The organism is Cyanobium sp. Cruz-8D1 (assembly GCF_024345975.1).
Taxonomy (GTDB): Bacteria; Cyanobacteriota; Cyanobacteriia; order PCC-6307; family Cyanobiaceae; genus Cyanobium.
This window is the reverse complement of the sequence record NZ_JAGQCD010000007.1, coordinates 52,185-106,553: the sequence shown is the minus strand read 5'-3', so window position 1 is coordinate 106,553 and position 54,369 is coordinate 52,185. Positions and strand designations below refer to the sequence as shown.

The following is a 54,369-nucleotide window of genomic DNA, read 5'->3' as shown; positions in this document are numbered from 1 at the left end:
CCTCCGGGGTGCCCAGCAACAGAGAGGTGACGACGGTCTGGCCGTCGCGCTCCTCGTGGCGGACCTCGCTGACCCGGTGGCGCAGGTGCAGGCGGCCACCGCGGGCCTGGATGTAGTCGAGGATCGGACCGGTCAGCCAGCGGTGGGGGGACCCCTTGAGCAGGTTGAGCTTGGAGGCCTCCGTTTTGGAGGCGAACATCATGAAGATGGTGAGCATGCAGCGGGCCGAGATAGCCTCGCAGTCGATGAATCCCAGCGCGTAGGCAATCGGGTTCCACAGCCTCTTCAGGCTCCTGGAGCTGCCCCCATGGCTCAGAAACCATTGCTGGAAACTGATCGCATCCAGCGAGCGGATCACCGTCATGGCCCCGTCGTAATCGACCAGCCCCCGGACGATCGGACTGGTGCCGAGCGCCAGGGCATTGCGCAGCTTGTCGATCCAGTCAAGCTGGGACGTGGTGAAAAAGGCTTTGAGGCCGTTGAACGGAGCCCCCACGGGAAAACGGAAATCCAGGGCCCGCAGGTCCCCGCCGCGGTTGACGAACAGGTGCCAGTGCTCCTTGGGCAGAAGGTTGTCGAAGGCACCCACCTTGCGCATCAGGGCGAAAAGGTTGGCGTAGTTGAAAAAGAAGACGTGCAGCCCCATCTCGATGTGGTTGCCGTCCGGGTCCTCCCAGCTGCCGACCTTGCCCCCCATGAACGGGCGGGATTCGTAGAGGTCCACCGCATGACCGGCGTCGACCAGATCGACGGCCGCACTCAGACCGGCCAGACCCGCACCCACGATGGCAACCCGCACCCTTGGAGTCCCGCGAAGATCCTGACTCTATGGACTGGAGCCTACCCACCGAGGATGGATCTCCATAGAGTGGACTCTCACCGCGTCGTCCGGCGGCCCGATCCCTCCCATCCGACCCCCCAACGCCCGATGAGCAGCCCCGTTCAGACCCCCAGCGCCACAGCAGCCGTCACAGCCACCGCCGGCGTGGACGGCAAGGGCATCCTGATCACCGAGCCCGCCATGCGCCAGCTCGGCACCCTGATGGCCTCGCAGGGGGGCGACAAGGTGCTGCGGGTGGGCGTGCGCTCCGGCGGCTGCAGCGGCATGAGCTACACGATGGATTTCATCGAGGGCGCGGAGATCCTTGGCGACGACGAGACCTACACCTACGAACCCGCCGGTGCCCCGAGTTTCCGGGTGGTCTGTGACCCCAAGAGCCTGCTGTACATCTATGGCATGCAGCTGGATTTCTCTTCGGCCCTGATCGGCGGCGGCTTCAACTTCACTAACCCCAACGCGTCCCAGACCTGCGGCTGCGGCAGCTCCTTCGCTGTCTGAGGCCGGCCCCCCCGTCGGTGGCGCCACGGCCCCATGGCGTGGGAGTCTGACGAACCCCTTCAGCCACCCCCCGCCGCCATGACGGCCCCGCAGGACTCCCGCTTCGACCAGGCCATCGCCCGCTACCAGCAGGGGGCGGCGCCCGAAGACCTGATTGATGAGTTCCTGCAGATCACGGCCCAGGAACCGCGCCAGTCGGCGGGCTGGACCTGCCTGGCCTGGTTGCAGTTGCTGCTCGACCAACCCCAGGCGGCGCTGCCCTCGGCCCGCAACGCGGTGAAACTCAATCCCCAGGACCCCCAGGCCCGCATCAACCTGAGCGTGGCGATGCTGGAGACCGGCGCCAAGGGGGTCAGGGAGCACATCGACGTGGTCAAGCGCGTGATGCTGATGGCCCCCGAGCTGGCGGGCGAACTGCAGGGCTCGATCGCCGATGGCCTGCAGCGGCGGCCAGGCTGGCAGGCCCTGGAGAAGGTGAAGGCCTGGCTCAGCTGAGCGCGGGCCGGCCCTGGGCGAGGGTGTCGAGCACGGCTTCAGCGATGCGCCGCGAGCCCCCCGCTGGCCCGACCCGCTCAACGGCGGCCAGCGCACAGCGTTCCGGCAGATCGGTGTCGGCCAGCAGGCGCAGAATCAGCCCGGCGGCCTGCTCAAGCTCGTCGCTCTTGGCCGGACGCCGCCCCACGGTGTGGACGGTGGGACCCAGCAGCCGCATCTGGGATTCGGCGAAGGCATAGCTGAACTGGGGGCCGCGTCCCACCAGCTGCACCACCGGCCGTCCGAAGCCCACCGCCTGCTCCACAGCGGTGCCGGCCATGCCCACCACCAGATCACTGGCAGCCAGAATCGACGCCAGGGCGCCCGGAAGCAGCTGCACCTCGAGATCGGCGGCGGCGGAGCGCAGCACCCCATCGGACAGATGCCAGCCGATCGACGCGGCCATGGGTTCCAGCTGCCGCCAGTTCGGGCTCTCCACCACGGCGACGAGAAAACGCCAGCGGCCATCCCCGACCAGGCCCCCCAGCTGGCTGCAGAGACGCAGCATCAGCACCAGATTGTGCAGCGCCTCCGGGAAGCGGCTGCCGGGCACCAGCGCCAGGGTGCGGCTGCCCGGCAGCCGGGCCACCTGGCCGGGGTCAGGGGCGGGCAGATCCATGATCGGGTAACCAAGGAACAGGGCCTTGGCCAGGCCCTGGGCCTGGAGGTCGGTGGCGGTGAAGGCATCACGGGTCAGCACCAGCCGCACCCGCCGGCGGCGGCAACACCAGCGGGTGAGGGCGGAGAGCCGCAGCCGGCCCTCGTAAAAGCTTGAGGTGGAGACCAGGAACACCACCGTCGGCCGCCCGGTGAGCAGGGCGAAGATCAGGGGGACATGGTCACCGATGCTGACCACCAGGTCGTAGTGACGGCCCTGGCGCCAGGCGATCCAGAGCTGCGCCACGCTCTGCTGCAGCCAGCCGGCCGCCAGATCCTTCCAGATGTTGAGGCCCTGGTACACCATGCCTCCGGACGGCAGGGTCCGGCCCTGGAACAGGAGCGGCAGACCCCGGCCTCCATAGGCCGAGCCGGCGCCGACGATCGGCAGGGCCGCCAGTTCCAGCCCGGGCGAACACTGGCGCAGACCATCGGCGATCAACCCCCCATTGAGATCCTCCCCATGACCGTTGCTGATCAGCAGGATCCTGGGAGCAGGGGAACGGGGCACACGGGACACCAAGTCCGGACGAGTTTAGGTTTGGGCACAGCCGGGATTTCCGCCTCCTCCCGGTTCACCCCAACGGCATGAGCACTCCCGCCACGGGCCCCGGCGCCCAGCTGCGCCGCGTCCTCGACATCGTGCTGGTGGCCGATGTCTTCCTCGTGCTGGCCGGAGCCCTCTTCTTCGCCGTAGCGGTGGTGCTGCATGGCCAGCAGCTGGACGGGCCCCTGGAACTCTTCCAGCAGCTGTGGCAACCGCTGTTCACCCCGGCGATCGGCCTGCTGATGGCCGCAGCGCTGCTCAGCGGTGCTCTGGGCTGGTGGCAGCGGCGAGGGCAGCGCTGAGGTCGGTGAACTGGAAGTGGAAGCCCTGGGCGAGCAGCCGTTCGGGCCTGACCTGCTGCCCCTCCAGCACCACCTTGGCGCCATCACCGAGCAGCAGTTGCAGCAGGGGGCCAGGCACGGGCAGCAGGCTGGGCCGTCCCAGGACGCGGCCGAGGGTGGAGGCGAAAATCGCCATCCGGGTGGGCTCCGGTGCCACGGCGTTATAGGGGCCGGCGTAGGCGACGTCTTCCAGGGCAGTGGCGATCAGCCGGCAGAGATCGTGGCGTTGAATCCAGCTCATCCATTGCTGGCCGCTGCCCACCGGCCCGCCGAACCCGGCCCGAAACACGGGCAGCATCTTGCCGAGGGCCCCGCCATCGGCTCCGATGACGATGCCGACCCGCAACACCACAACGCGGCAGGCCTCAGGGGCGACCTGGGTGGCGGCTTCCCAGCGGGCGCAGAGTCGGGCCAGGAAATCGTCGCCCGGCGGGCTGGCTTCCGTGAAGCACCCGTCCAGGCTCGTGCCGTAGTAGCCCACCGCCGATCCGCTCACCAGCACCGAGGGAGGCTTGGCCAGCCCCGCCATCGCCCGCACCAGCTGCGAGGTGGTGACCAGGCGGCTATCGAGCAGGCGCTGGCGGTAGGCAGGCGTCCAGCGCTGATCGGCAATCGACTCCCCGGCCAGGTTGACCACCCCATCGGCCGCTGCCAGGGCCTCGAGCAACGGGGGCTGGCACCAGCTGGCCGGATCGGCAAGATCGAAGCAGAGGTTGGTGATCCTGGGATCGGCCGCCTCGCTGGCCGGCCGGGGCCGCCGGCTCACCAGGGTGAGCTGGTGACCAAGATTGAGCAGGAACGGCACCAGCTCCCGGCCGACGAAACCCGTGCATCCGAGCAGAAGCAATCGCATGCCTACAGGTCCGTCGCAGTCCAGTGCCGAGGTTAGGTTCCGGCAGCCCTACCCTGGGCCGATCGCACCTTCCCAAGATGGCTGACTCCACGCCTGCCGCTGCCTTGAGCCTCAAGAAGGGTGCCCTGGTAAGGGTGAACAGGACGGCCTACACCAACAGCCTTGAGGCGGGAGCCAGTGATCCGGTGGCCCCTAGCTACCTGTTTGAGGGGCCCGGGGAGATCCTTGCCATCCAGGGGAGTTACGCCCAGCTGCGCTGGAGCCGGCCCGTTCCTGATGTGTGGTTGCGGCTCGACCAGCTCGAGGCGATGCCCGCCGCCTAAAGCTCCACCCGGCGCCGTTCCTCCTTCAGCCGGCTGCGGCGCAGCCGGGCTTCGCGCAGCATCTCCTTGCCGTCATGCAGGTAGCTGTCCACGTAGCCCATGGTGTAACGCTCCAGCTCCACCAGGGCATCCTGCACCTGGCTGAGGCAGTGGTAGAGGCTGAGGCCGAATCCCCTCGCCGCCGCCGGGCAGGCCCGGGAGCGGTAGAGGGCTTCCACTTTCTCCATCCGCGAGCGGCTCTGTTCGAGAAAGGCGCAGAAGACCTCCATCAGCTCGTCGTCGTAGGGGTCGGCCGCCAGGGAGCGCAGCTGGGCCGGGAAGGGGTTGATCACCTGGCCGATCAACCGATCAATCGGCACGTACACCTGCTGGAGCCAGCCCAGAAGTTCCTCGTCGCTGGCCGCCCCGGCGCCACGGCGTGGGCCTGAACCATGTCCACCGGGGCGCGGCGGAACCGCCACCCCCAGGCCGGAGCCGTGGTCGTAATGGCGGCGACGGTCGCCGTCCCTGAGCACCTCCCAGGCGGCATTGAGGGCCAGGATCGTGCGCTGATCACCGCCGGCATCCGGGTGATGCCGTTTGACGAGGGCTCGGTAGGCGGCCTTGATCTCGGCGGTGGTGGCCCCGGGGGGGACCCCAAGGGTGGCGTAGTGGTCGGCTGGGGTCCTGGCCATGCGCTGGCAGCGCCGTCTGGACCCAGCATCGCCGATGGGCCAGCCCGCCGGCGTCCAAAAAAAAGCCCCCCTTGAGGGGGGGCAGGGGGTTGTGAGGAAGGGTGAAACCGGAGGATCAGAACTTGAACTGGGTCTGGATCAGGGCGCCGAGCACGCTGCTCGACTGGCCAGCGGTGGTGAACTGACCGTTGGGGCGGCTCAGATAGAACAGAGCCGGGGTCACGCTGATGTTGTCGGTGACCTGGAACCGATACCACCACTCCCAGGCGTAGTTGCCGTCCTGGGGGGTTTCGCCGTTGCGCAGCGAGGTGGCGAACACCGGCTGACCCACAGCCATGCCGAGGGCATTGCCCTTCATGAACACGTCGGACCATTGCAGGCCCACGCTCCAGGACTGGCTGGCGGCGCGGTTGGTCGACTCACTGAAGGTGGGGACCCGGCTGAAGCCGTTGGGAAGGTTCACCGTGGTGCGTCCGACCCGAACCGCGGAGGTCAGTGGGTTCAGCTCCGGCTGGGTCAAGGCGTTGTAGCCCCAGCCCAGGTTGATGGAGGGGAGCCAGCCGCTCTTTTTGGGCTGCCAGGCCAGGGTCGTGGCGAAGTTGTTGGAGTAGGAGGCACTGCCGCCGTTGTTCTCGATTCCAGCGGGGGTGGTGATGTTGGTGCAGTCCACGCCAGGCTGGGCGAACTGGGTGCCCCTGCGGAAGTTGGTTCCACACTGGACATAGCTCCAGGCAAAGGCGAAACGCCATTGCTTGCCAGCGATGCCGGCCTGGGTGGTCCAGGTGCCGCCACTGCGCTCAGTCAGCAGACCACCCTGGTTGGGGTTGCCGTTGTCGCCCCTGGGGGCGACGTAAGCCGTCGAAAGAGCAAAGAAGGGCTTACCTTTTTTGACGTTCTGTTTCCACATCAGGCCGAAGGTGGAACCGGTGGCCTTGTTGTAGGTGCCGGGGGCACCGTGCAGGGTGAAGACATCAAGGATGCCGCTGTTGTAAAACCAGGGCGTCACGGCCAGGAACTCGGTGTTCCGGGCTTTGGCGCCGAGAAGGGCCGTGAAGTCGCGGCCGATCGGGAAGCGGTAGTACAGACGATCGATAGAAACGATGTCGTTGCCGGTGCTGCCGGCAGCACTGCCCACGTTGGAGGAGAAGGCCCGATCCAGGGCCATCAGGTTGTAGGGGTTGCCTCCGAAGGGGCTGTTCTGGAAGTTGCCGGCCCGCAGACGGGTGTAGAGCAGGTCCTTACCGGTGAAGCTGGTGAGGAGGTTGAGGCGGAGGTCATAGTTGAACACCGTGCCCCCCCAGTCGCGGCGATTGTTGGCGGGGAAGCGGTTCGCATTGGCGTTGGTGGCCGGCAACGCACTGTTGGGGTTAGCACCCAAGGGCAGGAAGGCCGCGGTGTTCGGGTTGCCCTGGCTGCCGCCGAAGCTGTTGGCGCCGATCACGAAGACGGCATCACCCTGGAGCTTGGTGGTGGTGGAGAACTGGGTGGCTTCCAGCTCACCCACCTTGGCCTCCAGGCCATCCACCCGGCCGCGCAGCACGGCGAGTTCCTTCTCGAACTCGTCCATCAGCCGCTTGAGCTCGTCGGTCACTTCCGTGATGCGGTCGAGGCAGGCGTTCAGCAGGGCCGCCGCCTCAAACCGGGTCATGGCCTGGCCGCCCTTGAAGGTGCCATTGGGATAGCCGGCGACGCAGCCGTAACGATCCACCAGGTTGGAAAGGGCCTGGAAAGCCCAGTCGGTGGGCTTGACGTCGGAAAACTGGTTGACGCTCGTGACCTGGTTCTGAGCTTCCCAGGCCTTGAAGCGATCGATGTCCTGCTGCTCCATGTAGGTGGAGATCTCTGCCCTCTGGGTGGGGGCGATCTCACCGGCGGAAGCGGCAAGTGGCGACAGCAGCCCAAGGGCTACCGGCGCCAGCAGAAGTTGCTGGAAGGGTTTCATTGGTCCTCACACCAAAAGAGGAATTCCCGCGAAGGGGAAGGCGCAAAGGTATCGGAATCCATAGGCCCCGCAGCAAGGCCGCATCACACCGGCTTGTATCGCAGCTGACATGACGGGGCAGGGGGCCCGCCGAACGCCCCGCTCGAACCGGTGCTGAAGCGGTGGGAGGAAGAATCAGAAGCGGAAGTGGACCTGGATCGGACCGCCGCGCACGCCGCTCGACTGGCCCGGGGCGCCAGAGGACCTCGCAGGAAGGGTCTTACTGGTCCTGCCATCAACAGGGGCAAGCCCCGCGGCAGGATGCCCAACGGCCACCACCAGAGAGCGGGGACGGAATCGGTTCCGGTCACAGGGACGAAAAAAACCGGCTGCACAGCAGCCGGTAAACGTTGAGGTTGGTGTGAGGAGAAAGGGATCCTGAAGGATCAGAACTTGAAAGTGGTCTTGAGGAAGCCGCCGGAGTTATTGAAGTCGTTGCCATTGATGTTGTCGGTGACCTGAAACTTGGACCACCACTCCCAGGCGTAGTTGCCATCCACGCTAGCGGTGGCGGTGGTCTGGAAGATCGTGGCCAGCGGCGTGCCGTTGCCGCTGTAGGGGCCGGCACCGCCCGAAGAGTCGGTGTAAGCCGCCGCGATTCCCCAGTTGGAAACGGTGCTGGCGATCTGGGCCGTACCCGTCTGGGCGGAACAGGCGTTGCCGATGCCACCGCAGTTGGGGGTGCCGCAGAACACTTCGAAGCCGGCTTCCGAGGCGTTCAGGCCGACGCTGGGGCCGCCGAAGGGAGACTGGGCAGAGTGACCGGCGCGCAGGCGGGTGCGCAGCAGGTCCTTGCCGGTGAAGCTCGTGTCGACGTTGAGCTGGATGTCGTCGTTGAACGCCGTGGCGCCCTGGGTCTGACACGCCTGGTTCGCCCAGGTGTTGGGGACATCGCCCACGCCGTCGCCGATGGGGCCGATGCTGAAGCTGGCCTTACCGGTCAGCTTGGTGGTGGTGGAGAACTGGGCCGCTTCCAGCTCACCCACCCAGGCCTCCAGGCCATCCACCCGGCCGCGCAGCACGGCGAGTTCCTTCTCGAACTCGGCCATCAGCCGCTTCAGCTCGTCGGTCACTTCCGTGATCCGGTCGAGGCAGGCGTTCAGCAGGGCCGCCGCCTCAAACCGGGTCATGGCCTGGCCGCCTTTGTCGGTGCCGTCCGGGTAGCCGGCGACGCAGCCATAGCGCTCGATTCCTCACACACTAAGGAGTGCTGTTCCTTTCTGGAACAAGGCGAAATCTACGGCTTGTTTCTTGGCCTGCAAGCGGCAAGCCAGCTCGAAGCAACCTTCACGTCAACGGCCGGAATCAGATGGTTGGCCGACACAAAAAAGCCCGGCTGAAAGCAGCCGGGCCCGTGGGAGGACAGTTTGTGAGGGGGATTGATCCTGAAGGATCAGAACTTGAAGGTGGTCTTGACGAAGGCGCCGAAGTTGTTGAAATCGCTTCCGCCAGCACCAGTAGGAACGCCGCCAATACCGACGTTCTTGGAGACCTGACCTAGAGGAGCACTCAGGTAGTAGAGGGCCGGAGTCACGCTGATGTTGTCGGTGACCTGGAACTTGTACCACCACTCCCAGGCATAGTTGCCATCAACAATGGCGGTGGCGGTGGCAGGACCACCGAAGACGGCGTTGCCACCGCTGACAGCCGTGAGGAAGGTGGGCTGACCGACGGCCATACCGGCGGCGTTGCCCTTGATGAACACGTCATCCCACTGCAGACCCACGTACCAGGACTGGCTGGTGGCCTTCGTGATCCCGGTGGTGGAGACGATCCCCCCGTCGGCGAAGTTGGTGCCGTTGAAGTTGTTGGTGTTGATGCCCCAGCCGGTGCTGATGGAGGGAACCCAACCGGAGTTGCTGGGCTGCCAGTAGCCGCTGATGCCCACCGAGTTGGTGGCGTTCGCGTTCAAGAAGAGGGTGTTGGCCAGAGGCGTGGCGTTGCCGGCATAGGTACCTGCACCACCCGAGGAGTAGGTGTAGGCCGCCGCGAGACCCCAGTTGGAGCCGGTGTAAGCGACTTGGGCCGTGCCCGTCTGGGCGGAACAGGCGTTGCCGATGCCACCGCAGTTGGCGGTACCAGCGATCGGGTTACCCGAGTCACCGTTGGCGGAAACGTAGTTGGCGCTGACGCTGAAGCCGCCGCTCTTCCACCACAGACCACCACCAGCACCCAGGTTGAGGCTGTAGGCACCGGGAGCACCGGCGTAGGTGAAGATATCGAGGACGGTGTCAGCCGGGTAGGCAGAAGGCCACACGGCGAGCATGTCGTCCTGACGCACGCGGCCACCGACGGTGGCGGTGAAGTTGCTGCCCAGGGGGAACTGGTAGAAGAGGCGGTTGATGGCGACCACGTCACCGCAGTCGGCGCCGGTGCCGCAGTTCTCTTCGAAGGCAATTTCCGTGGCGTTCAGGCCAACGACCGGACCGCCGGCCCATGGGCCATCAGCGAAGTTACCGGCGCGCAGGCGGGTGCGCAGCAGGTCCTTGCCGGTGAAGCTGGTGTCGAAGTTGAGTTGGATGTCGTAGTTGAACGCCGTGGCGCCCTGGGCCTGATTGGCCCGATTCGACCAGGAACTCCCAACGGGGAGGATCGGAACACCAGGAGTGATCACACCGTTAGGAGCGATTGTGGCGGCCGAAGTCCCGAAGAAAGCAGAAGCCGCAGGGCTGATTCGGGCGTTACCGCCGTAGCTGTTGGCACCCATGATGAAGGTGGCCTTACCGGTCAGCTTCGTGGTGGTGGAGAACTGGGTGGCCTCGAGCTCACCCACCTTGGCCTCCAGGCCATCGACTCGGCCGCGCAGCACGGCGAGTTCCTTCTCGAACTCGGCCATCAGGCGCTTGAGCTCGTCGGTCACTTCGGTGATCCGGTCGAGACAGGCGTTCAGCAGGGCCGCCGCTTCGTAGCGGGTCATGGCCTGGCCGCCTTTGTAGGTGCCGTTCGGGTAGCCGGCGACGCAGCCGTAGCGCTCGATCAGGTTCGACAGCGCCTGGAAGGCCCAGTCGGTGGGCTTGACGTCGGAAAACTGGTTGATGCTGGTGACTTGCTCCTCGGCGGCGTACTTGTTGACGCCATCGATGTTGAGCTCAGCGGCCTGGACCGCCACAGGGGCGAGCAGGCCAAGGGCTGCAGGTGCAACCAGCAGTTGCTGGAAGAGTTTCATGGGTTCCTCACACGGAAATGGCGCAATGCGCCTGTCGCACAATCACCCAGGTGGGCCTGACCATCCAGTCACCATGTGCCAGAAAACACAACGTCCGGTACCCGGGGGTGCTGCCAGAGTGCCGCCCATGAAGGCCCTGTGGGCGACGCTGCCCTTCCTGCCCCTGTTGCTGACGGCGGCGCCGCGCAGCTTCCTGGCCCACGACGAGGGCTACTACGCCCTGCAGGCCCGCTGGATCACCGAGAGCGGCCAGTGGCTGGCTCCCCCCTGGTGGGACCAGGTCGTCTTCGATCGCAGCATCGGCCTGCCCTGGCTGATCGCCGCGGCCTACCGGCTGCTGGGCGTGGCCTCCTGGGTGGCCCATCTGCCGTCCCTGGTCGCCGCCGTGGCCTCCCTGCTGCTGACGGCGGCCCTGGCCCGGCAACTGCTGGGTGGCGAGCGCAGCGGCTGGCTCGCTGCGGCCGTGCTGGCGCTCACCCCCCTGTGGCTCGACTATGCCCACCTGGCCGGCCAGGACATGCCGCTGCTGGCCCTGGAGCTGCTGGGAATCCTGGCCCTGCTGAGGGCCGGTGACAGCCCTCAACGGCACTGGACGATTCTGGCCGGACTCTGGATCGGCCCGGCCTTCCTGATCAAGGGCTTCATGGTGGCGCTCCCCGTGCTGGCCCTGCTGCCCTTGGCCCTGCTGGAGCGCCGGCCCGTGCTGCGCCGGCCCGCCTTCTGGCTCAGCCTCACCCTGGGCTGGCTGCCGGTGGCCCTCTGGCTGGGCCTGAGTCTGAAGGTGCTCGGTCTGCCGGTGGTGGCGGGCCTTTGGCAGAAGCTGCTCTACCTCTCGGAGAGCGACGTCTACAGCGCCGGTCCGCTCTATTACCTCTGGAGCCTGCCAGCCAACACGTTCCCCTGGAGCCTGTTCGCCCTGGCGGGCTGGTGCGGCTGGCTGGGCGCGCCCATGGACCGGACCCGGCGCCTGCTGTTACTCCTCTATCCGCTGCTGATGCTGCTTCTTCTCAGCGCCTTCCGTACCAAGACCACCTATTACGGGTTGCAGCTCACCCCTTTTGTCGCCCTGGCGGCAACAGCCGGCCTGCGCTCCTGGAGCCGCGGAGACGGCAAACCTGGCCGCTGGGCCAGCCTGGGCATTGGTGGCCTGGGAGTTGTCCTGGTCCTGGTGGCGGCGTTGGTGCTGTGGCCGGGAACGCCTGCCGGGGTCCTGGTGGCCAATGGGGTGGCCGCCCTCGCGCCGGCGCCGGCTCTGTTTGCCGTGGCGGCGGGATGCCTGGGGCTGGCCTGGGCCCTGGTGCCCTGGTGCGGCCGTGGCCGGCGCCGACTGGGGGCCCTGCTGATCGGTCCCTGGCTGGCCCTGGCCGTGCTCGTTCAGGCTGGCCTGTTCACGGACAGAAGCCCCCTCCAACGGCAGGCCCTGGCACGCCCTGAGGCGGCGGCGGCCCTGGCGGCCGGGCCCATTGCCGCCGCCGCCGGCACGCCCCTGAGCGGCGGGGAACACGCGGGGCTGATCCTGGTGGCCCTGGCCAGCCCCAGGCTGATGTCCCGCCTCGGAGCGCCGGAGCAGGTTCCTCCAGGGGAGCGGGTGTGGATCCGGCGTCAGGAGCTGCCGGCCGGATGGCCCGTGCGGCTGCAGGCCCCCGAGCTGGAGCCCTGGGTGCTAGCCGAAGCGTCAGGAAGGGCCCGATGAGGCTGGCGCGCGGTCGGGACGGTTGGATCCTGCTGGGGTTGTGGCTGGCGGGGCTGCTCGTTGATGTCCTCTGGCTGCAACGCCACGACCAGCCGCCGGCCTGGGATCAGGGGGAACACCTGAGCCGCGCCCTGGGGGTGTGGCAGGTACTCGGCGAGGCCGCTCCCTTGGATCCGCTTTGGTGGCAGCGGCTCTGGGCCGAAACCCCCACCTACCGGGGGCCCTTCACCTATCTGGTGACGGCACCGGTGTTCAGCCTGCTGGGGCCTGGCTATGGCAGCGCGATCCTCTCCAACGGCCTGTTCCAGGCGCTGCTGCTGGGGAGCCTGTACGGCCTGGGTCGTCTGGCCCACAGCCGGGCCGCCGGCCTCTGGGCCGCCTTTCTCTGCGGCATCTCCCCGGCCCTGCTCAACCAGCGCAGCGACTATCTGATCGATTTCAGCCTGACGGCCGTTCTCACCGCCACCTGGTGGCTGCTGACCGTGCGTGTGCTCGCCCGCCCCCGGCACCCCTGGCTCTGGAGCCTGGGCGGCGGCCTGGGCCTCGGGGCCGTCGTTCTGACACGCCCGACCGGCCTGGTGCTGCTCTGGCTGCCCCTGCTGGGCCTGGTGTGGATGGCCCTCGTTCCCCTGCTCCAGCGCGGCCGGAAAACCCGCTTCGGCCGGCTGGCCCAGCTGCTGCTGGCCGCCGCCGCCGCCACGGCCATGGCCTGGCCCTGGTGGAGCCAGAACTGGTTGACGATCCTCTCCACCGTCAACAAGGCCCGCCAGTGGGGGGTGCTGTATCAGGACGGCCTGGAGGCCAACACCCTGGCGGGCTGGCTGTTTTACCCACGCCTGCTGCCCACGATGGCCGGGGCCGCCCTGGTGGCGGTGGTGGTGGCGGGAGGGTTGCTGAGCTGGTGGACCCGCCGCCGCACCCCAGCCTCCCGTTGGCCCTGGCCACAGATCGCCTGGTGGCTGAGCTTTCCGCTCGGGGCCCTGCTGCTGGCCACCCTGATGAGCACCAAGGATTTCCGCTTCGTGCTGCCCCTGGTTCCCCAGCTGTGCCTCGGCCTGGGAATCGTGCTGGCCTCGGCCGCCGGGCGCTGGACAACCGCCTGGCGGCTGGCGGTGCTGGGGATCGGGGTCTGGGGGGCCCTGGCCAGCCAGTTCGCCCTGGCAGCCAACCCCACCGGGTTCCCGCCGCGCCCCCCCATCTCAGGCCCCTCCTGGCCCCTGGAGGCGATCGTTGCCACGATCCGGCAGCGCAGTCCGCACCAGCTCTCCACCCTGGCGGTGCTGCCCGACAGCCAGGGCCTGAACGCCTTCAACCTCGACGCCGAAGGTCGCCGTCAGGACTTCCGCGTCGCCGCCCGCCAGACCGTGGCTCCCCTCGACCAGCTCGACGGCGACCTGGCCGGCTTCGACTGGTTCCTGCTCAAGGGGGGCGATCAAGGGGTGATGAGCGACGCGCGCCAGGCCACCCTCGATGGGATGGTGCGCCGCTCGCCGGCGTTCCAGGCCGCCGGCCGCTGGCCCCTGCCCGACGGCAGCAGCGCCGAACTCTTCGAGCGGCGGCAGCTCAGCCTGGAGGTGACACCGGTGGCCTGCGGGCCGGATCCCAGCCTCCAGCTGGATCTCAGCGTCGAGCCGCCCTCCCCCCTGCGGCCGGGCAGCGAGGCGGTGCTGCTGAGCCGCCTGCGGGGGCCGGCGGCGGCGCTGCAGGACGGCCTGCTGCTGCTCGACTGGCGGCCGGACTGGCGCCACGACCGCGGCATCGGCCAGGGCATGGTGCGCGCCGGCACGGCGGCCTGCCTGGAGGTCCGCGAACGGCTGGCCCTGGTGGTGCCGGCCGGGCTGCCCGACGGGACCTACCGGCTGCGGGCCCGCGCCACCGACGGCCAGGGGCGCCCGCTGGCCCTGCGCAGTGCGCCGCTGACGCTGACGGTGGCGGCGGGTGCTGACGGCGCCGGTGGGCGAGACAGCGGGGCGCCCCCCAACCGCATCGACCAGCTGCTCGCGCTGGGGAGGTTGCTGCGTCGGGGTGATCTGGATCTCCTGTTCCAGCAAGTGGGACAGATCAACCAGCGCGATCCCCAGCAGACCTACCTGGCCCAGGGGGAGCGACTGCTGCAGGTCCGGCTCCAGGAGCGCCCGCCCGACGCCGGTGAGGGCGATCTGGAGGACCTCTATGGTCTGGCCCTGGCCCAGGCGCTGCAGCGGCACGCCGATGGGGCCGTCGACACCCTGCAGCGCATCGTGTCCCTCGAACCCACCAATCCCCATGCCCTGATGGCCCTCGGCTTCGTGCAGCTCTACCGCTTCCACCCCGGCCAGGCCCAGGTGGCGCTCGATGCCGCCGCCCGACTCGACCCCGGCAACCGCACCCTGCGGACGCTGCGGGCCGTGGCCAGCGGCCTGCGGCTGGACGTGGCCGGCACCCTGGCCCTGCTGCGATGAACGGCACGCTCGAGCCCGAGGGACTGCAACGGTTCCACCGCCGCAACCGCGCCTATTACGCGGACCTGGACCGTCTGCACCAGGTGCTGGTCGCTCCGGGCCTGAGGGTGCTCGAGATCGGCTGCGGTCTGGGGGATCTGCTGGCCGCCACCCACCCGAGCCACGGGGTGGGCATCGAGCGCGACCCCGCCATTGCCGCCGCCGCCCGGGCGGCCCATCCCCATCTGCGCATCGTCTGCGCCGAAGCGGCGGCCATCACCCCGGAGGCGATCGGGGAGAGCGAACCCTTCGATGTGATTCTGGTCGCCAACACCCTCAACACCCTCGAGGACGTCCAGGGGGTGATCGAGCGGCTGGCGGCGTTCTGCCATGACCGCACCCGGCTGGTGGTGAGTTTCCACAACTGGCTGTGGCAGCCCCTGCTGAAGACGGCGGAAAGCCTGGGTCTGCGGCAACCCCAGCCCCCCGAGAGCTGGCTCACCCCCAGGGACGTGCAGAACCTGCTCGATCTGGCCGGCTGGGAGGTGCTCAAGCAGGGCCATCGCTGCCTGCTGCCCCGCCGGATCCCCCTGCTGGCCCCCCTGGCCAACCGCTGGCTGAGCCAGCTGCCCGTGCTGGAGCAGTTCGGGCTCACCCACTGGCTGGTGGCCCGTCCTGCCACCCCGGCCCAGCGCAGGCCCAGTGTCAGTGTGGTGATCCCGGCCCGCAACGAGGCGGGCAACATCGCCGCCGCGATCGACCGCATGCCCCTGCTGGGGTCGGCCACCGAGGTGCTGTTCGTCGAAGGGCACTCCTCCGATGACACCTGGGCGGAAATCGAGCGGGTCTGCGCGGCCTATAGCGGCCCGTTGCAGCTGCGCGCCCTGCGCCAGAGCGGCCGCGGCAAGGCGGATGCTGTCTGGCTGGGCTTCGATCAGGCCGAAGGGGAGGTGCTGATGATCCTGGATGCGGATCTCACCGTGCGCCCCGAAGACCTGCCCCGCTTCTACAAGGCCCTGGCCGAGGGACGGGGGGAGTTCGTCAATGGCTGCCGGCTGGTGTACCCCCGAACCAGCGCCGCCATGCCACCGCTGAACACGGCCGCCAACCGTTTCTTCGCCGCGGCCTTCTCCTGGCTGCTGCGCCAGCGGCTGAAGGACACCCTCTGCGGCACCAAGGTGATCTGGAAGGCCGACTACGAGCGCCTCAAGGCCGGGCGGGCCTACTTCGGCGACTTCGACCCCTTCGGCGATTTCGACCTGCTCTTCGGCGCCTCCAAGCTGAATCTCAAGATCGTGGAGGTGCCGGTGCGGTACCAGGAGCGCAGTTATGGCAGCTCCAACATCGCCCATGTGAAGGAGGGGCTGATCCTGGCGAGGATGTGTCTCTATGCCGCCCAGAAGCTGCGCTTCACACCATGAGCGCGCCGGAGTGCACCCCACGTCTGTGCCCCCGGCGTCGCCCCTGCCGCTGATGCAGAAGCGCTGGTTCCTGGGGCTGGTGGCCACCCTGGTCCTCTACCTGGGGCTCAGCTTCTGGTTCGGCTTCGCCGACGTGATGCGCTCCCTGGCGGCGCTGCCCTGGTGGTGCTGGGGACTGGTGGCGGCGCTGGTGGCCCTGGGCTACCTGCTGCTGTTTCAGCGCTGGCAGTTTTATCTCAGGCAGCTGGGACACCCCCTGCCCTGGCGTCCCAGCTGCCGGATCTACGCGGCCGGCCTCGCCCTGGTGGCCGCTCCAGGCCGCAGCGGCGAGGCCCTGCGCGGGCTATGGCTGCAGCGTCGCCACGGCATCCCGATGCAGGTGGGCGTGGGGGTGACCCTGGCGGAGCGGGTGACGGACCTGGCCGGAGCCCTGCTGGTGCTGGCCTGGGGGCTAGGGGGCCGCGTCCTGCCTGCCCTTGTGGCCGGCGGTGGAACCCTGGCCATCGGCGCCTGGCTGCTGACCCACCCCGCCGCCCTGCGACGCCTGGAAGCGTTCCTCGACCGGCTGCCGGCCCATCGGCGCTGGAGGGGACTGACCCGGCTGCTGCGGGAAGCCCTTGGAGCGGTGGGCCGTCTGCGCCGGCTGCTGCGACCCTGGCCCCTGCTGGTGGGCACCGCCCTGGCGGCACTGGTGTGGCTGATTGAGGCGGCGGCGCTGATGGGCCTCCTCCAGATGCTGGGGGATCCCCTGGCCCTGACCCAGGCCGCCGTGATCCGCACGGCGATGGCCCTCGGCGGCGTCCTTTCCTTCCTGCCGGCAGGGGTCGGCACGGCGGAGGCCACGGCCATCGGCCTGGCGGTGGCCTTCGGCGTCGATCGAGCGGCCGCTCTGGCGGTCACCCTGGTGCTGCGGGTGTGCACCGTGCTGCTGCCCACCGCGGTGGGAGTGCTGGTGCTGGCTCGCCAGGGAAATGACGGTGAAGGGGTGGGCGCTTGATTGAAACCGCTCTCTGTCTGGCCTGACAGGACAGAGCGATCAGACCCGACAGAGTGCCCCCGAAACCGCGCGCTCCATGAACGATGCCCCCGACATCGTGATCTCCAGGGAACCTGGGGAACACGATGTCGGGGGCTCTCGCCGGGTCCGCTCTGGCGCGAAACCGATGGATCAGGAGTTAGCAGCCGTGATCAGCCGGCATTCTCCGCGATCAGCAGACCCTTGATGGGACAACTTGGGGTCATGGACACCTCCTCCTGTGGGTTGGATGCCAGCCGGCGACGCCTGCGGCGAGAACGAAAAACGACAGGAAAAAGAAGAATCACCAAAACACACCGGACGTGGTACCCACTGCATCCGCTTGCACGGAATGAGCACCACAGGGCCGGAAGTCGCGATGGACTCCAATCAGGCGTTTCCGTCGATCACCACGTCACTGCTGACGGAACTCGCCCATCGTAACCAGCTTTTTGGGCCAGCGCCGAGCGGATCGTCGCAGCAGCGGGGGTGAGGGGGGCCAATAAAAAAGGCCCCTGGGAGGGGGCCTGTGGATGAAAGGGAAAAGATCAGAGCGCGTTGCCGCGGGGCAGAACCTCTTCAGGGAAGATGAAGTTTTCGTGCGGCTGGTCGGCGGGAGCCATCCAGGCGCGCAGACCTTCGTTGAGCAGGATGTTCTTGGTGTAGAACGTTTCGAATTCAGGATCCTCCGCGGCGCGGATCTCCTGGCTGACGAAGTCGTAGGCCCGCAGGTTGAGGGCCAGGCCGATGATGCCGATGCTGCTGGTCCACAGACCCATCACTGGCACGAACAGCATGAAGAAGTGCAGCCAGCGCTTGTTGGAGAAGGCGATCCCGAAGATCTGGCTCCAGAAGCGGTTGGCGGTGACCATCGAGTAGGTCTCCTCTTCCTGGGTGGGCTCGAACGCCTTGAAAGTGTTGGCCTGGTCGCTGTCCTCAAACAGGGTGTTCTCCACCGTCGCGCCATGGATGGCACAGAGGAGGGCACCGCCGAGGATGCCGGCCACGCCCATCATGTGGAAGGGGTTCAGGGTCCAGTTGTGGAAACCCTGCAGGAACAGCAGGAAGCGGAAGATCGCCGCCACCCCGAAGGAGGGAGCGAAGAACCAGCTGCTCTGACCCAGCGGGTACATCAGAAAGACGCTGACGAAAACCGCGATCGGGCCGGAGAAGGCGATGGCGTTGTAAGGGCGGATGCCGACCAGACGGGCGATCTCGAACTGGCGCAGCATGAAGCCGATCAGGGCGAAGGCACCGTGCAGGGCCACGAAGGGCCAGAGGCCGCCGAGCTGGATCCAGCGCACGAAGTCACCCTGGGCTTCCGGGCCCCAGAGCAGCAGCAGGCTATGCCCCATGGCATCCGCGGGGGTGCTGACGGCAGCGGTGAGGAAGTTGCATCCCTCCAGGTAGCTGCTGGCAATGCCGTGGGTGTACCAGGAGGTGGCGAAGGTGGTGCCGGTGAGCCAGCCGCCCAGGGCCAGATAGGCCGTGGGGAACAGCAGCAGACCGGACCAGCCCACGAAAACGAAGCGGTCGCGCTTGAGCCAGTCGTCGAGGACGTCGAACCATCCACGGGTGGCCGGTGCACGCCCTAAGGCGATCGTCATGGGAGGAGCTTCACGAAGCGTTACACGAGGATCGTAAAAGACAACCGCCTTTTTGTGCGGCCGACCGCGGCCCAGCCCCGCAGGAATGAGCACAACTACTCATCGGCTCCTCGGTGGCCCACGATTCGCCAGAGTGGCTGGGCCAGCCCTCCCCGTCTTACATGTACGTCGTCGAGATCTCCCTCCGGCTCAGCCCCATGCCCGTTGCCGTTCAGCGCAAGGAGCTGGACGCCGCCCAGGCCCTTTACGGCGAAGTGCGTCAGGCCCTCGAGAACGGCCACCCCAAGGTGCTTGAGCTGACCTGCGAGAAGGACGAGCAGAAGCGGGTCAGCCTTCTGAGCGGTGAGATCGTGGCCGTCCAGATGTATGAGAAGTCGGCGGTCGCCGGCGGCGGCAAGCGGCCTGGCTTCAGCTTCGAGCCTTGACAAGGCCTGCGCCGGCCGAGCCGCCCCTACGCATCGAAGGGCTCAGCTTCGGCTGGGGTCAGGGCCGTCAGGCCCTTCACCAGTGCCGGCTTCGGATTCCGGGGCCGGGCCTGTGGATGCTCGTCGGCAGCAACGGCAGCGGCAAGAGCACCCTGCTGCGTCTGATCACCGGCCTGCTCACGCCCAGCGAGGGGACCATCACCTGCCAGGGCAGGCCCGCCCTTGTGTTCCAGAACCCCGACCATCAGCTGCTGCTGCCCAGTTGCGGCAGTGACCTGCAGCTGGCCCTCCCCGAGGGTCTCGACGCCGGCGAGCGTGCCGCCCGGGTGGCCTCGGCCCTGGCCCAGGTGGGCCTGAGCGGCCTGCAGCAACGTCCCATCCACACCCTGAGTGGCGGCCAGAAGCAACGCCTGGCGATTGCCGGCGCCTTGGCCAGCGACGCGTCGCTGTTGCTGCTCGATGAACCCACGGCCCTGCTGGATCCAGAAAGCCAGAATGAGGTGCTGGAGCTGATCCATCGGCTGTGTCACCGGGGAGCCGCACCCCTCACCGCGCTGTGGATCACCCACCGCCTTGAGGAACTTGAGCGCTGCGACGGGGCCGCCCGCATGGAAGCCGGGGCGATCGGCCCCTGGCAGAGCGGCGCAAGCCTGCGCCGCTCCCTGGCCCCCTTGCCCGTCGGCGGGGCCGAAAGGTAAGGTCATCTGAGCCGGGTTTCCGGTGTTTTCCTCGGTAGCTCAGTGGTAGAGCGGTCGGCTGTTAACCGATTGGTCGCAGGTTCGAATCCCGCCCGGGGAGTTTTTTTCATCCACCCGATTGCGGGCGTCCTGCCCTGTGACAACAGCGGCAGGAGCAGCCTGATGAGCGGGGTCCGTCGGGATCTCCGCACGGGTCAGCGAAAACGGCGAAAATGTAGTCTCCCGTCACTTGTGCTCCCTCCAGAAGCACCACCGACGCCACGACCCCACCCATGAAGCCCTCCATCCTGCTCATCGAAGATGACGGCGACATGCGCGATCTGGTCGCCGGCCATCTCGAGCACGGGGGCTTCGACGTGCAGCGCGCTGAGGACGGCATCAAGGGCCAGGCCCTCGCCGTTCAGTACAGCCCCGATGTCATCCTGCTCGACCTGATGCTCCCAAAAGTCGACGGTCTCACCCTCTGTCAGCGTCTGCGGCGCGACGAGCGCACGGCCAAGATCCCCATCCTGATGCTCACCGCCCTCGGCAGCACCAAGGACAAGGTCAGCGGGTTCAATTCGGGCGCCGATGACTACCTCACCAAGCCCTTCGATCTCGAGGAGCTCATGGTCAGGGTCAAGGCCCTGCTGCGCCGCAGCGAGCGGGCTCCCCTCTCCACCAAGCACAACGAGATCCTCAGCTTCAGCTCCCTCACCCTCGTGCCCGAGCGCTTTGAGGCCATCTGGTTCGATGCCCCCGTGCGCCTCACCCATACGGAGTTCGAACTCCTCCACTGCCTGCTGCAGCGCCACGGCCAGACCGTCGCCCCCTCCCTGATCCTGAAGGAGGTCTGGGGTTACGAGCCCGACGACGACATCGAAACGATCCGGGTCCACGTTCGGCACCTGCGCACCAAGCTTGAACCCGACCCCCGCAAGCCCCGCTTCATCAAGACCGTCTACGGCGCCGGCTACTGCCTGGAGCTGCCCTCCAACGATCAGATGGAACCCCTCGCCACCATCGTCCACGACGCCAGGCAGGCTCGGCTGGAGGCCTCGATCAAGAGCAACGAAGCGGGCTGATTCCTCGGCCCATCGCGATGTGGGAGCGGGTTCATGCCGTGACGCTCACTACCGCCTCAGCGGCCCAGGTCGAGCAGGGCCACCTCCCAGGCCAGCCGGGGTTGCACGTAGGCCAGCAGGTGGCTGCGCAACTGTTCGAGGCGCCGCAGCGGCGCCGGCTCCAGGCGCTGCCTCCAGAGGTGCAGCTGCCACCAGTCGAGCAACCAGAGCTGCTGTTCCCCGTCGAGGGCTTCGCTGAGGTCCCGGGCGAGGCCCAGGGCCTCCATCGGCTCCCGGCCCAGGGCCAGAAGCCGTTCCGCCAGCCCCTCCGGCAGGCCCTGCCAGACCCGTCGGTGGCGCAGCAGGGCTCCTGGGGAGCCGGCGGCCAGTTCGAGCAATTCAGGGGGATCCGCCATGGGCGCCTGCGGTTCCCCATCCGCCAGCGGCAGGCGCTCCAGCACCTCGCGCACTAAGGCGGGGGGCAGACGGGCGAAGGGAATGGTCTGGCAGCGGGAGCGGATGGTGCTCAGCAGCCGGTCCGGGGTCGCCGTGAGCAGGATCAGCAGGCCGTGGCCGGGTTCCTCGAGGGTCTTGAGCAGGGCATTGGCGGCCGCTTCGGCCATCGCTTCGGCCGTCTCCAGCACCACCAGGGAGCGGCCCCCCTCCACCGGGCGGCGGGCCAGGAAACGGGTCACCTCCCGTACCTGCTCCAGGCGCAGCTGGGGGGGGCTGCGGCGACTGATCCCCTGGACCTCGGCCTCGGAGGCCTTCACCAGCCGGCCCTGGTGCAGGTAGGTGGGCTCGACCCAGAGCAGGTCGGGATGGTTGCCCTCCGCCAGGCGCCGCCGCAACGGCACCGATCCGGCGGTGCCACCGGCCAGCACCCCCTCCAGCAGACGCAGGGCCGCCAATCGGCGGCCCACCCCATCGGCCCCCACGAACAGGTAGGCCGGCGCCAGCCTCTGGCGATCGAGGGCGGCCGTCAGCAGCCCCACCGCCTGCGGCTGGCCGACCAGATCGGCGAACAGCTCAGCCATGGCCATGCCCCCCGGGGGCGCCCAGGTGTTCCCTGATCAGGGCGCGGCAGAGCTCCGTGACCTCCTCGATGGGCCCGCCGGCCGCGACCCGCTGCCAGCCCCTCTGGCCGGCCAGGGTGGCGAAGCCATCGCTGACCCGCTGCAGGAAGGCCTCGCCGGCGGCCTCGATCCGGTCGGCGGGCCGATCGCCGCGGCGCCGCAGGGAGCCGGCCAGGGGCAGGTCGAGCCAGAGGGTGAGATCGGGCGCCAGACCACCGGTGGCCAGGGCCTCGAGCTGGAGGATCGTTGGCAGGGGGAGGCCGCGGCCGTAGCCCTGGTAGGCGGCGGTGGAGCCGCTGAAGCGATCGCAAAGCACCCAGTCGCCGGCGGCCAGGGCCGGACGCAGGCACTTCTCCACATGCTGGGCCCGGTCGGCGGCGTAGAGCATCAGCTCGCTGAGGCTGCAGGGGGCGGCAGCCTCGGGCGGCCGCAACAGCAGGGAACGCAGGGCCTGGCCCAGGGCCGTGCCGCCGGGTTCCCGCGTCACCACCAGGCGGGCGCCGGGCGCCATCAGGCCACTGGCCGGCAGCCAGGCGTGCAGGGCCTCGATCTGGGTGGACTTGCCGCAGCCGTCGATGCCTTCCAGCACCAGGAAGCGTCCGCTCATGACGACCGATCCTTCAGGCTGGTCTGCAGCAGCAGGGCATTACCGACCACGGTGATGGAACTGAAGGCCATCAGCAGGGCCGCCAGCTCGGGTGAGAGGCGCAGGCCGAAGCCCGGCAGCAGCACCCCGGCGGCGATCGGCAGCACGATCAGGTTGTAGCCGAAGGCCCAGGCCAGGTTCTGGCGCACCTTGGCCATGGTGCGCCGGGCGATCTCCAGGGCCCGGACGATGCCGTCGAGGCCCTCGCCCATCACCACCAGCGCCGCACTCTCCTGGGCGATCTGGGTGCCCGTTCCGACGGCGATGCCGAGATCGGCGGCGGCCAGGGCGGGCGCATCGTTCACCCCGTCCCCCACCATCGCCACGGCCCCCTGGCGGTGGGCCAGCAGGAGCCGTTCCAGCTTCTGCTCGGGCCGCAGGTCCCAGGCCAGCTCTTCGGGGCGCAAGCCGAGGCGGCGGCCCAGGCCCTCGACGCTCGCCCGCCGGTCGCCGCTGAGCAGCCCGAGCCGCAGCCCCTGCTGCCGCAGGCTGGCCAGGGTGGCGGCGGCATCGGCGCGGGGCTGGTCTTCCACGGCCAGGAGTCCCAGCAGCCGTCCGTCGCTGGCCACCGCCAGCAGGCTGGCGCCATCGGCCTCCAGGTCCTGCTGGAGGGCCTCAAGGCCGGGGTTCATCGCCACACCGGTGCGGGCCAGCCAGGCCAGCCGGCCCACCTGCACCTGCCCGGAGCCTTGCACCTGGCCCTGCACCCCTTCCCCGGGGTGCGTCAGGGCCTCGGCGACGGACAGCAGGGGCAGCCCCTGGCACTGGGCCTGCTGAAGGACGGCGTGGGCCAGGGGATGGCGGCTGTGCTGCTCAAGGCTGGCCGCCAGCTGCACCAGTCGCTCGGCCTCGGCCGCCTCCGCCGGGCTTCCAGCCGCGGCCCCGATCACCCGGACGGCCGTCACCAGGGGGCGACCGACGGTGAGGGTGCCGGTTTTGTCGAACAGCACCGCCTCCAGCCGGGAGGCGGTTTCGATGGCGTCACCGCCGCGGAACAACAGGCCCGAGCGGGCCGCCAGGCCGGAGCCCACGGTGATGGCCGTCGGTGTGGCCAGACCCAGGGCGCAGGGACAGGCCACCACCAGCACGGCGATGGCCAGCTGCAACCCGAGGCTGAAGGGGGTGGCGGGGCTGGCGACATCCCCATGGCCATGGGCGCCATGGCCGGCTGCAGCGACCGTGAGCAGCACCTCGGGCCAGTGCTGGCTGCCCCACAACCACCAGAACAGCAGGGTGGCCACCGCCAGGGCCAGCACCACCAGGGTGAAGCGGCCGGCGATCCGGTCGGCCAGCCCCTGGATCGGGGCCTTGCGGGCCTGGGCCCGCTCCACCAGGTGCACGATGCGGGCAATGGCGCTCTCGGCACCGCTGCGCTGCACCTCCAGCACCAGGGACCCGTCCAGATTGAGCAGGCCGGCGGCCAGCTCACTGCCAGGAGCCACGGAGCGCGGCAGGGGTTCGCCGGTGAGGCTGGAGGCATCCATGCTGGAGCGGCCTTCCAGCACCACCCCATCCACCGGCACCCGGTCCCCAGGCAGCAGCCTCAGCCGGTCGCCCGGACGCAGCCCCCCAACCCGGACCTGGCGGGGGGGACCGTCGCCCAGCAGCAGCAGGGCATGGTCGGGCTGGAGGGCACTCAGTTCCTCGATGGCCCGACCGGTGCGATAGCGGGCCCGTTCCTCGAGGAAGCGACCGGTGAGGACGAAGCCCAGCAGCATCACCGGCTCGTTGAAGTAGCAGGGCCAACCGCTGGCCGGCCATAGCCAGCCCACCAGGCTGGAGAGGTAGGCGCTGGCCACGCCCAGCCCCACCAGGCTGTCCATGCCGGGCACCCCGGCCAGCGCCGAACGCACCCCCCGGATCAGGATCGGCCGGCCCGGAACGGCCAGGGCGAGCGTGGCCACCAGGGCATGGAACCAGGGGCTGCCCAGCAGCTGCCAAGGACCGCGCCAGGGCAGCTGGCCGGCCTCTGCCAGGTGGCCCAGCCCAGAGACCAGCAGCAGCAGCAGGGCCACGAGCAGCTGGCGCCAGTGGCGCCACCACTGGTCGGCCTGACGCCGCTGCCGTTGGCTGGCCGGCTCCAGGGCCTGGGAACGCAGCCGGGCCTGGAAGCCCAGGCCCTCAAGGCTGCCCAGCAGGGCGGGCAGGGGGTCCACGGTGACGCCATCGGGATCGTCGGTGCGTGGCTCCAGATCGACCCAGGCCGTGCGGGTGAGCAGGTTGACGCTGGCCTGGCGCACGCCCTTGGTCTGCAGCAGGCGCTGCTCCACGGCACGCACGCAGCCGCCGCACTTCATGCCCTCCACATCGAGGAGCAAGGGCTCGGAAGCGGTGGCAAGGGGGGTGGCGCTCACGCAGGGGGTGCCGGGGCGATCACGGACCGGCGCCCCAGGCTAGGGAGCCACCACCCCTTCGGCCGCCCGAGGCAGGATGGAGGCACGATCCGGATCTCGACCCTTGCCCCGCTCGCAGCGCAACGACAACTTCATCGACAAGAGCTTCACGGTCATGGCCGACCTGATCGTCAAGCTGCTGCCGATCGATCCCAAGGCGAAGGAGGCGTACGTCTATTACCGCGACGGTCTGTCGGCCCAGAACGACGGCGACTACGCCGAGGCCCTCGAAAACTACGAAGAAGCCCTGAAGCTTGAAGAGAACAGCATCGACCGGGGCGAGATCCTCAAGAACATGGCGATTATCTTCATGAGCAATGGCGAGGAGAACAAGGCCCTCGACTTCTACCGCCAGTCGCTCGACGCCAACGCCAACTCCCCCTCCTGCCTCAAGAACATGGGGCTGATCTACGAGAAGTGGGGCCGGCTGGCCGAGGAAACCGGCGACCAGGACGCCGCCGACCGCTGGTTCGACGAGGCCGCCACCTACTGGACCAAGGCCGTGCGGCTCTACCCGGGCGGCTATCTGGACATCGAGAACTGGCTCAAGTCCTCCGGCCGCAGCAACGTCGACGTGTATTTCTGATCAGACGTCTGCTTCCGACTGGTCGGGGTTGACCCCCAGGCCGGCCACCAGGGCTTCGGCGACCGTGGCCGCCTCCAGCAGCTGCAGGCCGAGGCTGGCCGCCACCGGCCCCAGGCCGCTACCGCGGGGCACCACGGCCCGGGAAAAGCCCAGCCGGGCCGCCTCCTGCAGGCGCAACTCCAACTGGCCCACGGGCCGCAGCTGGCCGCCCAGGCCCAGTTCCCCCAGCAGCACGGTGCCCGCCGGCAGGGTGAGGTCGCGGTAACTGGCCACCACGGCGGCCGCGACCCCCAGATCCGCCGCCGGCTCCTCCACCTCAAGGCCACCGGCCACCGCCAGGTAGCAGTCGAAGCGCGAGAGGGGCAGACCCATGTGCTTCTCCAACACCGCCAGGATCTGGTGCAGGCGGTTGGTGCCGATGCCGGTGGCGGTGCGCCGCGGGCTGGCGTAGCTGGTGGGGCTGACCAGGGCCTGAACCTCCACCAGCAGCGGGCGGGTGCCCTCACAGGCCACGATCGTGGCGGTGCCGGGGCTGGGTCCATCCCCGGCCAGGAACAGCTCGCTGGGGTTGCTCACTTCCACCAGCCCGGCACCCTGCATCTCGAACACCCCCAGCTCGTGGGTGGCGCCGAAGCGATTCTTCACGGCCCGCAGCAGCCGGTGGCTGGCGAAGCGGTCCCCTTCGAAGGTGAGCACCGCATCCACCAGGTGCTCAAGCACCTTGGGACCCGCCAGCATCCCCTCCTTGGTGACGTGCCCCACCAGCACCAGGGCGGTGTGCTGGCGTTTGGCGATCCGCTGCAGGGCGGCGGCACAGTCCCGCACCTGGGACACCGAGCCGGGGGCACTGCCCAGCTCGGCGTCATGCAGGGCCTGGATGCTGTCGATGATCGCCACCTGGGGCCGCAGGGTCTCCAGTTCCTGCAGCACCAGCTCCAGATCGGTCTCCGCCAGCAGGCGCAGACCCTCACCATCGCCGCCTTCGCCTTCGCCAGCCTCCGCCGCTTCGCCAGGGGCGTCCTCGGCCAGGCGCCGCCAGCGCAGCTTCACCTGCTGGGCCGACTCCTCGGCACTGACGTAGAGCACCACGGCCCGGGAGGCCATGGCCCGGGCGCTCTGCAGCAGCAGGGTGCTCTTGCCGATGCCCGGATCACCCCCCAGGAGCACCAGGGAGCCAGGCACCAGGCCGCCGCCCAGTACCCGGTCCAGCTCGCCATAGCCGCTGGCCAGGCGCTGCAGGGGCCGGTCCCCCACGGCCTGGATCGGTTCGGAGCGGCTGGGACGGCCCGGTGCCGGAGCAGCCGTATCGGCCACCGGGCGGCGGCGGCGTGTGTCCGCACTCGGCTCGCTCTGCTCCACCAGCGTGTTCCAGCCACCGCAGCCGGAGCAGCGGCCGAAGAACTGCCGCGTCCTGGCCCCACAGGCCTGGCAGACGAACGAGGAACCGGGACGGGCCAAGGCAAGCGAGCGGGGTGTATGAAGAAAGGTGGCGTTCGGTGAATTCGCGACCTTCCGGCCGGTTCAGTAGGGCGGATCCGTGTTGCATTGTCCTCGCCGCGCAATGACGGCCTCCCCCACCGCCAAGGAAACGATCCTCGTCGTCGATGACGAGGCCAGCATTCGCCGGATCCTCGAGACGCGCCTCTCGATGATCGGCTATCAGGTGGTCACCGCCTGCGACGGCGAGGAGGCCATCGAGGCGTTCCACCGTGTCCTGCCGGACCTGGTGGTCCTCGACGTGATGATGCCCAAGCTCGATGGCTACGGCGTCTGCCAGGAGCTGCGCAAGGAGTCCGATGTGCCGATCGTGATGCTCACCGCCCTCGGTGACGTGGCCGACCGCATCACGGGCCTCGAGCTCGGGGCCGACGACTACGTCGTCAAGCCCTTCAGCCCCAAGGAGCTGGAGGCCCGCATCCGCTGCGTGCTGCGGCGGGTCGAGAAGGACCCCGGCGCCGGAATCCCCAATTCCGGCGTGATCCAGGTCGGCGATCTCCGCATCGACACCAACAAGCGGCAGGTGTACCGGGGCGACGAGCGCATCCGTCTCACCGGGATGGAGTTCAGCCTGCTGGAGCTGCTGGTGAGCCGCTCCGGCGAACCCTTCAGCCGGGGCGAGATCCTCAAGGAGGTGTGGGGCTACACCCCCGAGCGTCACGTGGACACCCGCGTGGTGGATGTCCACATCTCGCGGCTGCGCTCCAAACTGGAGGATGATCCAGCCAACCCCGAGCTGATCCTCACGGCCCGGGGCACCGGCTATCTGTTCCAGCGCATCGTTGAACCCGTTGCCACCGAAGGATCCTGAAGGCGGGGGGCGCGACGGTCGCCGCTTCGCCTCCAACCGCCCCAAACCCAACCGCACGATCCGCCGTCTGGTGATCTGGTACCGGCGCAATGCGGCCGTCACCAGCCTGGTGGGCACCGCCACCGCCACGGCCTCGGGGGCCGCCTCGGGGGCCGTCTCGGTGGCGGGCAGCATGGCCGGCGCTGCCACCAACGTGGCGGGCTCCGTGCTCCAGCCCTTCGTCTTCGATCCGCTGCGGCGTCTCCAGCAGGGGAACCACAGCGGCGGCGGCATCGATGACCGGCAGCGCCTCTGGGTCGCCGTCGACGGCATGGGCGGAGACCACGCCCCAGGCCCGATCCTGGAGGGATGTCTGAGGGCGGTGGGCCTGCTGCCCCTGCGCATCCGCTTCGTGGCCGAGCCGGAGCCGCTGCGCTTGGCGGTGGCGGCGATGGGCCTGGGCCACGACCTTGAAGAGGCGGTGCAGCACGGCCTGATCGAACTGGTGCCCAGCGGCCCCTCGGTGGGCATGCACGAGGAGGCCACGGTGGTGCGCCGCAAGCGCGACGCCAGCATCAATGTGGCCATGGATCTGGTCAAGAAGGGTGAGGCCACCGCCGTCTATTCCGCCGGCAACTCAGGTGCGGTGATGGCCGCCGCGATCTTCCGCCTCGGCCGGCTGGCGGGCATCGATCGGCCCGCCATCGGCGCCCTGTTCCCCACCAAGGACCCCAGCCAGCAGGTGCTGGTGCTCGACGTGGGGGCCAACATGGACTGCAAGCCCGAGTGGCTGCATCAGTTCGCCCTGCTCGGGAACATCTACAGCCGCGACGTGCTGCAGGTGAAACGGCCCCGCATCGGCCTGGTGAACATCGGCGAGGAGGAGTGCAAGGGCAACGACCTCTGCCTGCGCACCCATCCGCTGCTGGCGGGCGACGAGCGCTTCGTCTTCGCCGGCAACTGCGAGGGTCGCGACATCCTCTCCGGGGACTTCGACGTGGTGGTCTGCGACGGCTTCACCGGCAACGTGCTGCTGAAGTTCCTTGAGTCGGTGGGCAGCGTCCTGCTGGACGTGCTGCGGGCCGAGCTGCCCCGGGGGCGCCGGGGCAAGGTGGGCTCGGCGTTCCTGCGCAGCAACCTGGTGCGGATCAAGAAGCGCCTCGACCACGCCGAGCACGGCGGCGCCCTGCTTCTCGGGGTCGACGGCATCTGCGTGATCGGCCACGGCAGCAGCCGGGCGCTTTCGGTGGTTAGCGCCCTGCGGCTGGCCCACTCCGCCGCCAGCCACGGCGTCATGGACGACCTGCACGCCCTCGGCGAGGGGAGCGCCGGAGTGGCAACGACCTGTGGTTGACTGTGCCCACCTGTGAACCGAATGGGTGCCGCTCGGCTCGGACAAGACGGTGACCACGGCCGCCTTGCGGGGGATGGCTCTGGTGGGTTGTGGACGCGCTCTCCCCGCCGCCAGCATCAGTAACGACCAGCTGAGCGAGCGGGTCGACACCAACGACGGCTGGATCCGCAGCCGCACCGGCATCGGCGCCCGGCGCGTGGCTGGCCCCGGCGAGACTGTCACCAGCCTGGCCGCCGAAGCCGGCCGGGCGGCCCTGGCCCATGCGGGCTGGGCTCCTGATGAAGTGGATCTGATCCTGCTGGCCACCTCCAGCCCCGACGACCTGTTCGGCACCGCCCCCCGGGTCCAGGCGGCCCTGGGCGCCCACCGGGCGGTGGCCTTCGATCTCACGGCGGCCTGCAGTGGCTTCCTGTTCGCCCTGATCACGGCGGCCCAGTACATCCACGGCGGCACGATGCAGCGGGTGCTGGTGATCGGCGCCGACCAGCTCAGCCGCTGGCTCGACTGGGACGATCGCCGCACCTGCGTGCTCTTCGGCGATGGCGCCGGTGCCCTGGCCGTCCAGGCCTGCGACCCTGCCGACGACGCCCTGGTGGGCTTCCGCATGCGCTCGGATGGCAGCCGCAACGCCTGCCTCACCCTGGCCCAGGTGGCCGAGCACCGGCCCCTGGTGGCAGACCTCTCCGCCCAGGTGGGGGGCTTCGCGCCGATCCACATGAACGGCCAGGAGGTCTACAAGTTCGCCGTACGGGAAGTGCCCGCCGTGCTGGCCGAGCTGCTGGAGGCCACCGGCACCGCCGCCTCGGATGTGGACTGGCTGTTGCTGCATCAGGCCAACCAGCGCATCCTCGATGCGGTGGCCGACCGCTTCGCCATGCCCGCCGAGCGGGTGCTCAGCAATCTCTCGGCCTATGGGAACACCTCCGCCGCCACGATCCCCCTGATGCTTGATGAAGCGGTCCGCGATGGGCGGGTGGGCGTCGGTGACCTGATCGCCAGCAGCGGCTTCGGTGCCGGCCTCAGCTGGGGGGCCGCCCTGTTCCGCTGGAGCGGTCCCGGCCGCCCGCCAGCCGAGCCCTAATCTCCTGCCGTTGCACGGGAGGCTTGCATGGCCATCGCCTGGGTGTTTCCGGGACAGGGTTCGCAGAAGCCGGGCATGGCCGAGGGGGTGATCGACCTGCCTGGCGCCCGGGAGCGCTTTGATCGGGCCTCAGCCCTGCTCGGCCGCGACCTGCTGGCCATCTGCGCCGGGTCTGAAGCCGGCGGCAGCGGGGACCCGGGCGAACCCAGCGATCTCAACGACACCCGCAACACCCAGCCGGCCCTGTTCGTGGTCGAGAGCCTGCTGGTGGACGAACTGCACCGGCAGGGCCGCACGGCCCAGCTGGTGGCGGGCCACAGCCTGGGCGAGCTGGTGGCCCTCTACGCCGCCGGGGTCTTCGATGCCGAGACCGGCCTGAAGCTGCTGCGCCGCCGCAGCGAACTGATGGCCGCCGCCGGCGGCGGCGCCATGACCGCCGTGATGGGCTTCGACCGCGACGAGCTGGAGCGGGTGGTGGCGGCCACCGAGGGGGTGGTCATCGCCAACGACAACAGCGCCGCCCAGGTGGTGCTCTCCGGCACGCCGGAGGCGGTGGCCAGCGTCAGCGCCACGGTGCGCTGCAAACGGGCCATCCCCCTGGCCGTCTCCGGCGCCTTCCATTCCCCCTTCATGGCCGCCGCCGCCGCCGCCTTCGCGGCCGAACTGGAGGCGGTGCCCTTCGCCGACGCCCGGATCCCCGTGCTCAGCAACGCCGATCCCAGGCCCGAAACCGCCGCCTCGGTGCTCAAGGAACGCCTGCGCCAGCAGATGACCATGGGGGTGCGCTGGCGCGAAACCATGGAACGCCTGCAGAGCGCCGGCATCACCACCGCGGTGGAGATCGGCCCCGGCAACGTGCTCAGTGGCCTGATCAAGCGCAGCTGCCCCGGGCTCGGCACCGCCCAGATCGCCGGCTCGGGCGACCTGGGCCAGTGAGACGCCGCCGCCGGCCACCGGCCGATCCCCCCGCCCTGCTGAGCACGCCAAAGCCGAGCCTGACCTACCGGCTGATCAGCTACCTGCTGGTGTTTCCCGTCTTCCGGGTGCTGTTCCGGGGCCAGACCACCGGCAACGACCACGTGCCCCTGGAGGGGGCCGTGGTGGTCGTGGCCAACCATGGTTCCCACCTGGATCCACCGCTGCTGGGCCATGCCCTGGGCAGGCCCGTGGCTTTCATGGCCAAGGCGGAGCTGTTCCGGGTGCCGCTGCTGGGGCCGATCATCCGGGCCTGCGGCGCCTACCCGGTCGAGCGCGGCGCCGGCGACCGGGAAGCGATCCGCACCGCCACCGACCGGCTGCTGCAGGGCTGGGCCACCGGCGTCTTCCTGGACGGCACCCGCCAGGCGGATGGCCGCGTCAATCGGCCCCAGCCAGGGGCGGCCCTGCTGGCGGCCCGCGCTGGGGTGCCGCTGCTGCCGGTGGCGATCATCAACAGCCACCGGGCCCTGGGAGCAGGCGGCCATGGGCCCCGGCTGGTGCCGATCCACATCCGCATCGGCACGCCGATCCCTCCCCCGGCCTCCCGGCGGCGCCCCGACCTGGAGGCGGTGACCCGGGCCGCCCAGGAGCAGATCAACAGGATGCTGGACCTCGGCCCGATCAGCGGAAGCCTGCTTTCTCCAGCCAGGGAGCCACCCGCTCTTCCACCCACGGCCTGATGTCCTGGCCGCTGACCACCCACAGGGCCGCCCTGGCGCCATCGCCCCACAAGCGCCTGCGGCCCTCGACGACGCAAAGCTCGCCGCAGGGGACAGGCACCGGGGTGAGGTGAATGCCGCGGCTGCCGGCCACGATCCGTCCCACCAGCAGAGCCCGTTCCATGTGATCGGTGGAGGTGACGAGCAGGGCGTGACGGATCCGGGACTTGCGCAGATCGTCGACCAGGGAGGTGAAGTTGGACACCGTGTCCCGGGCCCGATAGTCGAGCTGGACCTGGCGAGAGGGCAGGCCCTCCTTCTGCTGGAACAGCCAGTGGGCGTACTCGGGGTTGGTGCCGCCGGTGACCACCACCGGCAGCCCATCGCTACGGGCCAGGCGGGCAGCGGCCGCCTCCCGATCGGCATCGCCCCCCAGCACCAGGATCATCTGGGGCGGCGGCGGCGTCGGCCACCACACCCCCCGGGACAGCCACAGCAGAGCCAGGCCCGCCAAGCCCACCAGCACGCCCCGGCCCCGGCCAGGTCGCCGCGGGGCGGGGGGGGCGCGGCGGTTCGTCCGCTGGGGAGGACCCGCCGGCGTCGGCTCAGTGCTGGCCGGGCGACGCGAGCGGCGGCGGGGCCGGGGATGGGGTCCGGGGCGGCTCAACATGGGAGCGCCTCCACCGGACTGGTGGGGTAGAGGGGCAGCACCGGCTGCCAGGGGGCGCCCAGGCCTGCGGCGGCGCTGGCGGCACTGAAGCCGAGCAACTGGATCACGTCCTCCGGCAAGCGCACCTCACCCGGCTGGATGGGGAAGGGGGCCAGGGCGTCACGGCCGCGGTGGAGCCTCGGGGCCTCCAGCTCGACCACACCGCCGGGCAGGCCCGGGTCGGCGCCATAGAGCCCCGCCACCACGCCGCGACGGGGCAGCTCCTGCAGCAACCAGAAGGGACCCGCCGCGCTGGGCGGCTGGGGACCGGCGAGCAGGCGGCGGGCCATCAGGTGGAAGCTGCTGATGCCATCGAGGGGCAGGGCCAGCTGCTGAGCCAGGGTGCGGGCCAGCACCACCGTCAGGCGGGTGCCGGTGAAGCCACCGGGGCCGGTGGCCACCGCCAGGCGACCCAGCTGGGGCCAGGCGCTGGCCGGCAGCACCGATTCCAGGCAGTCGAACAGCCCATTGGAGAGGGAGCGGCCCAGGGGGAAGCTCTCCAGCCGCTCCGGCTGTGTCGCCCCGAGGCGCTGCAGCCCCACGCCGAGGCTGTCGCTGGAGCTGTGCAGGGCCAGCAGCCAGGGGCGGCCGTCCGGATCGGGCAGGCCCGTCATGACGGCAGGGGGCCGTCGGGGCGCCAGCGGCGCCAGCGGCCCGGATCGGAGTTGAAATCGGAGCAGGCCCGCACGTCCCACTCCACCCCGACACTGGCCGTGGCAGCGTCGAGATCGAGCACCTGCACGTGAATGCGCGGCTGCCGGGGGCTGAAATCGGGGCTCATGGTGAGGTGGGCGACGCCGTGCTGACGCTCGACCGCGTGGTAGGCCTGACAACGCTCGACCCAGTGGCAATCCACGCAGATGCACATGCCGCCGCGGCCCAGCAGGGCGCCCATTGTGGCGTGCGAGCCGGGACGTCAAGTCTCGGAACTGTGGCGGGCCCTGGCACCGGAGCGCTGGCCTGTGCCCCCCGACCAGCTGCCGGAGGGCACGGCGCTGGTGGGGGGGGCGGTCCGGGACGGCCTGCTGGGTCGGCTGGTCGCCCAGCCGGATCTCGACCTGGTGGTGCCCGGCGACGCCATCGACCTGGCCCGGCGCCTGGGACGGCAGTTCGGTGGCACCTGTGTGGTGCTTGACAAGGAACGTTCGATCGCCCGGCTGGTGCTGAAGGGCTGGACGATCGACCTGGCCCGTTGCGCCGGTAACGATCTCAGGGCCGATCTGACCCGCCGCGACTACACCGCCAACGCCATCGCCCTGCCCCTGGGGGGGCTGGCACTGGACAGCCGAGCGGCCGCCGATCTGCGACTGATCGACCCCTGCGGTGGCCTCCAGGATCTGGCCGCGCGCCGGCTGGTGGCGATCAGCGAGGCCAACCTGCTCGACGACCCGCTGCGGTTGCTGCGGGGGGTGCGGCTGGCCTGCGAACTGGACTTCGCCATCGCTCCAGCCACCTGGGAGCTGATCCGGCGCCACCGGCAGCGGATCACCGCCGTGGCCGGGGAACGGGTGCTGGCGGAACTGGAGCGCCTGGTGGCCTCTGCCCAGGGGCACCGGGGGCTGGAGCAGGCCCTGGAGGCGGGCCTGCTCCAGCCCTGGGGGGCCGCCGACGGGCCCGAGGCGCCGCTGGCGAGCCTGGGGCCCCAGCGGCCGGAAACTTGCGGCCTCACTCCCGCCGAGGCGGCCTGGGCCCTGCCGCTGGCACGGCTGGCGGCCGTACTGGATGGCCCGAGCCTGGAAGGGCTGCGGGCCAGTCGCCGGCTGCAGCAGCGCTGCCAGCGGCTGCGGCAATGGCTCGGCCATCTCCGGCAGACGCCAGGGCCCGCCGGTGCTCTGGCGCTGGAGGCCCTGGCCGAAGCGGAGCGGCTGGCCCTGCAGCGCCAGCTGGAAGAGGAGCTGCCCGCCCTGCTGCTGCATCTGGATCCGCAGGCGGCGCAGCTGGCCATGGGCCGCTGGCGGGATCCGGCGGATCGCCTGTTCCACCCCCGGCCGCCCCTGGATGGAAGCCGCCTGCAACAGCTGCTGGCCATCCCCCCAGGCCCCCGGCTCGGCCAGCTGATCGACCACCTCACAGCCGAACGGGCCTTCGACCGATTGGGCAAAAAGGCAGCGACGGACACAGCGGAGTTGGCGGATACGCGACTGACCGAAGAGGTCGTTGCTGCCGCCCAGGTGTGGCTGGGTTGCCAGGGCGAGGCAAGGGAAGCGGACCCTCGGCGTGATTAACTGCTGAATGCAATGGCGTGATCGCACCGCCTGCCAGAGCTTTTTTCCCTTTCCCGAGCCCCCTCCCCATGAGCGTTCGTCTCTATGTCGGCAATCTGCCGCAAACCTTTGATGCCAAAGAGCTGGAAGCTCTCTTCTCGAGCGTGGGAGAGGGGGTGCGTTTCAAGGCGGTGAACGACCGCGAGACCGGCAGCTGCCGGGGCTTCGGCTTTGCCAACGTTGAGGATCTGGCCCAGGCCGAGGCGGTGATCGCCCAGCTCAACGGCAAGGACTTCGGTGGCAGCACCCTGCGCATCGAGATCTCCGAGCAGCGCCGGGACAGCCGCCCCGCCGCCGGCGCCGATCGTCGCCCCGGCAGCGCCCCCACGGCCGCCCGCAAGAGCGTCAACAAGGTGGTGCATGCCGACGCCGTCGGTGAAGGCGCCCCCGATCCCCGCTGGGCCGGCGAACTGGCCAAGCTCAAGAACCTGCTGGCCAACCAGAAAGCCGCGGTCTGAGGCCAGGGCCGCTTGAGTGGCGTAGGACAGTCGCTTGCCTAGGGGGTCCTTTCCCCCTCCAGGCATCGGAACCGTCGGACAGGACTCCTCTCACGCCACTGTCACCAAGCGCCATGCCCTCCACTCCCCAGGCCAGCGGCGGCACGATTTTCCCGGCGGACTGGCTGGGCACCTGGTCGTGGCAGGGGCAGACGGTGAGCTACGCCCGCAGCGCGCCTGCGGCGCCGGCCCAAGCCGGGGAGTTGCCCGTGCTTCTGATTCATGGCTTCGGCGCCTGCAAGGAACACTGGCGCCACAACCTGCCGCCACTGTCGGGCAACCGTCCCGTCTTCGCCATTGATCTGGTCGGCTTCGGGGCCAGCAGCAAGCCCCCCTCACGCCTCGAGGGCGAACCGGATGACGGTCTGGCGCTGCGCTACGGCATCGATCTGTGGGCCGATCAGGTGGCGGCCTTCGTGCGGGAGGTGATCGGCACGCCAGTCCAGCTCGTCGGCAATTCGATCGGGGGCGTCGTGGCCCTCGCCGCGGCCGCCAGACTCGGGGACGACGCCAGCCAGGTGATCCTGATCGACTGCGCCCAGCGCAGCCTGGACGACCGCCGCCTGAGCGAGCAGCCTCCGCTGCGCCGGATCGGCCGGCCCCAGCTGAAGCGCCTGGTGCGTCAGCGCTGGCTCACGGGCCGGCTGTTCCGCTGGGTGGCCAATCCCGGCGTGATCCGCAGGGTTCTGGCCGTCGCCTACCCCACGGGCCGCGGCGTCGATGACCAACTGGTGCAGTTGCTGCTGACGCCGGCGCGCAGCCCGGGTGCCGAGGAGAGCTTCCGGGGGTTCATCAACCTCTTCCGCGACCGCCTGGCCCCGGACATGCTGGCGGAACTGACCATTCCGGTCCGGCTGCTCTGGGGCGAGGCGGATCCATGGGAGCCGGTAGCCGAGGCCAGGCGCTGGGCCGGGGCTTTTGCCGCCGTACGTGACCTGCGGATCCTGCCCGGCCTCGGTCACTGCCCCCATGACGAGAATCCCTCCCTGGTGAACCCGGTGCTGAAGGAGTGGTTGGCACTCGGGGATCAGCCCTGAGACCGCCCCTGGGCCTGGCCGATGGAACGCCGCTTCATCGCGTCTGGGCGATCACATAGGAGAAGGGAAGATCCAACAATTTGCCGACCCTGGGCACGAAGGCGCGGTGATTGAAGACGTCATAATCCAATCTCTCGATGACATCAAGGATTCCGCGGTACAGACGCAGCGAGGCCCACACGGGCCAGCGGGCATCCGGGGCCAGCCAGCGCACCCCGGCCTCGGAACGGTTGAACCAATCCCTGGCCCGCTCCAACTGGAAGCGCATCAGCGCCTGCCAGTTCTCGTTGAGACGGCCGGCCATCAGATCGTCTTCGGAGTAACCGAAACGGTCGAGATCCTCCTGGGGAAGATAGATACGACCGCGGCCGCGATCCTCACCCACATCCCGCAGGATATTGGTCAGCTGGTTGGCGATGCCCAGGGCCACGGCCGCTTCCGAGGTGTCGGGGCGCTCGCTCCAGGGGGCGGAGGTGTAGGCGGCGTCGACCCCCATCACCTCCTGGGTCATCAGCCCCACGGTGCCGGCCACCCGGTAGCAATAGAGCTGGAGGTCGGAGAAGCTGGCGTAGCGATCACGCAGCACATCCATCCTCTGGCCCTCGATCATGTCGAGGTAGGCCTGCAGGGGCTGGGGGAAGCGCTCCATGGTGTCCACCATCACCCTGTCGAGGGCGTCGACGGCACGGCCGGCGAACAGGGCGCGGGTGCGCTCCTCCCAGGCATCGAGGCGTTCCAGCAGGACGTTGGCCGAAAGGGTCTGGGCCTGGGCACTGTCCATCAGTTCGTCGGTGCGGCGGCACCAGACGTAGATCGCCCAAATGGCCCGGCGCTTGGCCGGGGGCAACAGCATCGTGCCGAGATAGAAGGTCTTGGCCCAGCGCGCCGTTTCCTGCCGGCAGGATTCATAGGCGTCCTGCAGATCGGAGGAGAGGCAAGGGGGCAGCGGGGCCAGCACACTCACACCGTCGCCAGGCTCTGGGCCGGTGTCGGCCCCTGGCCCCGACTGCCAAGACTGGCGTCCACGGCGGCGGCGCAGAGCTTGCCGCTCAGCACCGCTCCCTCCATCGAGGCCAGGTAGCGCTGCATGGTGAAGCAACCCGCCAGGAAGAAATTGGGGATGGGGGAAGCCTGGGAGGGCCGCAGCTGCTGGCAGCCGGGCACGGTCTTGTAGACAGAAAGCGGCGTCTTGACGACCACCGACTTGCGCAGCCGGGCCGGGGAGGCGCCAGTGAAATGGACGGGGAACAGGCGCTTGAGCTCCTCCAGGGTGGCGGCCACGATTTCTTCATCGGGGCGGCCGATCCAGTCGGCGGCAGGAGCAAACACCAACTCGAGCATGGAGCGCTCGGAATCCTCGTACTCCCGGCAGGTGTTGCTCATGTCGGCATAGACACTGAGCAGATCCGAACGACTGAACAGCAGGTGGTCGATATCGGTGAGCTTGCGGTCGAACCAGAGATGGATGTTGATCACCGGCACACCGCGCAGGCCCTCGAGCTTGCTGAAGTACGGCAGCGTCTTCCAGGGCTCGGGCAGCAGCAGCTTGAGCGGATCGACCGGCATGGCACTGACGTAGGCATCGGCCTGGATCTCGCGCTCGGGTCGGCCCTTGATACCGCCAATGCGGAAGCCGGTGACAGCCCCGTCCTGGTCGATGCGGATCTCCCGCAGGGGCGAGTCCAGATGCACTTCTCCCCCACGGGCCTCGATGTAATCCACCATCGGCTGGCAGAGCCGCTCCGGCGGGTTGCCATCCAGGAACGCCATGCGGGAGCCGTCAGTTTCCTGCAGGAAGCGGTTGAGCGCGGTGAGCACCACCGTGCTGGAGATCTCCTCAGGGTTGATGAAGTTGAGCGCCTTGCTCATGGCGAGAAAAACTTCATCGTTGACACGCTCAGGAATATTATGAATCCGAAGCCATTCACTCCAACTGTACTTGTCGCATTCCTCCACATAGGCCTGGCCGCGCAGCATCGCCGGAACCAGGCCAAGACCGAAGGCGATCTTCTCCGGCCAGGTCAGCATGTCATTATTTCCCAGGATCGCGGCCATCCCATTGATCGGGGCCGGCAGGTCGGGAAAATCAAAACGGCTATAGGTACCCGGCACTTCCTTCTGATTGAAGATCATCGAGTGAGATTTCCACTGCAGGCGATCCTCGATGTCCAGCTCGGCAAACAGTTGGCGCATATTGCGATAGGCGCCAAAGAAGATGTGCAGACCGGTTTCGTACCAGTCGCCATCGGCGTCCTGCCAGGCCGCCACTTTGCCGCCCAGCACATCTCTGGCCTCAAGCACGATCGGGGTATGGCCGGCGTCACAGACGTATTTGGCGCAGGACAGGCCGGCCAGCCCGGCCCCGGCGATGACAACCCGCATGTTGAACCACAGATCAACAGCAACCTTATCGGGCCCTCCCGGGCAGGGGCGACCGGCGCCAGGCGGCGGCGGCGGCGAAATCAGGCTCCGGCCTATCTAAAGTCGATACAGCACTCAACCGGTGCCGACCCCCTTCAACGCATCCCCGCCCCCGAGGCCGAGCCCATGGTCGAGACGCTGCTCAAGTCCACCACTCGCCACATCCGCCTGTTCACGGCGCGGGTGGAGAACGACGATCTCATCCCCGACCCGGACCAGCTGACCCTCGACATCGATCCCGACAACGAGTTCCTCTGGGACGAGGCCGCCCTCGAAAAGGTGCGCAGCCAGTTCAGGCAGCTGGTGGCGGCCCAGGCCGGCCAGGAACTCAGCGACTACAGCCTGCGCCGCATCGGCTCCGAACTGGAAGGCCTGGTGCGCCAGATGCTCCAGGCCGGCGAGGTGAGCTACAACCCTGAGGCCCGGGTGCTCAATTATTCGATGGGCCTGCCCCGCAGCCCGGAAATCCTGTGACCCGCTCCCGCAGCAGCAGTGGCCGACCCGAGCCGGGCGGCTATGACGTGCGGCCCGACCGCTACGACCCCCGCGCCGATCGTTACGACGAGCGCACCGACCGCTTTTCCACGGGCTACGGGCGCCGGGAGGATCCCCGCACCGGGGCCAAGGGGCGTCGGGAGATGAACGGCGGTGGTGGTGGCGGCCGTCCTCCCTCCGGCAACGGCGGCGGTCCCCCGAGCGGCGGCGGCCCCAACATTCAGCTGAACGTCGCCACCGTGGCGGTGCTGGCGGGGGTGCTGGTGGTGGGCATCGGCATCGGCAGCGCCGTGACCAGCACCACCCAGGGCAACCAGGGCAACATCGCCAGTGCCCAGCAGCTCGACATGGCCGTGCCCGACCCCGAATTCTGCAAACAGTGGGGCGCCAGCGCCTTCGTGATGGACATCGAGCTGTACACCACGATGAACCCGAGCAGCAGCTTCGTGACCCAGCCGACCCTCCAGCCCGGTTGCGTCATCCGCCGGGAGAACTGGTCGGTGCTGCAGAAGGAAGGGGCGGTGACCGCTGAGCAGATGCGCCAGTGCAAGCAACGCATGAACACCTTCGCCTACATCGGCTCGGTGCGCGACAAACCCGTCGTCCGCTGCGTCTACCAGACCGACATCTCCGGCAACAAGTTCCAGACCAGGGGGGTCGCCGGTGCCGCCGATGACGCCGTCGGCCTCACACCGGAGGCCGATCAGTTCTGAGGCCGTTGCGTTCGGCCAGCCCCGGCGAGGCCTGCACCTGGCGCAGGGGGCTGTCTGGGCTGGCAAACACCGGCAGCACCTCGCGGCGGAAGGCGTCGGCGGCCCGGGAGCAATAGCGGGCCGGATGGGTGATCAGCTTCAGCTGGCGCCGCACCATCAGGTCGGCCACCTGGGGGCGGTACAGGGTGCCGGCGGCCAACTCCCGCTCGATCGACACCACCGGCAGGAACGCCGCCCCCAGCCCCGCCTGGACAGCGTTCTTGATGGCCTCGAAGGAGTTGAGCTCCATTTCGATCTTGAGCCGCTGCACGTCAAGCTTGGAGCGGCTCAGCAGCTGGTCCACCATCTTGCGGGTGGTCGACTGGGCGTCGAGGCAGACGAATCCCAGGCGGTAGAGATCGTCCTTGGTGAGCTCGGGCAGCCGGGCGAGGGGATGCTTGGGGGGCAGCACCAGGGCGAGTTCGTCATTGGCGTAGGGCACCACCTGCAGCAGGTCGTTGAGATCCGCCGGCAGTTCACCGCCGATGATCGCCAGGTCGATCTGCCCGTTGGCCACGCTCCAGCCGGTGCGGCGGGTGCTGTGCACCTGCAGCTGCACCGCCACGTCGGGGTACTTCTGGCGGAACAGGCCGATCATGCGGGGCATCAGATACGTGCCCGTCGTCTGGCTCGCCCCCACCACCAGGGAGCCGCCGCGCAGGTTATGGAGGTCGTCGAGGGCCCGGCAGGCCTCCTGGCACTGGCTCAGGATCCGGTCGCAGTAGCTGAGCAGCAGGTGGCCGGCTTCGGTGAGCTGGGCCTTGCGGCCGCCGCGGTCGAACAAGGACACATCGAGCTGCTTCTCCAGGTTCTGGATCTGCAGGCTCACCGCCGGCTGGGTGACATACAGGCTGTCGGCCGCTTTCTTGAAGCTGCCCTCACTGGCGATGGCCCGCAGGATGCGGAGCTGGTCGAGGGTGAAAGGCAGATCTGCCATGGGTCGGGGAGGCCTCGGGGGGACCGTTCGCCGGAGCCGGCAGGCCGTGATGAACTCTAGGGGGCCTGCCCGGTGGCAAGAATCGGCCTGTCACATCCGCTCCCGGACGCCGCACCCCCATGCCCTCGCTTCCCCTGCTGACGGCGGACCCCCAGCACAGCAGTGTCGTGATGCTGGCCCTGCTGGTCCTGTTCGCCCTGATCCACAGCGGCGGCGCCTCCCTGAGGGTCTGGGGGGAGGCGCGCATCGGGGCCCGGCTCTGGCGGCTGCTGTTCGCCGGCCTGAGCATCCCCTCGGCGGTGGTGGTGGTGGGCTACTTCCTGGCTCACCGCTACGACGGCCTGAGGCTCTGGAACCTGCAGGAGCAGGCCTGGGTGGTGCCGCTGGTCTGGACCGGCACGGCGGTCAGTTTTCTGTTTCTGTATCCGGCCACCTACAACCTGCTGGAGATTCCCGCCGTGCAGAAGCCCCAGGTGCGGCTCTATGCCACGGGGATCATCCGGGTGAGCCGCCATCCCCAGGCGGTGGGTCAGGTGCTCTGGTGCGCCACCCACCTGCTCTGGATCGGCACCAGCTTCACGCTTGTGGCCTGCGTGGGCCTGATCGGCCACCACCTGTTCGCCGTCTGGAACGGGGACCGTCGCCTGCGCCACCGTTTCGGGCCGGCCTTCGAGGAGCTGCGGGCCGCCACATCGGTGTTTCCCTTCGCCGCAGTTCTGGATGGCCGTCAGACGCTGGTGGCGGCGGAATTCCTGCGGCCCTCCCAGCTGGGGATCGTCATCGCCATTGGTGTGCTGTGGTGGGCCCACCGCTGGATCGGCCTTGGCGCCACCACCTTCTCGCGCACCGCCCTGGCTCACTGGCTGGGCTGAAGCTCCCGCCCACCGACCGGGGTCGATGGGCACGCCCCCACAGAGGCGAGGGCATTCCGGTGGGCCTGCCTACACTCGCCCCAATAGAGCCTCCAGGATGCCCTCCGCTTCCGAACTTGCCTGGCTGATCCCAGTGCTCCCCCTGCTGGGGGCCTGCCTCACCGGCCTGGGGCTGATCACCTTCAACCGCACCGTCAACCGCCTGCGCAAGCCGGTGGCGTTGCTGCTGATCACCAGCGTGGGCATGGCTGCGGTGCTCAGCTTCGCGATCCTGGCCGAACAACTGGCGGGAGCGGGCGGCACCGAAGTGCTGTTCGACTGGGCCGGCGCCGGCAGCTTCCATCTGCAGATGGGCTTCCGGGTGGATGCGCTGGGGGCCGTGATGCTGTCGCTGGTCACCACCATCGCCCTGCTGGTGATGGTCTATTCCGACGGCTACATGGTCCACGACAAGGGCTACGTCCGTTTCTTCACCTATCTGGCCCTGTTCAGCAGCTCGATGCTCGGGCTGGTGATCAGCCCCAACCTGCTCGAGATCTACGTGTTCTGGGAGCTGGTGGGCATGTGCTCCTACCTGCTGGTGGGCTTCTGGTACGACCGGGACGCCGCCGCCAACGCCGCCCAGAAGGCTTTCGTCGTCAACCGGGTCGGCGACTTCGGCCTGCTGCTGGGGATCCTGGGCCTGTTCTGGGCCACCGGCAGCTTCGGCTTCGAGGAGATCGGCGAGCGGCTCTCGGCGGCCGTGGCCGGCGGCGGCCTGCCCACGGGGGTGGCCGTTCTCCTCTGCCTGCTGGTGTTCATGGGACCGATGGCAAAGTCGGCCCAGTTCCCCCTGCACGTGTGGCTGCCCGATGCCATGGAGGGCCCCACCCCCATCTCGGCCCTGATCCACGCGGCCACCATGGTGGCGGCCGGCGTCTTCCTGGTGGCCCGCCTGCAGCCGGTCTACGAGCCTTTTCCGCAGGTGCAGCTGGTGATCGCCGTGATCGGCACCATCACGTTGTTTCTGGGCGCCACCATTGCCCTCACCCAGATGGATCTCAAGAAGGGGCTGGCCTACAGCACCGTCTCCCAGCTGGGTTACATGATGCTGGCCATGGGCTGCGGGGCCCCGGTGGCGGGCATGTTCCACCTCGTCACCCACGCCTTCTTCAAGGCGATGCTCTTCCTCGGCTCCGGCTCGGTGATCCATGCCATGGAGGAGGTGGTGGGCCACGAGCCTGTGCTGGCCCAGGACATGCGCCTGATGGGCGGCCTCAGGAAACACATGCCGATCACCTCCGCCACCTTCCTGGTGGGCTGCATCGCGATCAGCGGCATCCCTCCCCTGGCGGGCTTCTGGAGCAAGGACGAGATCCTCGGCCAGGCCTTCAACAGCTTCCCGCTGCTGTGGGCGATGGGCTTCCTGACCGCCGGGATGACCGCCTTCTACATGTTCCGGCTCTACTTCCTCACCTTCGAGGGGCCCTTCCGCGGCCTTGACGCCGGCCTCCGTGCCCAGTTGCTCAGCGCTGCGGGCCAGGCCACTCCGGAGTCCACAGAGGACGGCCACCACGGTCACGCCAGCCATCCGCACGAATCCGGCTGGCAGATGGCCGCCCCGCTGGTGGTGCTGGCGGTCCCTTCGGTGCTGATCGGTCTGCTCGGCACCCCCTGGAACAGCCGCTTCGGCCACCTCGTCGATCCCGTTGAAGCCGCCGAGGTGGCCGAGCATTTCAGCTGGGGGGAGTTCCTGCCCCTGGCCGGGGCTTCGGTGGCCATCTCCAGCCTCGGCATCGGCCTGGCGGTGCTGGCCTACGCCCTCCACCGCATCGACCTTGGCACCGCCGTGGCGGGACGCTTCCCGGCGATCAACCGGTTCCTGGCCAACAAGTGGTACCTCGATGCCATCAACGAGAAGATCTTCGTGCAGGGCAGCCGCCGGCTGGCCCGCCAGGTGCTCGACGTCGACTCCAAGGTGGTGGATGGGGTGGTCAACCTGACCGGCCTGCTCACCCTGGGCAGTGGCGAGGGGCTGAAGTACTTCGAGACCGGCCGCGTCCAGTTTTATGCCCTGATCGTGTTCGGCGGGGTCATCGGCCTGGTGCTGCTGTTCAGCGCCTTCGGCTGAGCCCCCTCTGTGTGTGACAACGCCCATGCGGTGGGTGTTGTGGAGGCCGGGATTTCTACACTCCGGCCAGATGGACAGCACCGTTCTGTGCCCTTTCCCTGGCTGAGCACCGCGATTCTGTTCCCGATCGGCGCCGCTCTGCTGATCCCCTTCGTTCCCGACAAGGGCGATGGCAAGCAGGTGCGCTGGTACGCCCTCGGCGTGGCGCTCACCACTTTCCTGGTGACCGTGGGGGCTTACCTGCGCGGCTACGACCCTGCCGACCCCGGACTGCAGCTGGTGGAGCGGGTGCAGTGGCTGCCCGATCTGGGCCTGGCCTGGTCGGTGGGGGCCGATGGCATCTCCATGCCGTTGATCCTGCTCACCAGCTTCATCACCTCCCTGGCCTGCCTGGCGGCCTGGCCGGTGACCTTCAAGCCGAAGCTCTTCTACTTCCTGCTCCTGGCCATGGACGGCGGCCAGATCGCCGTGTTTGCCGTGCAGGACATGCTCCTGTTCTTCCTGGCCTGGGAGCTTGAACTGCTGCCGGTGTACCTGCTCCTGGCCATCTGGGGCGGCAAGAAGCGCCAGTACGCCGCCACCAAGTTCATCCTCTACACCGCCGGCAGCTCCCTGTTCATCCTGCTGGCGGGCCTGGCGATGGCCTTCTACGGCGGCGGTGCCCCCAGCTTCGAGTACACGGTCCTGGCCGCCAAGGAGTTCGGCACCGGCTTCCAGGTGCTCTGCTACGCCGCCCTGCTGATCGCCTTCGGCGTCAAGCTGCCGGTGGTGCCGCTGCACACCTGGCTTCCCGATGCCCACGGGGAGGCCACCGCCCCGGTGCACATGCTCCTGGCCGGCATCCTGCTGAAGATGGGCGGCTACGCGCTGCTGCGTTTCAACGTGCAGCTGCTGCCGGAGGCCCACGCCCAGTTCGCCCCCCTGCTGGTGATCCTGGGGGTGGTCAACATCATCTACGCCGCCCTCACCTCCTTCGCCCAGCGCAACCTCAAGCGCAAGATCGCCTACAGCTCGATCAGCCACATGGGCTTCGTGCTGATCGGCATCGGCAGCTTCAGTGCCCTGGGCACCAGCGGCGCCATGCTGCAGATGATCAGCCATGGCCTGATCGGCGCCAGTCTGTTCTTCCTGGTGGGAGCCACCTACGACCGCACCCACACTCTGCAGCTCGACGAGATGGGTGGCATCGGCCAGAAGATGCGCAAGATGTTCGCCCTCTGGACCGTCTGTTCCCTGGCTTCCCTCGCCCTGCCGGGCATGAGCGGCTTCGTCTCTGAGCTGATGGTCTTCGTGGGCTTCGCCACCAGCGAGGCCTACAGCCTCAGCTTCCGCATCGTGATCTCGGTTCTGGCCGCCATCGGCGTGATCCTCACCCCGATCTACCTGCTGTCGATGCTGCGGGAGATCTTTTTCGGCAAGGAGAATCCCGAGCTCGTCTCCCACAGCCAACTGGTCGACGCCGAACCGCGGGAGATCTATGTCATCTCCTGCCTGCTGGTGCCGATCATCGGCATCGGTCTGTACCCACGCCTGGTCACCGACAGCTACCGGGCCGCCATCGAGGCCCTGGTCGACCGGGAGGCCATCGCCCTGGTGAAGGTGGGACGAGCCCCCGTCCCGGCGGTGATGGCGGCCGGGGCCTTCGGCACCCTGCCCCCGGCCCTGCTGCACGCCCCGGCCCTCGGTTGACCCCCAGCCGCAGAGGGCCGGTTACGAAACTCTGCGCAGGGCCGAGGTGATGGCGCCATCCTGCGGGGAGGATGCCTACGCTCCTCCATCGCACAGCGAGGGTCTCCATGCGGCAGATCAATTTCCTTCTGATCTTCAGCTTCGGCTTGGCCACGGTGATGTTCACCCTGGAGAACACCACGGCCACCACGGTGCATTTCCTGCCGGGTGTCAGCTCCACCCTGCCGTTGGCCGCCCTGCTGCTGCTGGTGGGCGGCATCGGCGCCACCGCCGCCTGGATCTACGCGGTCTGGAGCGGTGTGGTGCGCAAGGTGGAAACCCTGCAGAGCAACGGTGACGCGGAGGCCCAGCAGGTGCGGATCAGCGAACTGGAGAACGATCTGCGCCGCTACCGGGCCACCGTCGACGCCCAGCTCGGCCTGCTGCCGGCGGCCGGAGAGAGTTCTGCCCTGTCCCCCGAGGACGAGGGAAGCCTTTCGCTGGCCGCCGACTGAGGCCCTAGGGGACAGTTCGGTGCTCACCGCGACTGGTGCCAACGGGCCACAGCCGGTAGCTTGCGCTCGGAAGCCCCCCCGAGCAGGACAACGCGCGTGGCAGAAGCGGGCGCCAGACTCGCCATCCGGTTGCTCCAGGACGCGGCCGAGCGGGGTGACATCGACCCCTGGGACGTCGATGTGATCGCCGTCGTCGACGGCTTCCTCGACCAGCTGCGCCAGCGCATCGAACAGCCCAGGCGGCTGGCCCCCCAGGGGGGGAGCTACGAACGGGATCTGGCCGAATCCAGCGAGGCGTTCCTGGCGGCGTCGGTGCTGGTGGGGCTGAAGGCGGAGTTGCTGGAGTCGGCCACCTTCCCGCCCGAGCCCCTGCCGGAAGACCCCTTCTGTGCCGAGGACGCCGCCGCCGATTGGGACCCGGGAGCGCTGGCGCTGCCCCGGCGGCCGGAGCGGCACCTGCAACGCCGTCCGGTGGCCCCCCCGCCCCTGCAGCGCCCCGTCACCCTGGGAGACCTGATCCGGCAGCTCGAGGACATCGCCGAGCGGCTCGAGCAGGACGGGGGGGAAGGGCGCCCCAGGCCCCGCGCCCGCCGTTACAGCGAACGGGCCGCGATCGCCCAGGTGGCCTCCCTGGCCCACCGGGAGAAACTGCCGGAGACCACCGCCGCCCTCAGCCGCTTTCTGCTGCACTGGACACCCACCGCCGAAAGCCTCGAATGGGTGGGCTTCGATGCCTTGGTGGGCGCCTGGGCGGAAGCCGTCGAAAGCACGCCCGCCGCCTCGCCGGCGGAGGAGGACCTGGACCGGGATCGGGTGGGGGTGTTCTGGGCCCTGCTGTTCCTCTCCTCCCAGGGCAAGGTGGAGTTGGAGCAGGCCGGCGGCCTCTACGGTCCGCTCAGCCTGCGGCGCCGGCGCGAGGAAAGGGCCGAAACGTTGAGCCTGCCGCGGCTGCCGGCTCAGGGGTCAGATAGGGGGCCGGCTCTGGAGGCAGTGGCAGCCTGAGTTTTCTCCTTAGGCTGGCTTTACAACTCCGACATGAAACGACGCCGATGAAGGCGATGATCCTGGCGGCAGGCAAGGGAACACGGGTGCGGCCGATCACGCACACCACCCCCAAGCCGATGATTCCGATCCTGCAGAAACCCGTGATGGAGTTTCTGCTCGAGTTGCTCCGGGAGCACGGCTTCAACGAAATCATGGTCAACGTCTCCCACCTGTCGGAGGAGATCGAGAACTACTTCCGCGATGGGCAGCGCTTCGATGTTCAGATCGCCTATAGCTTCGAAGGACGCATCAGTGACGGGGAGCTGATCGGTGAAGCGATGGGTTCGGCCGGAGGGCTGAAGAAGATCCAGGACTTCCAGGCCTTCTTCGACGACACCTTCGTGGTGCTCTGCGGCGATGCCCTGATCGACCTCGACCTCAGCGAAGCCATGCGGCGCCACCGCGAGAAGGGGGCCATGGCCAGCCTGATCACCAAGCGGGTGCCCCGCGATCAGGTGAGCAGTTACGGAGTGGTGGTGACCGATGAGGCCGGCCGAGTGCTCTCCTTCCAGGAGAAGCCATCGGTGGAAGAGGCCGCCAGCGACATGATCAACACGGGCATCTACATCTTCGAGCCGAAAGTCCTCGACTTCATCCCCAGTGGAGAACCCTTCGATATCGCCGCCGATCTGTTCCCAAGGCTGGTCGAATCCGGGGCCCCCTTCTATGCCCTGCCCATGGAGTTCGAGTGGGTCGACATCGGCAAGGTGCCGGATTACTGGCAGGCGATCCGCAGTGTTCTGCAAGGGCATGTGCGTCAGGTGCAGATTCCCGGCAAGGAGGTGCGTCCGGGGATCTATGCGGGTCTGAACGTGGCGGCCGACTGGGACAAGATCCACGTTGAGGGGCCGATCTTCGTGGGCGGCATGACCCGCATCGAGAACGGTGTGACCATCATCGGGCCGGCCATGATCGGGCCCAGTTGCCACATCTGTGAAGGCGCCACGATCGACAACTCGATCATCTTTGATTATTCCCGGATCGGGGCCGGCGTTCAGCTCGTCGAGAAGCTCGTCTACGGCCGCTATTGCGTCGACCGCAACGGCGACCACTTCGATCTGCAGGAAGCCGCCCTCGACTGGCTGATCACCGACGCCCGCCGCCAGGACGTGGGCACGCCGTCACCGCAACAGAAGGCCATGGCCGAGCTGCTCGGCACTGACCTCGCCGCCAGCGGTGCCCCCTAGGCCCGCCAGCTGAAGGATCTGGGGGATGCGGTGCTCGGCCTTGATCGCCATCAGGTGCACACCCTGGGCGATGGAGCGGTAGGCAGCCACCTGTTCGGCGGCGATCGCCACGCCTTCCGCCGCCGCATCCTCGGCGCCGGCGAGGCGATCGATCAGGGCTTGGGGGATGCGGGCCCCGGGCACCACACGGTTGATGAACTGGGCATTGCGGGCCGACTTGAGCAGAAACACCCCGGCCAGCACCGGCAGACCGAGCGGGGCGGTGATCTCCTCCACGAAGCGGCGCAGACAGGCCGTGTCCATCACCATCTGGGTCTGGACGAAGCGGGCTCCGGCCTCCTGCTTGCGCCGCACCCGGGAGCACAGTCCGCTCCAGCTGGGCGACTGGGGATCGGCGGCGGCGCCGGGGAACAACGCCGTGGCCCCATCCGGCAGCGTCCCCTTCACCGGATCCTCGCCGGCGTTGAGGGTCCGCACCAGCTGCAGCAGCCGCACCGCCTCCAGCTCATTCACCGGTCGGGCTTCAGGCTGATCCCCGGCCCGCACCGGGTCACCGGTCAGGCAGAGCAGGTTGCGGATGCCGAGGGCATGGGCGCCGAGCAGGTCGGCCTGGAGGGCGATGCGGTTGCGGTCGCGGCAGGTCATCTGCAGCACGGGCTCGATGCCGGCCTCCAGCAGCAGGCGGCACATCGCCAGGCTGCTCATTCGCATCACCGCCCGGCTGCCGTCGGTGACGTTGACCGCCTGCACCAGGCCCCGCAGCGCCGCCGCGGCCTCGAGGGTGCGGCCGGCGTTGCCCCCACGGGGCGGGGTCACTTCCGCTGTGATGGCGAAGCGGCCTTCCGCCAGGGCCTGTCGAAGCTGCAACGGCGATCTCCATGACAGGGTCATCATGGAGCAGACGCTGCCTAGAGTGAGTGCAACCGCCGAGGAGCCGATGGCTGAGCGCAGGCCCCCGGCTCCATCGATGCCCCCGTCCCCGGAGCGGCCCATGGTGCATGCACGCAGCGAGTTATCGGAGAGGGAACTCGAGATCATTGAGCTGGTGGCCACGGGCCTCACCAACCTGGAAATCGCCGGCCAGCTGACGATCAGCAAGCGCACCGTCGACAACCACGTCAGCAACATCTTCACCAAGACCGGCGCCAAGAACCGGGTGGCCCTGCTGAACTGGGCCATGGACCACGGCAAGATCTGCCGCGATGGTTTCAATTGCTGTGCCCTGCCCCACGACGACGCGACCAGGCCCGGCTGATTTCAGCTGTCCTGGGGTAGCAGAGACTCCCGCTCGGCCACTGGCCACGACGCCAGGGGACGGTGGGCCAAGGCGGCATTGCTGAGCTCGCGGCGGCCGGTGATCTCCCTGGAACACCAGGCGGGAACGGCAACAGCCTGATCGGCCCGCTCCAGTTCCACCTCCGCTACCACCAGGGGAGCATTGGCGGCCTCAAACACATCCAGCACCCAGTCGCCGCCGGGCAGATCCAGGCCATAACGCGTCTTGCAGAGCTGATGGGCACTGCCCTCCAGCAGGGCCTCAGCATCGGCGGCCGGGATCGGGTACTCGTACTCCTGCCGCGTCAGGGCCTGACCGACGGGAGGTGACTCCGCCGCTCCTGCGGCCGGCAGCTTGAGGGTGAGGAACGCCTCCATGGCGCCGTCCGGGGCCTGGGCCAGCCGCACCCGCAGGGTGAGTTCCCCGTTCCCGGTCACCAGGTAGCCCTGGCGGATCGCCCTGGCCCGGTGCGCGTGGGAGCGCCACTGGTCGCCGCTGACGAGGAAGCGACGCTCGATTTCCAGGGCCATGGGGAAAGGGACTTCAGGGCGGAGCGGAGCTGGTCAGTTGCGGGACGGTTCGCCGGCAGTGAGGCTGCCGGCCCAGTGGAGCTTGTGGGTGAGGGTGCTGTAGTACGAGGGGCTGTGCTCCAGCTGGAGCATCAGCACCGGGTGGCGACCCCGCTGCAGGACGCAGCGATCACCCGGTTCCAGCACGGTGGCATGGGCGCCATCCTTCCAGAGCTTCACCCGACGGCTGGCCTCCCCCAGGGGCCAAACCGAAAGCCGCGATCCCGGCGGAACCACCACGGCCCGACTGGAGAGGCTCATCGGGCAGATCGGCGTGACCACGATCGCTTCGATGCCCGGATGCAGGATCGGCCCACCAGCGGCCATCGCGTAGCCGGTGGAACCGGTGGGGGTGGCGATGATCAGGCCATCGCCCCGGTATTGATCCACCACCTCCCCGTCGATCTCGAGCTCCAGCATGCAGGTGGGCGAGAGTTCATCGAGGCAGGGGCGGAAATAGAAGTCGTTGAGGGCGCCGTGGGGGCCATCACCGACCTCGTTCAGATCCCCGTCGACGGAGGCATCCCCGTCCTGGGGCACGCCGTCCCCCCGGTCGATCCGGGCTTCCAGCATCATGCGCTTCTCGATCGCGAAGCGGTCGTCGCGCAGGCGTTGCCAGAGGTTGTCGTCGGGATCCTGGCTGCCGGCCTCCCCGTTGGCCTCGCCCCGCAGCCGCAGCAGACGCCGTTCATGGGTGAGGAAGCCCAGGTGGCCGCCAACGTTGAAGCTGAGCAGCGGCACGGCAAAGCTCGCCAGGTGGCGGGCCGCCGCCAGGACCGTGCCATCCCCGCCGAGCACCACGGCCAGGTCGGGGAGTTCGGCTTCGGTGGCGAGCAGACCAGGGAACGGATTCAGCCCCAGACCGCTGACGGCGGTGGTGACGATCACCCCCTGGGAACGCAGATCCTGGGCACAGCGTCGAGCCTGGCGTTGGGCCGCCTGGCTTCCCTTGCGAAGAATCAGCCAGACCCTCTCAAGCCGCATGGGCCGGATCGCGCGACACTTGCACCGTTACCAGCGCAACAGGTTGAAGCGCTCCATGTCGACTGTTTCGCGGTTGCGATAGAGCGACAGGAGGATAGCCAGACCGACGGCCGCCTCGGCCGCCGCCACGGTGATCACGAAGATGGCGAAAACCTGGCCGCGGATGAGCTGGCCATCGAGGTAGTTGGAGAAGGCCATCAGGTTGATGTTGACGGCGTTCAGCATCAGCTCGATGCTCATCAACACCCGCACGGCATTGCGACTGTTGATCAGCCCCCAGACGCCGACGCAGAACAGCATCGCCGCGACGGTGAGAAACCCCTCGAGCGGGATCGGTGAGGCGAGGTCGGTGCTCATGGCTTGGAAAGCAGCGTGGGCTCTGGGGTGGTCGTCTCGATCAGAAGTGGCGTCCGCTCCTTCTCGATCAGCCCCTGATCGGCGGGCTCACCGGTGATCACGTCGGTCGTGAAGACGTCGCGACGGGCCAGGACAATGGCACCGATCATCGCCATCAGCAGCAGGACCGACGCCAGCTCGAAGGGCAGCAGGTAATCGGTGAACAGGTGCTCGCCGATCCGGATCGTGGCCTCTTCGCCGACCGGAGGGGGCCCCGGCAGGGCCCAGGCGGTGGTGAAGGCCACCCGCAGCAGCAGGGCGAACAGGCCGGCGCAGACCGCCCCCGACAGCAGACGACGCACCAGCAGGCCGGGGATCGCAGCGAGGGTTTCCTGCTTGTTCACGAGCATGATCGCGAACAGGATCAGGACATTGACGGCGCCCACATAGACGAGGATCTGGGCCGCCGCGACGAAGCTGGCGTTGAGCAGCAGGTAGAGCCCGGCCACCGATAGAAAGACACCGCCCAGAAGGAAGGCGGAATAGACGATGTTGGGCAGCAGGACGACCCCGATCGAACCGACCACCGTGGTGGCCGAGAGCACAGCGAAGCAGATCTGCTGGGTGGTGGAGGCGATCGACATCAGGACTCTCCAGTGCTGTCGGAAGGGGCGGCGCCGCTCGAGGCTGTCTCCTTTTGCAAGGCCTCCAGCACCTGGGACGGCAACTGGCCGGCCCGGGGCTCACTGGCGGGCACCCCATGGGGATCGAGGACACCCTTGGGCAGGTAGGCCAGCTCCCGCAGGGCGAACACCGCCGGATCAGACGTGACGCTGGTGGGCAAGCGGCCGAGGGCGACGTTGTCGTAGTTGAGGCTGTGGCGGTCGAAGGCCGCCAACTCGTACTCCTCGGTCATGGAGAGGCAATTGGTGGGGCAATACTCCACGCAGTTGCCGCAGAAAATGCACACCCCGAAGTCGATCGAATAATTACGCAGCTCCTTCTTCTTGGTGGCCTTGTTCATCACCCAGTCGACCACGGGCAGGTTGATGGGGCACACCCGCACACACACCTCGCAGGAGATGCACTTGTCGAGTTCGTAGTGGATCCGACCCCGGTAACGCTCGGAGGGGATCAACTTCTCGTAGGGGTACTGCACCGTGATCGGCCGCCGGCGCAGGTGGTCGAAGGTGACCGCCAGACCCTGGGTCAGGGTCTGGGCCGCGCTCACCGCCTCCCGGGTGTAGTCACCGACTTGTTTGAGAAACCCGAACATGGCTGGGGGCGAGGGGGTTACGGGATGGGGACCATGATGGCCCAGGGTGGCGGCGCTGTTGGTATCCGGGCAGCAGCTTCAGCCGCCGAAAGCCGCCGGGAAGGCCAGCTTGAGGCCGGCGGTGACCAGGAGGTTGACCAGGGCGATCGGCAGCAGGAACTTCCAGCCCAGGTCGAGCAGTTGGTCGATCCGCACCCGTGGGGTGGTCCAGCGCAGCAGGATGGCGAAGAACACCAGCAGGTAGGCCTTCAGGATCGTGCTGACGATGCCGACCGAACCGGTGATCACCTGGACCAGGGGGGCGTCGGGGGAGACTCCCAGCCAGCCGGTGATCCACTCGACGGGGATCGGGAAACTCCAGCCCCCCAGGTAAAGCACCGACACGAGCAGGGCCGAGAGCACCAGGTTGATGTAGCTGCCCAGGTAAAAGAGGGCGAACTTCATGCCGGAGTATTCCGTCTGGTAGCCGGCCACCAGCTCCTCTTCAGCCTCTGGAAGGTCGAAGGGAAGGCGCTCGCACTCCGCCAGGGCACAGATCCAGAAGATCACGAAGCCGACGGGCTGGCGCCAGATGTTCCAGCTGAGGATGCCAGCCCCCGTCTGCTGGGCGACGATGTCAACGGTGCTGAGGGAGTTGCTCATCATCACCACCGCCAGAACCGCCAGGGCCAGGGGGATCTCATAGCTGATCGACTGGGCCGCGGCCCGCAGCCCACCGAGAAGGGAGTACTTGTTATTGCTGGAGTAGCCACTCATCAGCAGACCGATCGGCTGGATGCTGCTGAGGGCGATCCAGAGGAAGATGCCCACGCCCACGTTGCTGATCAGCAGGTTCTGACCGAACGGCACCACCAGCCAGGACAGGATCACCGGCACCACCACCAGCACCGGGCCGAGGCTGAAGAGCACGGAGTCGGCCCGGGCCGGGATGATGTCCTCCTTGAACACCAGCTTGAGACCATCGGCCAGGGGCTGGAGCACACCCAGGGCACCGGCGTATTCGGGGCCGATGCGCTGCTGCACCGCCGCGGAGATCTTGCGCTCCAGCCAGACGCTCACCAGGACGCCGACCACGGCGCCCACCAGCACCAGCACCATCGGCAGCGGCAGCCACAGCAGGCGGGCGGCGCCGGCCGTGAGGCCCAGGCCCTGGGCCAGGTCGATGAAGCTCGACTGGAGATCGAGACCAGGGGGAGCGACGGCGGCACCCAACGGGCCAGTGGACAGCATCAGAGAACTCCGGTGGAAGGGAACCTAGGGGGAAACGGGGTCAGCCAGGAACCGGACGGCTTTCCAGGGGCAACCAGCCCCGTTCGGCGGAACCGGTGTAGATCTGCGAGGGACGGTAGATGCGGTTGGCACCCAGTTGTTCCTTCCAGTGGGCCAGCCATCCTGCCGTACGGGCGATGGCGAAGATGGGGGTGAACAGGTCGCGGGGAATACCTAGCTTTCGATAGACAAGACCGGAATAGAAGTCGACGTTCGGGAAAATTCCCTTCGGCCCGAGGCGCCGCTCCGCCACCTCCTCGAGCTTGAGGGCCACGTCGTACATGGCGTCATGGCCGAAGCGCTGGAAGAGCTCCTCGGCCAGGCCCTGCAGGATCACGGCCCGGGGGTCCTTGA

At 68.6% G+C, this 54,369-nt stretch carries 55 protein-coding genes, 1 tRNA gene and 1 pseudogene (2 of these 57 running past the window's edge); 31 read left to right on the top strand and 26 right to left on the bottom strand.

The window, feature by feature from the left end:
- Positions 1–799, bottom strand: the 5' portion of a protein-coding gene (zds, locus tag KBZ33_RS06620; RefSeq protein WP_254951444.1) for a 9,9'-di-cis-zeta-carotene desaturase. Its footprint begins 677 nt before the window's first position; only the first 799 of its 1,476 coding nucleotides appear in the window; it begins with the start codon at positions 797–799; its stop codon lies off the left edge, out of view.
- Between the two features lie 129 nt (positions 800–928).
- Between zds and KBZ33_RS06615 the strand changes: the two genes are divergently transcribed.
- A complete protein-coding gene (locus KBZ33_RS06615; protein WP_254951446.1) occupies positions 929–1,339 on the top strand; it encodes an iron-sulfur cluster assembly accessory protein in 411 nt (136 codons plus the stop codon).
- Positions 1,340–1,417: 78 nt separating this feature from the next.
- Positions 1,418–1,834 carry a M48 family metallopeptidase gene (locus KBZ33_RS06610; RefSeq protein WP_254951448.1) on the top strand — a complete coding sequence of 139 codons (417 nt, stop codon included), beginning with the start codon at positions 1,418–1,420 and terminating at the stop codon, positions 1,832–1,834.
- Here the strand turns inward: KBZ33_RS06610 and KBZ33_RS06605 are convergent.
- Entirely contained in the window at positions 1,827–3,041 is a 1,215-nt protein-coding gene (locus KBZ33_RS06605) for a lipid-A-disaccharide synthase-related protein (protein ID WP_254951451.1), read from the bottom strand. The genes KBZ33_RS06610 and KBZ33_RS06605 overlap by 8 nt on opposite strands.
- A 77-nt stretch (positions 3,042–3,118) precedes the next feature.
- On the opposite strand from KBZ33_RS06605, the gene KBZ33_RS06600 reads away from it, so the two are divergent.
- Complete coding sequence (locus KBZ33_RS06600; RefSeq protein WP_254951453.1) at positions 3,119–3,379, top strand: hypothetical protein; 261 nt, start codon at positions 3,119–3,121, stop codon at positions 3,377–3,379.
- On the opposite strand, the gene KBZ33_RS06595 is transcribed toward KBZ33_RS06600, so the two are convergent.
- A complete protein-coding gene (locus tag KBZ33_RS06595) occupies positions 3,336–4,271 on the bottom strand; it encodes a TIGR01777 family oxidoreductase (RefSeq protein ID WP_254951454.1) in 936 nt (311 codons plus the stop codon). The two genes, KBZ33_RS06600 and KBZ33_RS06595, sit on opposite strands and share 44 nt — an antisense overlap.
- Positions 4,272–4,348: 77 nt before the next feature.
- On the opposite strand from KBZ33_RS06595, the gene KBZ33_RS06590 reads away from it, so the two are divergent.
- The gene (locus KBZ33_RS06590) at positions 4,349–4,594 is read left to right on the top strand and encodes an NAD(P)H-quinone oxidoreductase subunit O (protein ID WP_254951457.1); all 246 of its coding nucleotides are present in this window, start codon (positions 4,349–4,351) and stop codon (positions 4,592–4,594) included.
- Here the strand turns inward: KBZ33_RS06590 and KBZ33_RS06585 are convergent.
- From KBZ33_RS06585 to KBZ33_RS06570, 4 genes and pseudogenes are all read right to left on the bottom strand, one after another.
- On the bottom strand, positions 4,591–5,268 hold the full coding sequence (locus KBZ33_RS06585; protein WP_254951459.1) for a J domain-containing protein: 678 nt from the start codon (positions 5,266–5,268) through the stop codon (positions 4,591–4,593). The genes KBZ33_RS06590 and KBZ33_RS06585 overlap by 4 nt on opposite strands.
- A 115-nt stretch (positions 5,269–5,383) precedes the next feature.
- A complete protein-coding gene (locus KBZ33_RS06580; RefSeq protein ID WP_254951460.1) occupies positions 5,384–7,210 on the bottom strand; it encodes an iron uptake porin in 1,827 nt (608 codons plus the stop codon).
- A gap of 518 nt (positions 7,211–7,728) precedes the next feature.
- Positions 7,729–8,439: pseudogene (locus KBZ33_RS06575) on the bottom strand (iron uptake porin); the annotation flags it as partial.
- A gap of 203 nt (positions 8,440–8,642) precedes the next feature.
- On the bottom strand, positions 8,643–10,415 hold the full coding sequence (locus KBZ33_RS06570; RefSeq protein ID WP_254951462.1) for an iron uptake porin: 1,773 nt from the start codon (positions 10,413–10,415) through the stop codon (positions 8,643–8,645).
- A gap of 127 nt (positions 10,416–10,542) precedes the next feature.
- Between KBZ33_RS06570 and KBZ33_RS06565 the strand changes: the two genes are divergently transcribed.
- From KBZ33_RS06565 to KBZ33_RS06545, 5 genes are all read left to right on the top strand, one after another.
- Positions 10,543–12,108: a glycosyltransferase family 39 protein gene (locus tag KBZ33_RS06565; protein ID WP_254951464.1), complete on the top strand. Its 1,566-nt coding sequence runs from the start codon at positions 10,543–10,545 to the stop codon at positions 12,106–12,108.
- Complete coding sequence (locus KBZ33_RS06560; protein WP_254951466.1) at positions 12,105–14,549, top strand: hypothetical protein; 2,445 nt, start codon at positions 12,105–12,107, stop codon at positions 14,547–14,549. Before KBZ33_RS06565 ends, KBZ33_RS06560 begins: the two co-directional genes overlap by 4 nt.
- Positions 14,546–15,949, top strand: coding sequence for a glycosyltransferase (locus KBZ33_RS06555; protein ID WP_254951467.1), 1,404 nt, complete (start codon positions 14,546–14,548; stop codon positions 15,947–15,949). Before KBZ33_RS06560 ends, KBZ33_RS06555 begins: the two co-directional genes overlap by 4 nt.
- Before the next feature lie 10 nt (positions 15,950–15,959).
- Entirely contained in the window at positions 15,960–16,946 is a 987-nt protein-coding gene (locus KBZ33_RS06550) for a lysylphosphatidylglycerol synthase transmembrane domain-containing protein (RefSeq protein WP_254951468.1), read from the top strand.
- A gap of 268 nt (positions 16,947–17,214) precedes the next feature.
- Positions 17,215–17,457, top strand: coding sequence for a hypothetical protein (locus KBZ33_RS06545; RefSeq protein ID WP_254951470.1), 243 nt, complete (start codon positions 17,215–17,217; stop codon positions 17,455–17,457).
- 55 nt (positions 17,458–17,512) lie between these two features.
- On the opposite strand, the gene psbD is transcribed toward KBZ33_RS06545, so the two are convergent.
- Entirely contained in the window at positions 17,513–18,571 is a 1,059-nt protein-coding gene (psbD, locus tag KBZ33_RS06540; protein ID WP_015108802.1) for a photosystem II D2 protein (photosystem q(a) protein), read from the bottom strand.
- Positions 18,572–18,732: 161 nt separating this feature from the next.
- On the opposite strand from psbD, the gene KBZ33_RS06535 reads away from it, so the two are divergent.
- The 4 genes from KBZ33_RS06535 (at position 18,733) to KBZ33_RS06520 (ending at position 20,758) form a co-directional block, all read left to right on the top strand.
- A complete protein-coding gene (locus KBZ33_RS06535) occupies positions 18,733–18,996 on the top strand; it encodes a hypothetical protein (protein WP_254951628.1) in 264 nt (87 codons plus the stop codon).
- Positions 18,993–19,694, top strand: coding sequence for an ABC transporter ATP-binding protein (locus KBZ33_RS06530; protein ID WP_254951472.1), 702 nt, complete (start codon positions 18,993–18,995; stop codon positions 19,692–19,694). The genes KBZ33_RS06535 and KBZ33_RS06530 overlap by 4 nt, the downstream gene beginning before the upstream one ends.
- 28 nt (positions 19,695–19,722) lie before the next feature.
- Positions 19,723–19,794 (top strand) — tRNA-Asn (locus KBZ33_RS06525).
- A gap of 172 nt (positions 19,795–19,966) precedes the next feature.
- Positions 19,967–20,758, top strand: a complete 792-nt coding sequence (locus tag KBZ33_RS06520; protein WP_254951473.1) for a response regulator transcription factor — start codon at positions 19,967–19,969, stop codon at positions 20,756–20,758.
- A gap of 56 nt (positions 20,759–20,814) precedes the next feature.
- On the opposite strand, the gene KBZ33_RS06515 is transcribed toward KBZ33_RS06520, so the two are convergent.
- The 3 genes from KBZ33_RS06515 to KBZ33_RS06505 are packed head-to-tail and all read right to left on the bottom strand — an operon-like array spanning position 20,815 to position 24,813.
- The gene (locus tag KBZ33_RS06515) at positions 20,815–21,774 is read right to left on the bottom strand and encodes a DNA polymerase III subunit delta' (protein ID WP_254951475.1); all 960 of its coding nucleotides are present in this window, start codon (positions 21,772–21,774) and stop codon (positions 20,815–20,817) included.
- Positions 21,767–22,420 (bottom strand): dTMP kinase, encoded by a 654-nt coding sequence (gene tmk / locus KBZ33_RS06510; protein ID WP_254951477.1) that lies wholly within the window; start codon positions 22,418–22,420, stop codon positions 21,767–21,769. Before tmk ends, KBZ33_RS06515 begins: the two co-directional genes overlap by 8 nt.
- Complete coding sequence (locus tag KBZ33_RS06505) at positions 22,417–24,813, bottom strand: cation-translocating P-type ATPase (protein ID WP_254951479.1); 2,397 nt, start codon at positions 24,811–24,813, stop codon at positions 22,417–22,419. Before KBZ33_RS06505 ends, tmk begins: the two co-directional genes overlap by 4 nt.
- A 103-nt stretch (positions 24,814–24,916) precedes the next feature.
- Here KBZ33_RS06505 and KBZ33_RS06500 point away from each other — a divergent pair, with 103 nt between their 5' ends.
- Entirely contained in the window at positions 24,917–25,438 is a 522-nt protein-coding gene (locus tag KBZ33_RS06500) for a photosystem I assembly protein Ycf3 (protein ID WP_254951481.1), read from the top strand.
- On the opposite strand, the gene radA is transcribed toward KBZ33_RS06500, so the two are convergent.
- The gene (radA, locus tag KBZ33_RS06495; protein WP_254951483.1) at positions 25,439–26,896 is read right to left on the bottom strand and encodes a DNA repair protein RadA; all 1,458 of its coding nucleotides are present in this window, start codon (positions 26,894–26,896) and stop codon (positions 25,439–25,441) included.
- Between the two features lie 103 nt (positions 26,897–26,999).
- Between radA and rpaB the strand changes: the two genes are divergently transcribed.
- The 5 genes from rpaB (at position 27,000) to KBZ33_RS06470 (ending at position 31,818) form a co-directional block, all read left to right on the top strand.
- Positions 27,000–27,746 carry a response regulator transcription factor RpaB gene (gene rpaB, locus KBZ33_RS06490; RefSeq protein WP_216909380.1) on the top strand — a complete coding sequence of 249 codons (747 nt, stop codon included), beginning with the start codon at positions 27,000–27,002 and terminating at the stop codon, positions 27,744–27,746.
- Entirely contained in the window at positions 27,727–29,079 is a 1,353-nt protein-coding gene (gene plsX / locus KBZ33_RS06485) for a phosphate acyltransferase PlsX (protein WP_254951485.1), read from the top strand. The genes rpaB and plsX overlap by 20 nt, the downstream gene beginning before the upstream one ends.
- 73 nt (positions 29,080–29,152) lie before the next feature.
- Positions 29,153–30,160 carry a beta-ketoacyl-ACP synthase III gene (locus KBZ33_RS06480; RefSeq protein ID WP_254951630.1) on the top strand — a complete coding sequence of 336 codons (1,008 nt, stop codon included), beginning with the start codon at positions 29,153–29,155 and terminating at the stop codon, positions 30,158–30,160.
- A gap of 27 nt (positions 30,161–30,187) precedes the next feature.
- Positions 30,188–31,096: an ACP S-malonyltransferase gene (gene fabD, locus KBZ33_RS06475; RefSeq protein WP_254951487.1), complete on the top strand. Its 909-nt coding sequence runs from the start codon at positions 30,188–30,190 to the stop codon at positions 31,094–31,096.
- Positions 31,093–31,818 carry a 1-acyl-sn-glycerol-3-phosphate acyltransferase gene (locus tag KBZ33_RS06470; protein WP_254951488.1) on the top strand — a complete coding sequence of 242 codons (726 nt, stop codon included), beginning with the start codon at positions 31,093–31,095 and terminating at the stop codon, positions 31,816–31,818. Before fabD ends, KBZ33_RS06470 begins: the two co-directional genes overlap by 4 nt.
- On the opposite strand, the gene KBZ33_RS06465 is transcribed toward KBZ33_RS06470, so the two are convergent.
- From KBZ33_RS06465 to KBZ33_RS06455, 3 genes are read right to left on the bottom strand one after another with little or no spacing between them, the layout of a single operon-like run.
- A complete protein-coding gene (locus tag KBZ33_RS06465; RefSeq protein ID WP_315859153.1) occupies positions 31,760–32,467 on the bottom strand; it encodes a YdcF family protein in 708 nt (235 codons plus the stop codon). The two genes, KBZ33_RS06470 and KBZ33_RS06465, sit on opposite strands and share 59 nt — an antisense overlap.
- Positions 32,461–33,120 (bottom strand): tRNA (adenosine(37)-N6)-threonylcarbamoyltransferase complex dimerization subunit type 1 TsaB, encoded by a 660-nt coding sequence (gene tsaB / locus KBZ33_RS06460; protein ID WP_254951490.1) that lies wholly within the window; start codon positions 33,118–33,120, stop codon positions 32,461–32,463. The genes KBZ33_RS06465 and tsaB overlap by 7 nt, the downstream gene beginning before the upstream one ends.
- Positions 33,117–33,374: a Ycf34 family protein gene (locus tag KBZ33_RS06455; protein ID WP_254951634.1), complete on the bottom strand. Its 258-nt coding sequence runs from the start codon at positions 33,372–33,374 to the stop codon at positions 33,117–33,119. The genes tsaB and KBZ33_RS06455 overlap by 4 nt, the downstream gene beginning before the upstream one ends.
- A gap of 94 nt (positions 33,375–33,468) precedes the next feature.
- Between KBZ33_RS06455 and KBZ33_RS06450 the strand changes: the two genes are divergently transcribed.
- The 3 genes from KBZ33_RS06450 to KBZ33_RS06440 all read left to right on the top strand — a co-directional run bounded on the left by KBZ33_RS06450 (position 33,469) and on the right by KBZ33_RS06440 (position 36,304).
- On the top strand, positions 33,469–34,731 hold the full coding sequence (locus KBZ33_RS06450; protein ID WP_254951492.1) for a CCA tRNA nucleotidyltransferase: 1,263 nt from the start codon (positions 33,469–33,471) through the stop codon (positions 34,729–34,731).
- 68 nt (positions 34,732–34,799) lie between these two features.
- Complete coding sequence (locus KBZ33_RS06445) at positions 34,800–35,228, top strand: RNA-binding protein (protein WP_254951493.1); 429 nt, start codon at positions 34,800–34,802, stop codon at positions 35,226–35,228.
- 113 nt (positions 35,229–35,341) lie between these two features.
- Positions 35,342–36,304 carry an alpha/beta fold hydrolase gene (locus KBZ33_RS06440; RefSeq protein ID WP_254951494.1) on the top strand — a complete coding sequence of 321 codons (963 nt, stop codon included), beginning with the start codon at positions 35,342–35,344 and terminating at the stop codon, positions 36,302–36,304.
- Between the two features lie 34 nt (positions 36,305–36,338).
- On the opposite strand, the gene KBZ33_RS06435 is transcribed toward KBZ33_RS06440, so the two are convergent.
- On the bottom strand, positions 36,339–37,268 hold the full coding sequence (locus KBZ33_RS06435) for a phytoene synthase (protein WP_254951495.1): 930 nt from the start codon (positions 37,266–37,268) through the stop codon (positions 36,339–36,341).
- Positions 37,265–38,686, bottom strand: coding sequence for a 15-cis-phytoene desaturase (pds, locus tag KBZ33_RS06430; protein ID WP_254951497.1), 1,422 nt, complete (start codon positions 38,684–38,686; stop codon positions 37,265–37,267). Before pds ends, KBZ33_RS06435 begins: the two co-directional genes overlap by 4 nt.
- A 165-nt stretch (positions 38,687–38,851) precedes the next feature.
- On the opposite strand from pds, the gene KBZ33_RS06425 reads away from it, so the two are divergent.
- Together KBZ33_RS06425 and KBZ33_RS06420 are read left to right on the top strand one after the other, a co-directional pair.
- A complete protein-coding gene (locus tag KBZ33_RS06425; protein WP_254951499.1) occupies positions 38,852–39,199 on the top strand; it encodes an NAD(P)H-quinone oxidoreductase subunit M in 348 nt (115 codons plus the stop codon).
- A gap of 47 nt (positions 39,200–39,246) precedes the next feature.
- Complete coding sequence (locus tag KBZ33_RS06420) at positions 39,247–39,933, top strand: DUF3172 domain-containing protein (RefSeq protein WP_254951636.1); 687 nt, start codon at positions 39,247–39,249, stop codon at positions 39,931–39,933.
- Here the strand turns inward: KBZ33_RS06420 and KBZ33_RS06415 are convergent.
- Complete coding sequence (locus KBZ33_RS06415; RefSeq protein WP_254951500.1) at positions 39,908–40,909, bottom strand: LysR family transcriptional regulator; 1,002 nt, start codon at positions 40,907–40,909, stop codon at positions 39,908–39,910. The two genes, KBZ33_RS06420 and KBZ33_RS06415, sit on opposite strands and share 26 nt — an antisense overlap.
- 119 nt (positions 40,910–41,028) lie before the next feature.
- Between KBZ33_RS06415 and KBZ33_RS06410 the strand changes: the two genes are divergently transcribed.
- From KBZ33_RS06410 to KBZ33_RS06385, 6 genes are all read left to right on the top strand, one after another.
- Positions 41,029–41,781, top strand: a complete 753-nt coding sequence (locus KBZ33_RS06410; RefSeq protein WP_254951502.1) for an NnrU family protein — start codon at positions 41,029–41,031, stop codon at positions 41,779–41,781.
- A gap of 97 nt (positions 41,782–41,878) precedes the next feature.
- The gene (locus KBZ33_RS06405; RefSeq protein WP_254951504.1) at positions 41,879–43,891 is read left to right on the top strand and encodes an NAD(P)H-quinone oxidoreductase subunit 5; all 2,013 of its coding nucleotides are present in this window, start codon (positions 41,879–41,881) and stop codon (positions 43,889–43,891) included.
- A gap of 87 nt (positions 43,892–43,978) precedes the next feature.
- On the top strand, positions 43,979–45,580 hold the full coding sequence (locus tag KBZ33_RS06400; protein ID WP_254951505.1) for an NAD(P)H-quinone oxidoreductase subunit 4: 1,602 nt from the start codon (positions 43,979–43,981) through the stop codon (positions 45,578–45,580).
- A gap of 107 nt (positions 45,581–45,687) precedes the next feature.
- Complete coding sequence (locus tag KBZ33_RS06395; RefSeq protein WP_254951507.1) at positions 45,688–46,074, top strand: lipopolysaccharide assembly protein LapA domain-containing protein; 387 nt, start codon at positions 45,688–45,690, stop codon at positions 46,072–46,074.
- A 96-nt stretch (positions 46,075–46,170) separates the two neighbouring features.
- The gene (locus KBZ33_RS06390) at positions 46,171–47,076 is read left to right on the top strand and encodes a segregation/condensation protein A (protein ID WP_254951508.1); all 906 of its coding nucleotides are present in this window, start codon (positions 46,171–46,173) and stop codon (positions 47,074–47,076) included.
- Positions 47,077–47,123: 47 nt separating this feature from the next.
- Positions 47,124–48,305 (top strand): NDP-sugar synthase, encoded by a 1,182-nt coding sequence (locus KBZ33_RS06385; RefSeq protein WP_254951509.1) that lies wholly within the window; start codon positions 47,124–47,126, stop codon positions 48,303–48,305.
- Here KBZ33_RS06385 and KBZ33_RS06380 read toward each other — a convergent pair.
- Positions 48,240–49,196 carry a methylenetetrahydrofolate reductase gene (locus KBZ33_RS06380; protein ID WP_396108073.1) on the bottom strand — a complete coding sequence of 319 codons (957 nt, stop codon included), beginning with the start codon at positions 49,194–49,196 and terminating at the stop codon, positions 48,240–48,242. The two genes, KBZ33_RS06385 and KBZ33_RS06380, sit on opposite strands and share 66 nt — an antisense overlap.
- Positions 49,197–49,272: 76 nt before the next feature.
- Between KBZ33_RS06380 and KBZ33_RS06375 the strand changes: the two genes are divergently transcribed.
- Positions 49,273–49,560: a LuxR C-terminal-related transcriptional regulator gene (locus KBZ33_RS06375; RefSeq protein WP_254951512.1), complete on the top strand. Its 288-nt coding sequence runs from the start codon at positions 49,273–49,275 to the stop codon at positions 49,558–49,560.
- Positions 49,561–49,562: 2 nt separating this feature from the next.
- Here the strand turns inward: KBZ33_RS06375 and KBZ33_RS06370 are convergent, their stop codons facing one another.
- The 7 genes from KBZ33_RS06370 to KBZ33_RS06340 all read right to left on the bottom strand — a co-directional run.
- On the bottom strand, positions 49,563–50,111 hold the full coding sequence (locus KBZ33_RS06370) for a CYTH domain-containing protein (RefSeq protein ID WP_254951514.1): 549 nt from the start codon (positions 50,109–50,111) through the stop codon (positions 49,563–49,565).
- 33 nt (positions 50,112–50,144) lie between these two features.
- On the bottom strand, positions 50,145–51,134 hold the full coding sequence (locus tag KBZ33_RS06365) for an NAD(+) kinase (RefSeq protein WP_254951516.1): 990 nt from the start codon (positions 51,132–51,134) through the stop codon (positions 50,145–50,147).
- A 27-nt stretch (positions 51,135–51,161) separates the two neighbouring features.
- Positions 51,162–51,491, bottom strand: coding sequence for an NADH-quinone oxidoreductase subunit NuoK (nuoK, locus tag KBZ33_RS06360; RefSeq protein ID WP_254951518.1), 330 nt, complete (start codon positions 51,489–51,491; stop codon positions 51,162–51,164).
- Entirely contained in the window at positions 51,488–52,114 is a 627-nt protein-coding gene (locus KBZ33_RS06355) for an NADH-quinone oxidoreductase subunit J (RefSeq protein WP_254951520.1), read from the bottom strand. The genes nuoK and KBZ33_RS06355 overlap by 4 nt, the downstream gene beginning before the upstream one ends.
- Positions 52,114–52,746 carry an NAD(P)H-quinone oxidoreductase subunit I gene (ndhI, locus tag KBZ33_RS06350; RefSeq protein WP_254951522.1) on the bottom strand — a complete coding sequence of 211 codons (633 nt, stop codon included), beginning with the start codon at positions 52,744–52,746 and terminating at the stop codon, positions 52,114–52,116. The genes KBZ33_RS06355 and ndhI overlap by 1 nt, the downstream gene beginning before the upstream one ends.
- Positions 52,747–52,824: 78 nt before the next feature.
- Positions 52,825–53,976, bottom strand: coding sequence for an NADH-quinone oxidoreductase subunit NuoH (nuoH, locus tag KBZ33_RS06345; RefSeq protein ID WP_254951523.1), 1,152 nt, complete (start codon positions 53,974–53,976; stop codon positions 52,825–52,827).
- A 40-nt stretch (positions 53,977–54,016) separates the two neighbouring features.
- Positions 54,017–54,369: the 3' portion of a citrate synthase gene (locus KBZ33_RS06340; protein ID WP_254951525.1), read on the bottom strand. Its footprint extends 865 nt past the window's final position; 353 of the gene's 1,218 nt are visible here — the last part of the coding sequence; its start codon lies beyond the right edge, outside the window — the gene reads right to left on this strand; its stop codon occupies positions 54,017–54,019.

What these genes read in the sequence shown, in the direction of transcription:
- KBZ33_RS06615 (WP_254951446.1), top strand. Translation starts at nt 929, where the DNA reads ATGAGCAGCCCCGTTCAGACCCCCAGCGCCACAGCAGCCGTCACAGCC.
- KBZ33_RS06610 (WP_254951448.1), top strand. Translation starts at nt 1,418, where the DNA reads ATGACGGCCCCGCAGGACTCCCGCTTCGACCAGGCCATCGCCCGCTAC.
- KBZ33_RS06600 (WP_254951453.1), top strand. Translation starts at nt 3,119, where the DNA reads ATGAGCACTCCCGCCACGGGCCCCGGCGCCCAGCTGCGCCGCGTCCTC.
- KBZ33_RS06595 (WP_254951454.1), bottom strand. Translation starts at nt 4,271, where the DNA reads ATGCGATTGCTTCTGCTCGGATGCACGGGTTTCGTCGGCCGGGAGCTG.
- KBZ33_RS06590 (WP_254951457.1), top strand. Translation starts at nt 4,349, where the DNA reads ATGGCTGACTCCACGCCTGCCGCTGCCTTGAGCCTCAAGAAGGGTGCC.
- KBZ33_RS06585 (WP_254951459.1), bottom strand. Translation starts at nt 5,268, where the DNA reads ATGGCCAGGACCCCAGCCGACCACTACGCCACCCTTGGGGTCCCCCCC.
- KBZ33_RS06580 (WP_254951460.1), bottom strand. Translation starts at nt 7,210, where the DNA reads ATGAAACCCTTCCAGCAACTTCTGCTGGCGCCGGTAGCCCTTGGGCTG.
- KBZ33_RS06570 (WP_254951462.1), bottom strand. Translation starts at nt 10,415, where the DNA reads ATGAAACTCTTCCAGCAACTGCTGGTTGCACCTGCAGCCCTTGGCCTG.
- KBZ33_RS06565 (WP_254951464.1), top strand. Translation starts at nt 10,543, where the DNA reads ATGAAGGCCCTGTGGGCGACGCTGCCCTTCCTGCCCCTGTTGCTGACG.
- KBZ33_RS06560 (WP_254951466.1), top strand. Translation starts at nt 12,105, where the DNA reads ATGAGGCTGGCGCGCGGTCGGGACGGTTGGATCCTGCTGGGGTTGTGG.
- KBZ33_RS06555 (WP_254951467.1), top strand. Translation starts at nt 14,546, where the DNA reads ATGAACGGCACGCTCGAGCCCGAGGGACTGCAACGGTTCCACCGCCGC.
- KBZ33_RS06545 (WP_254951470.1), top strand. Translation starts at nt 17,215, where the DNA reads ATGCCAGCCGGCGACGCCTGCGGCGAGAACGAAAAACGACAGGAAAAA.
- psbD (WP_015108802.1), bottom strand. Translation starts at nt 18,571, where the DNA reads ATGACGATCGCCTTAGGGCGTGCACCGGCCACCCGTGGATGGTTCGAC.
- KBZ33_RS06535 (WP_254951628.1), top strand. Translation starts at nt 18,733, where the DNA reads ATGTACGTCGTCGAGATCTCCCTCCGGCTCAGCCCCATGCCCGTTGCC.
- KBZ33_RS06520 (WP_254951473.1), top strand. Translation starts at nt 19,967, where the DNA reads ATGAAGCCCTCCATCCTGCTCATCGAAGATGACGGCGACATGCGCGAT.
- KBZ33_RS06515 (WP_254951475.1), bottom strand. Translation starts at nt 21,774, where the DNA reads ATGGCTGAGCTGTTCGCCGATCTGGTCGGCCAGCCGCAGGCGGTGGGG.
- tmk (WP_254951477.1), bottom strand. Translation starts at nt 22,420, where the DNA reads ATGAGCGGACGCTTCCTGGTGCTGGAAGGCATCGACGGCTGCGGCAAG.
- rpaB (WP_216909380.1), top strand. Translation starts at nt 27,000, where the DNA reads ATGACGGCCTCCCCCACCGCCAAGGAAACGATCCTCGTCGTCGATGAC.
- KBZ33_RS06480 (WP_254951630.1), top strand. Translation starts at nt 29,153, where the DNA reads ATGGCTCTGGTGGGTTGTGGACGCGCTCTCCCCGCCGCCAGCATCAGT.
- fabD (WP_254951487.1), top strand. Translation starts at nt 30,188, where the DNA reads ATGGCCATCGCCTGGGTGTTTCCGGGACAGGGTTCGCAGAAGCCGGGC.
- KBZ33_RS06465 (WP_315859153.1), bottom strand. Translation starts at nt 32,467, where the DNA reads ATGTTGAGCCGCCCCGGACCCCATCCCCGGCCCCGCCGCCGCTCGCGT.
- tsaB (WP_254951490.1), bottom strand. Translation starts at nt 33,120, where the DNA reads ATGACGGGCCTGCCCGATCCGGACGGCCGCCCCTGGCTGCTGGCCCTG.
- KBZ33_RS06455 (WP_254951634.1), bottom strand. Translation starts at nt 33,374, where the DNA reads ATGTGCATCTGCGTGGATTGCCACTGGGTCGAGCGTTGTCAGGCCTAC.
- KBZ33_RS06445 (WP_254951493.1), top strand. Translation starts at nt 34,800, where the DNA reads ATGAGCGTTCGTCTCTATGTCGGCAATCTGCCGCAAACCTTTGATGCC.
- KBZ33_RS06440 (WP_254951494.1), top strand. Translation starts at nt 35,342, where the DNA reads ATGCCCTCCACTCCCCAGGCCAGCGGCGGCACGATTTTCCCGGCGGAC.
- pds (WP_254951497.1), bottom strand. Translation starts at nt 38,686, where the DNA reads ATGCGGGTTGTCATCGCCGGGGCCGGGCTGGCCGGCCTGTCCTGCGCC.
- KBZ33_RS06425 (WP_254951499.1), top strand. Translation starts at nt 38,852, where the DNA reads ATGGTCGAGACGCTGCTCAAGTCCACCACTCGCCACATCCGCCTGTTC.
- KBZ33_RS06415 (WP_254951500.1), bottom strand. Translation starts at nt 40,909, where the DNA reads ATGGCAGATCTGCCTTTCACCCTCGACCAGCTCCGCATCCTGCGGGCC.
- KBZ33_RS06410 (WP_254951502.1), top strand. Translation starts at nt 41,029, where the DNA reads ATGCCCTCGCTTCCCCTGCTGACGGCGGACCCCCAGCACAGCAGTGTC.
- KBZ33_RS06405 (WP_254951504.1), top strand. Translation starts at nt 41,879, where the DNA reads ATGCCCTCCGCTTCCGAACTTGCCTGGCTGATCCCAGTGCTCCCCCTG.
- KBZ33_RS06395 (WP_254951507.1), top strand. Translation starts at nt 45,688, where the DNA reads ATGCGGCAGATCAATTTCCTTCTGATCTTCAGCTTCGGCTTGGCCACG.
- KBZ33_RS06385 (WP_254951509.1), top strand. Translation starts at nt 47,124, where the DNA reads ATGAAGGCGATGATCCTGGCGGCAGGCAAGGGAACACGGGTGCGGCCG.
- KBZ33_RS06380 (WP_396108073.1), bottom strand. Translation starts at nt 49,196, where the DNA reads ATGACCCTGTCATGGAGATCGCCGTTGCAGCTTCGACAGGCCCTGGCG.
- KBZ33_RS06375 (WP_254951512.1), top strand. Translation starts at nt 49,273, where the DNA reads ATGCCCCCGTCCCCGGAGCGGCCCATGGTGCATGCACGCAGCGAGTTA.
- KBZ33_RS06370 (WP_254951514.1), bottom strand. Translation starts at nt 50,111, where the DNA reads ATGGCCCTGGAAATCGAGCGTCGCTTCCTCGTCAGCGGCGACCAGTGG.
- KBZ33_RS06365 (WP_254951516.1), bottom strand. Translation starts at nt 51,134, where the DNA reads ATGCGGCTTGAGAGGGTCTGGCTGATTCTTCGCAAGGGAAGCCAGGCG.
- nuoK (WP_254951518.1), bottom strand. Translation starts at nt 51,491, where the DNA reads ATGAGCACCGACCTCGCCTCACCGATCCCGCTCGAGGGGTTTCTCACC.
- KBZ33_RS06355 (WP_254951520.1), bottom strand. Translation starts at nt 52,114, where the DNA reads ATGTCGATCGCCTCCACCACCCAGCAGATCTGCTTCGCTGTGCTCTCG.
- ndhI (WP_254951522.1), bottom strand. Translation starts at nt 52,746, where the DNA reads ATGTTCGGGTTTCTCAAACAAGTCGGTGACTACACCCGGGAGGCGGTG.
- nuoH (WP_254951523.1), bottom strand. Translation starts at nt 53,976, where the DNA reads ATGCTGTCCACTGGCCCGTTGGGTGCCGCCGTCGCTCCCCCTGGTCTC.